Annotated in this window: 42 protein-coding genes and 1 pseudogene (1 of these 43 running past the window's edge); 20 read left to right on the plus strand and 23 right to left on the minus strand. The window is 72.8% G+C overall.

Annotated features, from left to right (window positions below; translation table 11 throughout):
* Nucleotides 1–133: 133 nt before the first annotated feature.
* A complete protein-coding gene (locus O4U47_RS03305; protein WP_270676018.1) occupies nucleotides 134–2,500 on the plus strand; it encodes an FdhF/YdeP family oxidoreductase in 2,367 nt (788 codons plus the stop codon).
* 83 nt (nucleotides 2,501–2,583) lie between these two features.
* Here O4U47_RS03305 and O4U47_RS03310 read toward each other — a convergent pair whose 3' ends face one another.
* Nucleotides 2,584–4,050, minus strand: coding sequence for a PepSY-associated TM helix domain-containing protein (locus O4U47_RS03310; protein WP_270676019.1), 1,467 nt, complete (start codon nucleotides 4,048–4,050; stop codon nucleotides 2,584–2,586).
* Nucleotides 4,051–4,200: 150 nt separating this feature from the next.
* Nucleotides 4,201–4,956 (minus strand): hypothetical protein, encoded by a 756-nt coding sequence (locus O4U47_RS03315; RefSeq protein WP_270676020.1) that lies wholly within the window; start codon nucleotides 4,954–4,956, stop codon nucleotides 4,201–4,203.
* Nucleotides 4,957–5,203: 247 nt separating this feature from the next.
* On the opposite strand from O4U47_RS03315, the gene O4U47_RS03320 reads away from it, so the two are divergent.
* The 4 genes from O4U47_RS03320 to O4U47_RS03335 all read left to right on the plus strand — a co-directional run bounded on the left by O4U47_RS03320 (nucleotide 5,204) and on the right by O4U47_RS03335 (nucleotide 8,556).
* Nucleotides 5,204–6,130 carry a DUF3592 domain-containing protein gene (locus O4U47_RS03320; RefSeq protein ID WP_270676021.1) on the plus strand — a complete coding sequence of 309 codons (927 nt, stop codon included), beginning with the start codon at nucleotides 5,204–5,206 and terminating at the stop codon, nucleotides 6,128–6,130.
* Nucleotides 6,131–6,232: 102 nt separating this feature from the next.
* Nucleotides 6,233–7,132, plus strand: a complete 900-nt coding sequence (locus tag O4U47_RS03325) for a DUF3592 domain-containing protein (RefSeq protein ID WP_270676022.1) — start codon at nucleotides 6,233–6,235, stop codon at nucleotides 7,130–7,132.
* A gap of 161 nt (nucleotides 7,133–7,293) precedes the next feature.
* Nucleotides 7,294–8,208 carry a DUF3592 domain-containing protein gene (locus O4U47_RS03330; protein WP_270676023.1) on the plus strand — a complete coding sequence of 305 codons (915 nt, stop codon included), beginning with the start codon at nucleotides 7,294–7,296 and terminating at the stop codon, nucleotides 8,206–8,208.
* A gap of 132 nt (nucleotides 8,209–8,340) precedes the next feature.
* Nucleotides 8,341–8,556: an EF-hand domain-containing protein gene (locus O4U47_RS03335; RefSeq protein WP_270676024.1), complete on the plus strand. Its 216-nt coding sequence runs from the start codon at nucleotides 8,341–8,343 to the stop codon at nucleotides 8,554–8,556.
* Between the two features lie 71 nt (nucleotides 8,557–8,627).
* Here the strand turns inward: O4U47_RS03335 and O4U47_RS03340 are convergent, their stop codons facing one another.
* The 4 genes from O4U47_RS03340 to idi all read right to left on the minus strand — a co-directional run bounded on the left by O4U47_RS03340 (nucleotide 8,628) and on the right by idi (nucleotide 12,710).
* Nucleotides 8,628–9,866, minus strand: coding sequence for an endonuclease/exonuclease/phosphatase family protein (locus O4U47_RS03340; protein WP_270676025.1), 1,239 nt, complete (start codon nucleotides 9,864–9,866; stop codon nucleotides 8,628–8,630).
* 133 nt (nucleotides 9,867–9,999) lie between these two features.
* On the minus strand, nucleotides 10,000–11,595 hold the full coding sequence (locus O4U47_RS03345) for an alpha-amylase family glycosyl hydrolase (RefSeq protein ID WP_270676026.1): 1,596 nt from the start codon (nucleotides 11,593–11,595) through the stop codon (nucleotides 10,000–10,002).
* 278 nt (nucleotides 11,596–11,873) lie between these two features.
* Nucleotides 11,874–12,023: a hypothetical protein gene (locus tag O4U47_RS03350; protein ID WP_270676027.1), complete on the minus strand. Its 150-nt coding sequence runs from the start codon at nucleotides 12,021–12,023 to the stop codon at nucleotides 11,874–11,876.
* A gap of 114 nt (nucleotides 12,024–12,137) precedes the next feature.
* The gene (gene idi, locus O4U47_RS03355) at nucleotides 12,138–12,710 is read right to left on the minus strand and encodes an isopentenyl-diphosphate Delta-isomerase (RefSeq protein ID WP_270676028.1); all 573 of its coding nucleotides are present in this window, start codon (nucleotides 12,708–12,710) and stop codon (nucleotides 12,138–12,140) included.
* A gap of 351 nt (nucleotides 12,711–13,061) precedes the next feature.
* Here idi and O4U47_RS03360 point away from each other — a divergent pair, with 351 nt between their 5' ends.
* The 8 genes from O4U47_RS03360 to O4U47_RS03395 all read left to right on the plus strand — a co-directional run bounded on the left by O4U47_RS03360 (nucleotide 13,062) and on the right by O4U47_RS03395 (nucleotide 25,265).
* Nucleotides 13,062–14,660 (plus strand): ABC transporter substrate-binding protein, encoded by a 1,599-nt coding sequence (locus O4U47_RS03360; protein WP_270676029.1) that lies wholly within the window; start codon nucleotides 13,062–13,064, stop codon nucleotides 14,658–14,660.
* Entirely contained in the window at nucleotides 14,660–15,619 is a 960-nt protein-coding gene (locus O4U47_RS03365; RefSeq protein ID WP_270676030.1) for an ABC transporter permease, read from the plus strand. Before O4U47_RS03360 ends, O4U47_RS03365 begins: the two co-directional genes overlap by 1 nt.
* Nucleotides 15,616–16,539 carry an ABC transporter permease gene (locus tag O4U47_RS03370; protein WP_270676031.1) on the plus strand — a complete coding sequence of 308 codons (924 nt, stop codon included), beginning with the start codon at nucleotides 15,616–15,618 and terminating at the stop codon, nucleotides 16,537–16,539. The genes O4U47_RS03365 and O4U47_RS03370 overlap by 4 nt, the downstream gene beginning before the upstream one ends.
* 68 nt (nucleotides 16,540–16,607) lie before the next feature.
* A complete protein-coding gene (locus O4U47_RS03375; protein WP_333563629.1) occupies nucleotides 16,608–18,440 on the plus strand; it encodes an ABC transporter ATP-binding protein in 1,833 nt (610 codons plus the stop codon).
* 115 nt (nucleotides 18,441–18,555) lie between these two features.
* Entirely contained in the window at nucleotides 18,556–20,562 is a 2,007-nt protein-coding gene (locus tag O4U47_RS03380; protein WP_270676033.1) for a CocE/NonD family hydrolase, read from the plus strand.
* Nucleotides 20,559–21,350, plus strand: a complete 792-nt coding sequence (locus tag O4U47_RS03385) for a TetR/AcrR family transcriptional regulator (RefSeq protein WP_270676034.1) — start codon at nucleotides 20,559–20,561, stop codon at nucleotides 21,348–21,350. Before O4U47_RS03380 ends, O4U47_RS03385 begins: the two co-directional genes overlap by 4 nt.
* Nucleotides 21,351–21,718: 368 nt before the next feature.
* Entirely contained in the window at nucleotides 21,719–23,533 is a 1,815-nt protein-coding gene (locus tag O4U47_RS03390; RefSeq protein ID WP_270676035.1) for a serine/threonine-protein kinase, read from the plus strand.
* 61 nt (nucleotides 23,534–23,594) lie between these two features.
* Entirely contained in the window at nucleotides 23,595–25,265 is a 1,671-nt protein-coding gene (locus O4U47_RS03395) for a serine/threonine-protein kinase (protein WP_270676036.1), read from the plus strand.
* Nucleotides 25,266–25,283: 18 nt separating this feature from the next.
* Here O4U47_RS03395 and O4U47_RS03400 read toward each other — a convergent pair whose 3' ends face one another.
* The 6 genes from O4U47_RS03400 to O4U47_RS03425 all read right to left on the minus strand — a co-directional run bounded on the left by O4U47_RS03400 (nucleotide 25,284) and on the right by O4U47_RS03425 (nucleotide 31,284).
* Nucleotides 25,284–25,955: a hypothetical protein gene (locus tag O4U47_RS03400; RefSeq protein ID WP_270676037.1), complete on the minus strand. Its 672-nt coding sequence runs from the start codon at nucleotides 25,953–25,955 to the stop codon at nucleotides 25,284–25,286.
* 168 nt (nucleotides 25,956–26,123) lie between these two features.
* Nucleotides 26,124–26,567: a hypothetical protein gene (locus O4U47_RS03405; RefSeq protein ID WP_270676038.1), complete on the minus strand. Its 444-nt coding sequence runs from the start codon at nucleotides 26,565–26,567 to the stop codon at nucleotides 26,124–26,126.
* A complete protein-coding gene (locus O4U47_RS03410) occupies nucleotides 26,564–27,211 on the minus strand; it encodes a hypothetical protein (RefSeq protein ID WP_270676039.1) in 648 nt (215 codons plus the stop codon). The genes O4U47_RS03405 and O4U47_RS03410 overlap by 4 nt, the downstream gene beginning before the upstream one ends.
* Nucleotides 27,212–27,293: 82 nt before the next feature.
* The gene (locus O4U47_RS03415) at nucleotides 27,294–28,700 is read right to left on the minus strand and encodes a hypothetical protein (protein WP_270676040.1); all 1,407 of its coding nucleotides are present in this window, start codon (nucleotides 28,698–28,700) and stop codon (nucleotides 27,294–27,296) included.
* A gap of 136 nt (nucleotides 28,701–28,836) precedes the next feature.
* Nucleotides 28,837–29,331, minus strand: a complete 495-nt coding sequence (locus O4U47_RS03420; protein WP_270676041.1) for an RDD family protein — start codon at nucleotides 29,329–29,331, stop codon at nucleotides 28,837–28,839.
* A 129-nt stretch (nucleotides 29,332–29,460) separates the two neighbouring features.
* Nucleotides 29,461–31,284, minus strand: a complete 1,824-nt coding sequence (locus O4U47_RS03425) for an OmpA family protein (protein ID WP_270676042.1) — start codon at nucleotides 31,282–31,284, stop codon at nucleotides 29,461–29,463.
* Between the two features lie 320 nt (nucleotides 31,285–31,604).
* On the opposite strand from O4U47_RS03425, the gene O4U47_RS03430 reads away from it, so the two are divergent.
* The 3 genes from O4U47_RS03430 (at nucleotide 31,605) to O4U47_RS03440 (ending at nucleotide 35,460) form a co-directional block, all read left to right on the plus strand.
* On the plus strand, nucleotides 31,605–32,246 hold the full coding sequence (locus O4U47_RS03430; RefSeq protein ID WP_270676043.1) for a response regulator transcription factor: 642 nt from the start codon (nucleotides 31,605–31,607) through the stop codon (nucleotides 32,244–32,246).
* 448 nt (nucleotides 32,247–32,694) lie between these two features.
* Nucleotides 32,695–34,014: an outer membrane protein assembly factor BamB family protein gene (locus tag O4U47_RS03435; RefSeq protein ID WP_270676044.1), complete on the plus strand. Its 1,320-nt coding sequence runs from the start codon at nucleotides 32,695–32,697 to the stop codon at nucleotides 34,012–34,014.
* Between the two features lie 426 nt (nucleotides 34,015–34,440).
* Nucleotides 34,441–35,460 (plus strand): exonuclease domain-containing protein, encoded by a 1,020-nt coding sequence (locus O4U47_RS03440; protein WP_270676045.1) that lies wholly within the window; start codon nucleotides 34,441–34,443, stop codon nucleotides 35,458–35,460.
* A 167-nt stretch (nucleotides 35,461–35,627) separates the two neighbouring features.
* On the opposite strand, the gene O4U47_RS03445 is transcribed toward O4U47_RS03440, so the two are convergent.
* From O4U47_RS03445 to O4U47_RS03465, 5 genes are all read right to left on the minus strand, one after another.
* On the minus strand, nucleotides 35,628–37,358 hold the full coding sequence (locus tag O4U47_RS03445; RefSeq protein ID WP_270676046.1) for an ABC transporter family substrate-binding protein: 1,731 nt from the start codon (nucleotides 37,356–37,358) through the stop codon (nucleotides 35,628–35,630).
* A gap of 56 nt (nucleotides 37,359–37,414) precedes the next feature.
* Entirely contained in the window at nucleotides 37,415–39,541 is a 2,127-nt protein-coding gene (locus O4U47_RS03450; protein ID WP_270676047.1) for a dipeptide ABC transporter ATP-binding protein, read from the minus strand.
* A 15-nt stretch (nucleotides 39,542–39,556) separates the two neighbouring features.
* Nucleotides 39,557–40,462, minus strand: a complete 906-nt coding sequence (locus tag O4U47_RS03455; RefSeq protein ID WP_270676048.1) for an ABC transporter permease — start codon at nucleotides 40,460–40,462, stop codon at nucleotides 39,557–39,559.
* A 67-nt stretch (nucleotides 40,463–40,529) separates the two neighbouring features.
* On the minus strand, nucleotides 40,530–41,513 hold the full coding sequence (locus O4U47_RS03460) for an ABC transporter permease (RefSeq protein WP_270676049.1): 984 nt from the start codon (nucleotides 41,511–41,513) through the stop codon (nucleotides 40,530–40,532).
* A gap of 611 nt (nucleotides 41,514–42,124) precedes the next feature.
* A complete protein-coding gene (locus tag O4U47_RS03465) occupies nucleotides 42,125–43,270 on the minus strand; it encodes an NDMA-dependent alcohol dehydrogenase (protein WP_270676050.1) in 1,146 nt (381 codons plus the stop codon).
* Between the two features lie 529 nt (nucleotides 43,271–43,799).
* Here O4U47_RS03465 and O4U47_RS03470 point away from each other — a divergent pair.
* Nucleotides 43,800–45,314 carry a sodium/proline symporter gene (locus O4U47_RS03470; RefSeq protein WP_270676051.1) on the plus strand — a complete coding sequence of 505 codons (1,515 nt, stop codon included), beginning with the start codon at nucleotides 43,800–43,802 and terminating at the stop codon, nucleotides 45,312–45,314.
* Nucleotides 45,315–45,500: 186 nt separating this feature from the next.
* Here O4U47_RS03470 and O4U47_RS03475 read toward each other — a convergent pair whose 3' ends face one another.
* The 3 genes from O4U47_RS03475 to O4U47_RS03485 all read right to left on the minus strand — a co-directional run bounded on the left by O4U47_RS03475 (nucleotide 45,501) and on the right by O4U47_RS03485 (nucleotide 49,502).
* Nucleotides 45,501–46,079, minus strand: coding sequence for a GNAT family N-acetyltransferase (locus O4U47_RS03475; protein WP_270676052.1), 579 nt, complete (start codon nucleotides 46,077–46,079; stop codon nucleotides 45,501–45,503).
* Between the two features lie 114 nt (nucleotides 46,080–46,193).
* On the minus strand, nucleotides 46,194–47,276 hold the full coding sequence (gene mgrA / locus O4U47_RS03480) for an L-glyceraldehyde 3-phosphate reductase (protein ID WP_270676053.1): 1,083 nt from the start codon (nucleotides 47,274–47,276) through the stop codon (nucleotides 46,194–46,196).
* A gap of 141 nt (nucleotides 47,277–47,417) precedes the next feature.
* Nucleotides 47,418–49,502, minus strand: coding sequence for a PhoX family protein (locus tag O4U47_RS03485; RefSeq protein ID WP_270676054.1), 2,085 nt, complete (start codon nucleotides 49,500–49,502; stop codon nucleotides 47,418–47,420).
* Nucleotides 49,503–50,074: 572 nt separating this feature from the next.
* Here O4U47_RS03485 and O4U47_RS03490 point away from each other — a divergent pair.
* Nucleotides 50,075–50,560: pseudogene (locus O4U47_RS03490) on the plus strand (ATP-binding protein); the annotation flags it as partial.
* Nucleotides 50,561–50,762: 202 nt separating this feature from the next.
* On the opposite strand, the gene O4U47_RS03495 reads toward O4U47_RS03490, so the two are convergent.
* The 3 genes from O4U47_RS03495 to cmtR all read right to left on the minus strand — a co-directional run bounded on the left by O4U47_RS03495 (nucleotide 50,763) and on the right by cmtR (nucleotide 55,176).
* Nucleotides 50,763–50,939, minus strand: coding sequence for a hypothetical protein (locus O4U47_RS03495; protein WP_270676055.1), 177 nt, complete (start codon nucleotides 50,937–50,939; stop codon nucleotides 50,763–50,765).
* Nucleotides 50,940–51,151: 212 nt separating this feature from the next.
* Nucleotides 51,152–54,409 carry an efflux RND transporter permease subunit gene (locus tag O4U47_RS03500; protein ID WP_270676056.1) on the minus strand — a complete coding sequence of 1,086 codons (3,258 nt, stop codon included), beginning with the start codon at nucleotides 54,407–54,409 and terminating at the stop codon, nucleotides 51,152–51,154.
* A 419-nt stretch (nucleotides 54,410–54,828) separates the two neighbouring features.
* Nucleotides 54,829–55,176 carry a Cd(II)/Pb(II)-sensing metalloregulatory transcriptional regulator CmtR gene (gene cmtR, locus O4U47_RS03505; protein WP_270676057.1) on the minus strand — a complete coding sequence of 116 codons (348 nt, stop codon included), beginning with the start codon at nucleotides 55,174–55,176 and terminating at the stop codon, nucleotides 54,829–54,831.
* 96 nt (nucleotides 55,177–55,272) lie between these two features.
* On the opposite strand from cmtR, the gene O4U47_RS03510 reads away from it, so the two are divergent.
* Nucleotides 55,273–56,190 (plus strand): cation diffusion facilitator family transporter, encoded by a 918-nt coding sequence (locus O4U47_RS03510; RefSeq protein WP_270676058.1) that lies wholly within the window; start codon nucleotides 55,273–55,275, stop codon nucleotides 56,188–56,190.
* Between the two features lie 470 nt (nucleotides 56,191–56,660).
* Nucleotides 56,661–57,671: the 5' portion of a Na+/H+ antiporter NhaA gene (gene nhaA / locus O4U47_RS03515; RefSeq protein WP_270676059.1), read on the plus strand. It continues 258 nt past the right edge of the window; only the first 1,011 of its 1,269 coding nucleotides appear in the window; it begins with the start codon at nucleotides 56,661–56,663; its stop codon lies off the right edge, out of view.

Consider the following 57,671-nt stretch of genomic DNA (forward strand, 5'->3'; position numbering starts at 1 on the left):
GCCGGGGGCCGGGCGGGCCGCTTTGCGCAGGGTTTGCCGAACGCGGACGCGCGCCTGGTCATCCCCCGTGGCGCTCCCGGCTAGGTCTCCGTGGGAGCGGCCGCAGGCGGGGCCGACCGGAGGAGGAGCGCGCATGTCCGCTGACCAGACCACCGGCGATCGGAACGCCCGGGACGCCGGGACCGCCGCCGATCCGCTGAGCCAGGGGGCGCCGGGGGTCCCGGCCTCGGGGCGTGGGCCCGGCGGTGGGGAGCCGTCGCTGGAGCCCTACCATCACCCGACGGCGGGCTGGGGCGCGGCCCTGAGCGTCGCCAAGGTGCTCGCCCGGACCCGCGAACCCGTCGAGGGCCCGCGCTCGACGCTCGTGATGAACCACGAGACAAAGGGGTTCGACTGTCCGGGCTGCGCGTGGCCCGACGACCGCAAGGGCCTGCACCTGGACATCTGCGAGAACGGCATCAAGCACGTCACATGGGAGATGACGCCCAAGCGCGCGGGGAAGCGGTTCTTCGCCGCGCACACCGTCTCCGAGCTGGAGACGTGGAGCGACTTCGCGCTGGAGGACCAGGGACGGCTCGTCGGCCCCCTCGTCTACGACCCCCGTTCGGACCGCTACACCCCCATCGCCTGGGACGACGCGTTCGCCATGGTGGGCGAGGAGCTGGCGTCGCTGGACTCGCCGGACCGCGCCGCCTTCTACACCTCGGGCCGCCTGAGCAACGAGGGGTCGTTCCTCTACCAGCTCTGGGTGCGCGAGTTCGGCACCAACAACCTGCCCGACTGCTCGAACATGTGCCACGAGGCCAGCGGCCGGGCGCTCACCGCCTCCCTGGGCACCGGCAAGGGCACCGTGATGCTCGACGACTGGGACCAGGCCGAGGCCGTGTTCCTGCTGGGCGCCAACGCCGCGTCGAACGCGCCGCGCATGCTCACCCGCCTGGCGGCGGCGCACCGGCGCGGAGCGCACATCGTGCACATCAACCCGCTGGTGGAGGCGGCCGCGGGGCGCACCATCGTCCCGCACGACTTCGCCGCCATGGCCACGTTCCGCTCCACGCCCACGGGGACGATGAACGTCCAGCCGCGTATCGGCGGGGACCTCGCGCTGATCCGCGGTGTCGCCAAGGCGGTGCTGGAGGCCGCTGAGCGCGACCCGCACGCCATCGACCGGGAGTTCATCGACCACCACGCGGAGGGCTTCGAGGAGTACCGGCGGATCTGCGCCGAGACCCCCTGGGCCGAGCTGGAGCAGGGGTCGGGCGTCCCCCGGGAGCGCATCCGGCGCCTCGCCGACGTGTACATGGGCTCGCGCAGGACCATCATCGCCTGGTGCCTGGGCATAACCCAGCAGGAGCACGGTGTGGACACCGTGCGGGAGATCGTCAACCTGCTCCTGCTGCGCGGCAACGTCGGCAAGGAGGGCGCGGGGCCGTGCCCGATCCGGGGCCACAGCAATGTGCAGGGCAACCGGACCTGCGGGATCGCCCACGCTCCTAAGACGGCGTTCCTCGACCGGCTGGAGGAGGCGTGCGGAATCCGCGCGCCGCGCGAACCCGGCCTGGACACGGTGCGCACGCTTGAGGCCATGGAGCGCGGCGATGTGAAGGTGTTCGTCGGCATGGGCGGCAACTTCGCGATGGCGGTGCCCGACACCGCGCGCGCCGCCCGGCTGCTGCGCGGGTGCGAGTTGACCGTGCACGTGGGCACCAAGCTCAACCGCAGCCATCTGGTGCACGGGAAGAAGGCGCTGATCCTGCCGTGCCTGGGGCGCAGCGAGCGGGACGTGCGCGGGGGCGTCGAGCAGGGGGTGACGGTCGAGGACTCGATGAGCATGGTGCACCTGTCCTATGGGATGAAGCGCCCGGCCTCCCCGCACCTGATGTCGGAGCCCGCGATCATCTGCGGGCTGGCGCGCGCCACGCTGCCCCGGAGCGCGACGCCGTGGGAGCGCTATGCCGACGACTACGACGCCGTGCGGGACACGATGGGGCAGGTCCTCGACGGTTTCGAGGACTTCAACCGCCGGGTGCGGCGCCCGCTCGGGTTCCGCATCGCCCAGCCGGCGCGCGAGCGCGTCTTCCTGACCGGTTCGGGCAGGGCGGAGTTCTCCCTGGCGGGGGTTCCGGACACCGACCCCGGGGACGGGCTGCTGACGCTGAGCACCGTGCGCTCGCACGACCAGTGGAATACCACGGTGTACTCCGACGACGACCGGTACCGGGGGCTGCGGAACCTGCGCACCGCCGTCTTCATGAACCGGGAGGACATGGGCGACCGGGGGCTGCGGGAGTTCGACCACGTGGATGTCACGAGCATCGGCAAGGACGGGTCCCGGCGGACGGTCTACGGGTACCGCGCGGTGCCGTACGACATCCCGCGCGGCTGCGCGACCGGGTACATGCCCGAGATGAACGCCCTGGTGCCGATGGGCGACTACAGCCCGCAGAGCGACCAGCCACTGATGAAGCACATGCGGGTCGAGGTGCGGAAGTCGGAATAGGCCGGACAGAGCAGGCCTGACGAGGGGAGGCGGGGCGGCGGGCGCCGCCCCGCCTCCCCTCGTTCCGAGGTGGTTCCGGCCCCTTAGGCGCCCTGGGGCTCCTTCGTCCTCTGCCTCAGGCCGAGGACGGTGTCCACGACCAGGAACGCCAGGAGGGAGATCCCGAGCAGGGGGAGGAAGACGCCGACGGCGACGGCCACGACGGCGACCAGGATCCGGGCGGTCCAGTCGAGCCGGGCGAGCGCCCCGCGCGGCACCGGGCTGCCGAAGGAGGCGCTCTGCCCGGCCTTGGTCGGGCGCCGCTGCCACCACATCCGGTAGCCCAGGACGATGAGCGTCAGTGCGGCCAGCGCCAGCGCGGCCAGGGCCACCTGGTTCGCCAGGCCGAACAGCAGCCCCATGTGCGCGGCGATCCCCCACTTGGTCACCTTGGCCATCAGGGGGTAGTCCTCGAAGTGCAGCTCCTCCACGACACGGCCGTCGGCGGGGTCCACCGCCACCTGGTCCTGGTCGGCGGGCCACTCCCGGCTGGTCTCGGCAACGGTGTAGACCGGCCGCTCCTCGCCGGGGAAGGCGATCTCGACCGGTCCGCCGATCCCGGCGGACTGCGCGGAGGCCATCACCTCATCGGGCCCTACCCCGCCGTGGGAGGTGTGTGCGGCGTGATCGCCTCCGTGCCCCTCACCGGAGCCCCCGTGTCCTTCATGGCCGCCCGAAGCCGCCTCCAGGGCGGGCGTCTGCCAGCCGAACGCCTCGCGTATGGAACCGATGTTGCCTCCGGCCAGGTTCGACCACGACAGGCCGGTGGCGGACAGCGCAAGGAGCCCGAGGAGGGCCCACGTGCCGACCGCCCCGTGCCAGGACAGGGTGCGCCTGCGTCCGCGCGCGCCGCCGCCCTCGGGCAGGAGCACCTTGCGCGGGCGGCGGTTCCTGCGGCCGCGCGTGAGCCAGAGGACGACGCCTCCGGCGGCGATGACCCACATCCAGCTCGCGGCGAGCTCGCTGTACATGCGGCCGGGGTCGCCCAGGTGCAGGTTCTTATGAAGTTCGGCGAGCCAGGTCCTCATGGGCAGGGAGCCGCTGCTGCCGTAGGAGTCGTACTGTCCCAGGACCTCGGCGGTGTACGGGTCGACGAAGACGCTCATCCGCTTGTCATCGCCGTCGGGCTTGGTGAACAGGACACCGGTGCTCTGGTCGGGTTCGGCGGCGGGCCTGACGGCGTCCAGGGTCCCCTCGGGGTAGGCCCCGGCGGCGGAATCGATCTGCTCCTGGAGGGGGAGCCGTTCGCCGCCCGCCTCGACGGTGAGGACGTCCCGGTAGGCCACCTGCTCCAGCGTCGGGCTGAAGGCGTAGACGAGACCGGTGGCCGCCGCGACGGCGATGAACGGCGCGATGAGGATTCCGGCGTAGAAGTGGAGCCGGAGCACCAGCGCGCGCAGGGCCGCACCGGCCGACGGGCGCGTCGGGGTCCGGTCCGGTTCGGTGGTGGGCTGAGCGGGTCCGCCTTCCGGTGGGGAATCGTCGGGACGCACGCCCGGTTCGATGGACATTGTCGGCAACTCCTCGGGGTCTGCACGGACCAGGAGCCGACGGCATGGAGACGGGACGCGGTGCACCGGAGAACGGTCGAAGCGCGCACACGTATGCCGCGCCGACCGCGGCGGCTTCCGGGCGGGCCCAGTGGCGCGTGATGCGTCGGCTCAGGCGAGGCGGCGGCTTCGAGACGTGGTGAACCGGAGGTCGTGACGACGTTGGCCCTGGACGGGGAATGTCGTGCCGACCGGTTCTCCGTGCGGGCGGGCACACCGCCTCTCGGAACGGAGTGTCACCCGAGGGGGGGCCGAAGAGCCGGTCGGGGACCCGACCGGCGGGCCACGGCGGCGGACCGAGTAGAGGAGCGGCGCCGGGTACAGGGCGCGGGCGGCGGTGTCCGGCACCCGCACGGCGCGTACCGGCAGGATCGGCGGGTCCGGGACGACTTGCGGGATCGCGCGGTCGAACAGCGCCCGCGCATACCGGGCGAGGGCGAACGCGGCCGCCTCGCCCCTGCGGATCCACCACGCGGCGACGGCGGTGGCCGCGACGTGGGCCATGAGCATCGGCACACCGCCGGTGAGCACCGCGGACCCCGCCCCGGCCGCCAGGTCGGCGGACCCGGCGGGGAGGCCGTTCGCCGTCGGGGCCGCGCCGTGGTGCCCGCCCGGCGCCTGAGCCAGGGCGAACAGTGTGTGCAGGGCGAGCTGGATCCAGCCGAGCCACGCGGCGACGGTTCCGAACCCGCGCTCGCGCGCCGTTCCGGCGTAGGCGAGGCCGAATACCGGCAGGGCGGCGGCGAGCAGTCCGCCCGCCGGGATGCCGTGGCCGGAGGTGACCGCGTGACCGGCCCCGCTGATGCCGACGCACACCGCAGTGAACACGGCGGCGCGTGCGGCGCGCAGCGGGGACGGGTCGGCCATGGCAGGACTCTCGCACGGTCTCCGGCACCGGCGAAACCGGGGTAGTGCTCATTCCCGCTCCGCCTCCATACCCCCGTCTCGGAACCGGGACGGCCCGCGGTGCGTGCGGGCCCCGGATCCACGGTCGGTCCGGTGCACGCGTCGACCGATCGGGGTGCCGGTCGCGCGCTCAGTAAGATCATCCGGCGGCCCCTGTTCCGGTCCGGTTCCGCTCGTCTCCATCCCCCTAGCGCGAAGTGGTGTTCACATGTTCACGGGCCCTGTCGGCCTCGCCCTGCTCTCGTCCCTGGCCGCCGTATTGGCCGGCGTGAACGTCATCTGGGTTCAGCGTCCACAGGCGCGGAGGCGCAGGCTCCTGCGCGACGGGGTCCGCAGCGACGCCGAGGTGGTGGCGGTCGACGGCCTCGCCCCGCCGAAACAGACGGAGCACCCGTTCACCCTCCGGTTCTCCTCGCCCGACGGCACCGTGCACCGCCGCACGTTCACCCGCGGGTTCCAGGGCATCGTCCCCCAACCCGGATGGGTGGTCCGCGTGGCCTTCTCCCCTGCCGCACCGGAGAAGGCCGAGATCATCGACAACCCCTACCTGCACCCCGTGCCGGGGGCGCCCGCCCTGCCGCCGCCCGGTCGTGCCTTCACGCTGGCCCGCTTCTACGGGCCCACCTTCCTCGCCGTGCTCATCGCCGTTCTCGCCGTGCCCTTCGCGTTCACGGAGATGACGCCGCTGATCGTCCTGCTCGGCGTCCCGTTCAGCCTGATCGCGCTCTTCGTCGTCAGCAGGCAGTGGCTCTCCCACGGCCACACCCTGCCCGGACTGTGGAGCGGCCCGGTCGAGGCGGCCGTGGCCCAGGCCGTGGTCACGGACTGCTGGACGGAGTACGGGAGGAACCGGAAGTGGTACCCCTTCGCCGTGGAGTTCCGCCTGCCGGACGGGCGCCTGTTCCGCCGGGGCGTCCCCGCCGACTCCGCGCACATCGAGAGCACGATCGGGCAGGAGAGGCCGGTCGTCTACCACCCCTCCGACCCGACCGTCGTGTACGCGGGCACGCCGACGTCGCTCCGCCGCCTGCTCTCCGTGGGCTCCGGCATGTCGCTCGGAGTCTGCGCGCTCCTCCTCGCAGTCGCCTGGGGACCGCTCCTCCTGCTGCTGGTCATCGCCCTGGTACAGGCCTGAGGCCGGAGGCGGCGGGCCCGTGGCCGGACCCGGACGGAACGGCGGCGCGGCTGCCCGGGTCTCAGTTCCCGTCCCTGTCGGTCCGGAAAGGGCGGTCGTCCGGTGCTTCTCGCACTCATCCTGTTCCTGGCGGTGCTGGCCTTTGTCGGATGCCTCGGACGACCGGCGTCGTCGTTCCTCCGCCGGAGGCGGCGCCGCCTCAACGGGGCCCACGGCATCGCCGAGGTCGTGGAGGTCAGGCCGGTCGATCCACCGAGGCAGACCGAGCACCCGGTCCGGCTGCGGTACACGGCCCGCCCGGGGGTCCTGCACGAGCGTGTCTTCACCCACGGCTTCGACGGCATCGTGCCCGTGCCGGGGTGGCGGGTCACCGTGCTGTTCGACCCCGACGATCCGGACAACGCCGAGATCACCGACAACCCCTACCTGCACCCCGTCCAGGGCGCATCACCGTCGGAGAGCCGCCGGAACGCGGTGACACCGGCCCGGATCGCGCTGGCCCTGCGGCTTCTGGGGGCGGCCGCCGCCGTCTACACCGCCGTCGTGGCGGTCGTCCTCGCGGTCGGCCAGCGGGACCTCCTCGCCTTGCTCCCCGGCCTCCTCTTCATCGGCACGGGGCTCTGGGGACTGCTCTTCGAGCTGCGGCAGCGCCGCTTCCATCGCCTGCTCCTGACGAAGGAGGACACCTTCCCCACGACGGGCGTCGTCACACACACCTGGCGGTTCGGACCGGCGCTGAAGAAGGAGAGCCGCTGGATGGTCCGTTACCCCCTCCCCGACGGGCGCCAGGTCCACCAGGAGACGCCCATGGAACTGGCAGGCATCGCGCGCGCGGTGGGGACTCAGGGAACGGTCCAGGTCGTCGCGTCCCGGCCGACCGTCGCCCAGATCGGCTCCAAGGAGAACGTGCTGACCCTCTCCCTCTTCCAGTTGCTCGGCGGCGGCCTCACGTTCGGGCTAGGGCTCCTCATTCTGGCCATGGCGCCCTTCCTCGACCTGTGATCCCCGGCGCACCGGACCATCGGCGCCCCACAGCTCGGCGTCCCACCTGCCGGGACCGCCGGGGCGTCCGCAGGTGGGGCCGCTGTTAGCATCGGGCGCCATCCCCCGCCGCCGCAGCCCGGCCGGTCGTCTCCCGAGTACAAGAGAAAGGGCGGTCCCCGGTGGAGGACCTCAATCTCCCGCTCATCATCTTCATCGTCGCCGCTGTGGTGTTCGCCGGGATCAACATCGTCCGCGGTGTGCTCGGCCGCAGGCGGCGGAACAGGCGCGTCGAAGACGGGGCCCGCAGCGAGGCCGAAGTGGTCGCCACCGGCGAGCTCGCGCCGCCCGAGCGGACGCAGGTGCCGTTCACCCTGCGCTTCCAGACCCCCGCCGGGCAGGTGGTCGAACGCGAGTTCACCCGCGGCTTCCAGGGGATCGTCCCCGTCGTCGGCTGGCGGGTCCGTGTGCTCTTCGACCCCGAGGACCCCGACAACGTCGAGATCACCGACAACCCCTACCTGCACCCCGTCCCCGGTGCCCCGGACCCCGTGAAGCCCCGCCCGGTGCTCCGGTACGCCGCCCCGCCCGTCTTCATCGCGGCGGCCGCCCTCTTCGGGTTCCTGCTGCTGTCCGCGCTCTCCGGCGGCCGGAGCCTGGTCCCCGTCGCCGTCGGCGGCCTGTTCACCCTCGTCGGCCTGGTGTTCCTGTTCGCCGGGATCGGCATCTGGCGCGCCCAGCGGCGCCTGCGCGAGGAGCCCGCCCGCACCACCGGCACCGTCACGCATTCGTGGAAGGAGGTCCGGCGCCGCCGCGACGCAGACGGCGGCCGGACGACGCGCGTCTCCTACCCTTACGCGGTGCACTACGTCCTGCCGGACGGGCGGCACGTGCACAAGCGCAGCTCGACCTCGACCAACAGGCAGCGCACGGTCGGCGAGCACACCGAGGTGCTGTACGACCCGTCCGAGCCGACGCACTTCTTCGCCGACGGGGCCTCCTCCATGAAGGTCATGCCCCTGGTGTTCATCGGATTCGGCGTCGTCTTCCCGATCCTCGGCAGTACGATCGCGGTGATCGCCCGGATGGCGTCCTGACCCCGGGCCAGGGGCGGCGCGCCCCCGGGCCCGCGGCCCCGAGGCGCACTGCTGGTACTGTTCCGGCGCGTCCCGCCGCGCGCCCGTGCCCGGGGCCGCGGCTCCCTCCCGAGAACAGGAGCACCACCCGCGATGTCCGAGACCAGTGAGTACGCCGCCACCTTCGAGCTGGTCGACGCCGACGGCGACGGCCGCATCTCCGCCGAGGAGCTGGTCAGCCTGATGGACCGGCTCGGCGGGAAGGTGACGCGCGAGCGCGCCGAGGCCCTCATCAGCGCCATGGACGGCGACGGCGACGGCCTCATCACGCTCGAGGAGTACACCCGCTTCATGAACGAGCGCTCCTGAGGCGGCGCCCCACCGGACGCCGCCCCTCCCGGGACCTCCGCGCGGCCCTCTGAGGCCGCGCGCCGCCGTGGTCAGCGGAGGTCGAGCCAGACCAGGCGGTGGTCCGAGGCGGCCGCCGCCTTCCCGTGCGCCGGGTCGTCGGTGGTGGGCCAGTACACGCCCGAGCCGCGCACCGGCAGCCCGCGCGAGGGCAGGACGTAGTCGATCCGCAGGTTGCCCGGCGCCTCGTCGTTGAAGTCGCCGGTGTCGTGGGCGGGGTCCCCGGTGTGGTCGGCGTTGGCGCCGCCCTGCAGTTCGGCCGCCTCAACGCCGCCGTCGGAGCGCGGAACCTCGTCGGCGTTCACCCGGGGCGCCTCCAGCAGGCGCCGGATGGCCCGCGGGTGCCCGTCGCCGTCGTGGGGGTCGGTGTTGAGGTCGCCCGCGACGACGAACCGGGAGCCCGGCCTCAGGCCGCCCCGTCCGCCCTGGTCGTCGTAGATGTAGCCGCCCTTGCCGGGGGTGGTGTAGTCGGCCCAGAACCGGATCTCGTCGTGGTTGCGCAGCACGTTCCTGCGCTCGGGGCCGTCGAACGCCGGAGGGGTGGGGTGCGCGGCCAGCAGGTGCACCGGCTTGCCGCGGCCCACCCGCACCGGCACGTCCCAGTGGCTCTTGGAGGACAGGCGCAGCTCGGCCAGCTCCTCCTCGGAGTAGAAGCCCTCGCCGGTCTCCGGGTCCTCGGGCAGCAGCGCGCCGGGCATGTCGGCCCAGCGGAACTCCTGGAAGGTGCGCACCCGGTCGGTGTCGATGGGGTACTTGGAGTAGACGACCATGCCGTACTGGCCCGGGTACCGCCCGAACCCGAACGCGTCCTCGGCGTAGCCGGGCTCGCCGGGCTCGGTGACCGCGTTCCCGTCGTTGTCGAGGTCGAAGCCGGAGGCGACGCCGGTGTTGGCGGGGGCGGAATAGCGGTAGGGGTAGTCGACGGGGTCGGCCCCGCCCTGCCCGACCGACAGGTAGTTGCGCTGGAACAGCTCGGCGGCGCGCCCTTCGGCGTCGTAGTCGAACTCGTTGACCAGCAGGACGTCGGGCTCCGCGCGCTGGATGATCTCGGCGACGGCGGCCGCCTGGTCGTCGCCGGGCGCGGACAGGTCCTCGATGAGCTCGCCTTCCGCGCCGCGGTGCAGCGAGGAGTTGTAGGTCGCGAACCGCACGCTCTCGCGGCCGTGGGCGGCGCCCTCCGGTGCGGGGGCCGCGTGCGCGGGCGCGGAGGCGAGGGCGGGGAGGAGCGCGGCCGCCGCGAGTGCGGCCGCGCCTGCGGGGCGGGGGCTCATGGGCACCTCTCGTCGTCGTGTGGGGCGGTGGAGAGTGTGCCGACACTAACCGACCGCCGGGTGGCCCGGGGGTTGCCGCCCGGCGACGCCCGGACGTGGGCTCGGACCCGCGCCCGCCTCCCCCGGGACCCCGTCACAGCCGGAAGACCCCGAACCCGAACCCGTCCGCCTCGATCGCGGTCCGGGTGCACGCGGCGCCCTCGGCGATCAGCGGGTGCGCCTCCCCGTACCCGGGCAGCTCCAGCCGGGCGGGCTCCCGGCGGGGGTTGACCGCCACCAGGTAGCGCCCGTCCCGCTCGTACACCAGCGGGTACCCGTCGTAGGCCACCTCGGCCGTACCGCCGGTGCCCAGGCCCGGGTGCTCCTTGCGCAGGGCGATCAGCCGCCGCACCAGGTTGAGCAGGGAGCCCTCGTCGGCCCACTGGGAGGCGGCGTCGGGCCGGTCCGGGTCGGGGTCCAGCGGCAGGTAGAAGCGGTCCTCGGGGGCGGTGGAGAAGCCCGCCCCCGGGGTGCGGTCCCACTGCATGGGGGTGCGCGACCCGGCGCGGTTGCGGTCGGGGCCGGTGGAGCTGCCCTCGGTGTCGGGCAGGCCGGGCACGTAGCGCATGCCGATCTCGTCGCCGTAGTAGATCGCCGGGAGCGCCGGCCAGGTCAGCACGAACGCGAAGGCGGCGCGGAGCTGCTCGGGGGTACGGGGCCCACAGGCGAGCCGGGAGAAGTCGTGGTTGGAGGTGGGCAGGGCGATGTGGCCCGCGTCCCCGACGGCGGCCGCGGCGGCGCGCCAGGCGTTGAGGAAGGGGCGGGCCGAGCCGCCGCCCCCGGCGTCGAAGTAGCAGGTGGACTCGGCGACGTTCCACGGCCCCAGGTCGGTCCCGGCGCGGTTGTCCCACAGGGAGCGCAGGGCGCCGCCGCGGGTGGGGCCGCCGAAGTGGAGCAGGAAGTCGGCGTGGAACCCGGCGGGGACCGAGGTCGCCGGGTCGCCCCATTCGGCGACGAGCACCGCCTCGGGGTGGTCGGCCTCCAGGCGGGCGCGCAGCTCCGTCCAGACCTCGGCGGTGCGCCGGTGCCCGGGGTCGTCCTTGACCAGCGAGTGCGCCATGTCCACCCGGAAGCCGGAGACGCCCTTGCCGAGCCAGTGGTCCATGATCTCCAGCAGGGCGGCACGGTTGGCCCGTGGGCCGGGGGCCTCGAGGGGGCTGCGCCAGGGCTGGTCGGGGTGGGGGCGGGCGTGGCCGAAGTTGAGCGCGGGCTGGTGCGGGAAGAAGTTGGGCAGGTAGTGGCCGGGGCGTGGGCCGGGCGAGGGCACGAAGCCGCGGACGGGTTCCTCGGACCAGATGTAGCGGTCGTCGGCGGGGTCGCGGGCGGCCTGCTTGAACCAGGGGTGCTGGTCGGAGGTGTGCCCGGCGACCAGGTCGAGCAGGACGCGGATGCCGCGCCGCCGCGCCTGCCCGACGAGGTGGGCGAGGTCGTCGTCGGTGCCGTAGCGGGGGGCGAGGGAGAAGTAGTCGGAGACGTCGTACCCGGCGTCGTGGAAGGGGGAGGCGAAGACCGGGTTGAGCCAGAGGGCGTCGACGCCGAGGCGCTCCAGGTGGTCGAGGCGGTCGGCGATACCGCGCAGGTCGCCGATGCCGTCGCCGTCGGAGTCGGCGAAGCTCTGCGGGTAGAGCTGGTACAGGACGGCCCGGTCGAGCCAGGCGGGGCGGGGGCGGCGCAGCGGGCGGTCGGCCATGGGCGTGCGGTCCTCCGTGGACGGGACACAGGAGCGGGGCGCGGGTTCGCTCCCCCGATCAAGCCGATGCCCGCCCCGGCCCCCGGTAACCCCGCCGACGGCCGGATCCGGCCACGGCGGGGCGCCGACAGGTCACCCGGGGTGGTGCGCGCCCTTGGGGACGCACGCCGTTCCGGGAGGCCGGTCCACGTCCCCTGGTGGGGCGTGTTCCCCGCTCATGCGGCCGACATCCGCCCCGAGCACGAAGACCCCCTTGTCCGGGGGCCTGCTCAGCGCCGTCAGCGCTCCCCGGGAAGCTCCTTCGCGGCTTCGGTCAGGGCCGATTCGATGAGCCCTTTCGCGATCGCGACGGCCTCCACGGTGTCGCCGTCGGGGAAGAGCCCGGCGAGCCGGTCCGCGGTGCGGGTGGGGAAGTCGGTTTCCGGCATGGTGGAGCACTCCTGCGTCGTGGTGGTGCCGCGGGCACGCGCGGCGGGCGCCGGAGTCGGCTCGACGGCGCCGGGGACCTGGGACGAGGGGGTCAGTGCTGCACGGCCGGGAGGCTACCAGCCCGCCCCGGGGAAGCGCCCGCGGATTTCGGGCAGGGACGCTTCGAGCACCGTGGTGAACCAGACGGAGAAGACCGAGCGCTCGCGGAGCGCGGCCAGCTCGGCCGGGGAGGCGAACGCGGTCTCGGCCACCTCGTCGGGATCGGGGCTCAGCCCTTCGGGCGCCTCCCCCACGAACAGGTGGTTGAACTCGCGCTCGACCAGGCCGGAGTCGGGGTCCTGCAGCTCGTAGACGACCGTCCCGGCCTGCGCCAGCATCGCGGGGGCGGCCCCCAGCTCCTCGGCGGTGCGGCGGGCGGCGGCCAGGAACGGGGCCTCGCCGGGGTGCGGGTGGCCGCAGCAGGTGTTGGACCACACGAGCGGCGAGTGGTACTTGCCGCCCGCGCGCCGCTGCAGCAGGAGGCGGCCGCGGGCGTCGAAGAGGAAGACGGAGAAGGCCCGGTGGAGCCGGCCGGGCGCCAGGTGCGCGTCCAGCTTCCCCTCGGTGCCCACCGTCCTGCCGTCGCGGTCCACCAGCTCGACCCGGATCGCGGTCTCCGACGGCTTCTCCCCCACCTTGCCCGCCACACGCCCTCCCTGTTCGCTCGCCGACCGGCGCGCCCGTGCGCACCGCCCCCACCACCGTCGCACACGGCGCCCCGGCGGTGGGGCGGAAGCCGCGATCCCGCCCCGGCGGCGCGGGGCGGACCCGCCGCGGGCGTGCGGACCGGATCCGCACCGCGTCGGCGGTTCACCGGCGTGAGCTGGACAAAGAGCGGAATGAACCCAGGGGGTGTACCCGTTTTGTCAGGGGTTGAACCAAATTTTTCCCTCACCTATCGTTCATGACTCGCATCAATCGTTCATTGAACGAATCAGCCGTTCACTGAACGATCCCCCTCGCGTCCCCCGTCCCCGACCACGAGGTGAGAAGACCCCATGCCGCGTTCACGCCAGGGCGACGGCGGGCCGCCGGCCATCGCGCGCCGCACCGCCCTGCTGGGCGGCCTGGGCGCCGTCGGCGCCGCCGCCCTGCTCTCCGGCTGTTCCCCGGGCGGCCGCACCGCCGCACCCGTGCTGTCCCAGGAGGCCGCATCGGGCACGCCCGCGGCCGGGGGCGTGCTGCGCATCGCCCGCCCTCCGGCGTCCCAGGCCGAGACCCTCGACCCGGCCGGCTCCCTGTCGGCCTACGAGTACCTGGGCGCGCTGTACGACCGGCTGGTCCGGATGGACGGCTCCGGGGAGGCGGTCCCCGACCTCGCCGAGTCCTGGGAGTCCGACGGCGAGGGCGTGCGCTGGACGTTCCGCCTTCGCGACGGGGTCCGCTTCCACGACGGGTCGCGGTTCACCTCCGCCGACGCGGCCTACACCCTGCGCCGCATCGTCGACCCCGACCTGGCCTCCCCGCAGGGCACGGTGCTCGCACCGCTGGTCGACCCCGCCAAGGTCGCCACGCCCGAGCCGGGCGTGCTGGCCGTGGAGCTCAAGGAGCCCAACTTCGAGTTCCCGGCCCTGCTGACCAACTACAACTGCTACGTCGTCCCCGAGGGCTCCGGCGGCTCCATCGGGAGCACCGGCGTCGGAACCGGGCCGTTCCGGCTGGAGTCGTTCACCCCCGGCGGGCGCGGGCGCATCGTCGCCTACGACGACCACTGGGAGGGGCCGCCCGTCCTGGACGCCATCGAGATGTACTCGATGACCGACATCCAGGCCCGCACCAACGCCCTGCTGGCCGGGCAGATCGACCTGATCTCCCAGACCAACCTGGACTTCGCCACCGCCCGCGTCGTGGAGGCCTCCGAGCGCGCCACCATCGCGCGCTCGGTGAACGCCCAGTGGTACGTGCTGCCGATGCTCACCACCGCCGCGCCCTTCACCGACCCGAAGGTGCGCAAGGCGATGAAGCTGGCCTACGACCCCGGGCACGTGGTGGACGTGGCCCTCCAGGGCACCGGGGTCGTCGGCAACGACAACCCCGTGCCGCCGGGCACGCCCTACCACACCGACTACTCCGTGGAGCGGGACCCCGAGCGCGCCCGCGCCCTGCTGAAGGAGGCCGGCGCCGAGGGCCTGGAGGTGGACCTCTACACCTCCTCCTACGACCCGGTGTTCACTCCCATGGCGCTGGCCTACCGGGACTCGGCGGCCGAGGCGGGCATCGGCGTGACCGTGCGCAACGCCTCCGCGGACTCCTACTACACGCGGATCTGGATGAACAAGCCGCTGATGGCGACCTACTGGTACACCGGCCGCCCCGCCGACCAGCTCCTCAACCAGGTCTTCCGCAGCGGCTCGTCCTACAACGAGACCGCGTGGTCGAACGAGGACTTCGACGGCCTGCTCGACCAGGCCCGCCGCACCCGCGACCCCGAGCGGCGCATGGGCCTCTACCAGGACGCCCAGCGCCTGGTGGTGGACGAGGGCGGCGCCATGACGCCCATGTTCGCCGACCGCCTGGTCGGCCTGTCCCGGGAGGTCCTGAACTACCGCGAGACCGGATTCGAGTTCGACTACCGCTCGATCGGACTGAGGCCCTGATGCTCACCTTCCTCACCCGGCGCCTGCTCTCGGCCGCCGGAACGGTCCTCCTGGCGTCGGTGCTCGTCTTCGCCGCGGTGCAGCTGCTGCCCGGCGACGTCGCCACCCAAGTGCTCGGCCAGGACGCCACCCCCGAGGCGGTGGCGGCCCTGCGCGACCAGCTCGACCTGAACCGCCCCGCCGTACTCCGCTTCGCCGAGTGGCTGGCCGGGGCCGTCCGCGGCGACTTCGGCACCTCGCTGGTCTCGGGCGAGCCGGTCTCCGGCGCGCTCTGGCTCCACCTGCGCAACACCCTGCTGATCGCGGCCGCCACCGTCGCCGTGGCGGTGACCTCCTCCATCGTGCTGGGCGTGGTCGCCGGGCTGTACCGCGACCGCTGGCCCGACACGCTGATCTCCTCGCTCACCCTGGCCGGGATGAGCGTTCCCGAGTTCGTCGTGGCGACCCTGCTGGTCATGGCGCTGTCGATCAGCGTGCCGGTGCTCCCGGCCGTGGTGCTGGACGGGGCGTCGGCACCGGTCGCCGACCTGCTCCCGGCGGTGGTGCTGCCCACGGTCGCGCTGTCGGTGGTGATGACCGCCTACATCGTGCGGATGACCCGAACCAGCGTCATCGACGTGATGGCGAGCGAGTTCGTCACCACGGCCCGCCTCAAAGGGCTGGGCGCCTGGCGTGTCGTGGTGCGCCACGCCCTGCCCAGCGCGCTGCTGCCCACCCTCAACGTGATCGCGATGAACGTGGCCTGGCTGGTCGGCGGCGTGGTCGTGGTCGAGAACGTCTTCAACTACCCCGGCATCGGAAAACTCATGCTGGAGTCGGTGCACAGCCGCGACCTGCCGGTGCTGCAGGCCGTCGCGGTGGTGGGCGCGGCCGTGTACGTGCTGTGCAACCTCGCCGCCGACCTGGCCGCCATGGCGCTCAACCCGCGCCTGCGCACCGGTGAGAGGAGCACCCGATGAACGAGCCGAACCCCGCGAACGAGCCCGCGAACGAGGCGGCGGAGGCGGCACCGGCCGCGGTCGCCGCCCCGGCCGGGATGGTCCGCACGACGCTCCGTTCCCTGCTGCGGTCCGGCCCCGCGACCGCGGGCCTGGTCCTGGTGGCGGTGCACGTGCTCATCGCCGTGCTGGCCCCGCTGCTCACCCCGTACGCGCCGACCGCCAACGCCCCGGACAGCGCCCTGCTCGGGCCGAGCGCCGCCCACTGGGCGGGCACCGACGCCCTCGGGCGGGACGTGCTGGCGCGGGTCCTGTACGGCGGCCGCTACGCCCTGATGGTGTCGTTCGCCGCCACGGCGTGCGCGGTGGCCCTGGGCACCGTGGTGGGCTGCGCCGCCGCGCTCAAGGGCGGGTGGCTCGACGACCTGGTCATGCGGGTCCTCGACGCCGTCCTGGCGATCCCGCCGATCCTGGCGCTGCTGGTGGTCGTCACCGTGTTGGGCGCCGGTCCGGCGGTGATCGTGCTGGCGGTCACCATCGTGTACGCCCCGCAGGTGGTGCGGGTGGTGCGCGCCGCCGCCATGGGGGTCGCCCCGCTCGACTACGTGACGGCGGCCCGCGCGCGCGGTGAGCGGACCCTGTCCATCCTCGTACGCGAGGTACTGCCCAACATCGCCGACGTGGTGTCCGTGGAGTTCGCCATGCGCGCCTCCTGGGTGGTGCTGCTGATCAGCTCGCTGTCGTTCCTGGGCTTCGGGGCCAACCCGCCCACGCCCGACTGGGGGCTGATGATCTCGGAGAACCGCACCGCCATGACGGTGGTGCCGTGGGCGTCCCTGGCGCCGATCATCGCCCTGGCCACGCTGGTCCTCGGGCTGAACCTGTCCGCCGACGGCCTCGCCAAGGCGTGGGGCGTCGACCGCGTGAAGGAGGCCCGATGAGCACCGGGCAGGCGCCGCACACCGGCACGGACCCGCACACCGGCACGGACGCGTGGAAGGGCGGGGGGATGTACCTGCGCGAGGTCCCCGTCAAGGTGGAGAACCTGTCGGTGGCCTACCGCTCGGGCGGGCGCGACATCACGGTCGCCGATAACGTGTCCTTCGAGGTGGAGGCCGGCCGGACGCTGGCCGTGGTCGGCGAGTCCGGCAGCGGCAAGTCGACCGTCGCCGGGACGCTGCTGGGGCACCTGCGCCACGGCTCGCGCATCACCTCCGGGTCGGTGGAGGTCGCCGGGCGCGACGTCTTCTCCCTGGGCGGCCGCGACCTGCGCGCCCTGCGCGCCCGCGACGTCGCGATGGTGGGGCAGAACGCGGGCAACGCGCTGACCCCGTCGATGCGCGTCGGCACCCAGCTCGAAGAGGCCCTCATGGCGCGCGTTCCCGCCCGCGCCGAGCGGCGCGCCGAGGCGCGCACCCTGCTGGAGAAGGTCGGCCTCCCCGAGCCGGACCGCATCGGCCGCCGCTACCCGCACCAGCTCTCGGGCGGGCAGCAGCAGCGGGTGGCGATCGCGATGGCGCTGGCCGCGCGCCCGCGCGTGCTGGTCCTGGACGAGCCCACCACGGCGCTGGACGTGGTCACCCAGGCCCGCATCCTGGACCTGGTGGCCGGCCTCAGCGCCGAGCTGCACCTGGCGACGGTCCTGGTCAGCCACGACCTGGGGGTCGTGGCGCGGATGGCCGACGAGGCCGTGGTCATGCGCGAGGGCGCGGTGGTGGAGGCGGCACCGGCCGCCGACCTGTTCACCGCGCCGCGGCACCCCTACACGCGCCGCCTGCTGGCGAGCGTCCCGCGGGTGTCCGACGCGGGCCTGGCCGAGGTGGGCGAGGACGGCACGCGGACCGTGCGCGACCGCGCGCCGGTGCCCGAGGAGGCACCCGAGGCGGTGTCCCTGGAGGACGTCGTCGTGCAGTACGGACGCAGCCGGGCGGTGGACGGGGTGTCCCTGGGGCTCCGCCGGGGCGAGGTGCTCGCCCTGGTCGGCGAGTCCGGCAGCGGCAAGTCCACGCTCGCGTGGTCCCTGGCGGGGCTGCGCGCCCCGGCGTCGGGGCGGATGCGCCTGCACGGGGAGCAGGAGGGCGACCTCGCGGCGGGGGCGCGCAAGCGGCCGCCGGAGCTCCGGAGGCGCATCCAGCTCGCGTTCCAGAACGCCGACACGTCGCTCAACCCGCGCAGGATCGCCCGTGAGGCGGTGCGGCGGCCGCTGCGGTTCTTCGGTCTGGCCTCCCGGTCCGACGCCGACACCCGCGCGCGCGGGCTGATCGAGGACGTCGCCCTCGCCCCGGCCCTGTCGGACCGGCTGCCCCAGCAGCTCTCGGGCGGGCAGCGGCAGCGGGTCGGCATCGCCCGCGCGCTGGCCGCCGGTCCGGACGTGGTCGTGGCCGACGAGATCACCACGGCGCTGGACGTGTCCGTGCAGGCATCGGTGCTGGCCCTGCTGGACGACCTGCGCACCGAGCGCGACCTGGCGTTCGTGTTCATCAGCCACGACCTGGCGGTGGTGCGGGGCATCGCCGACCGGGTGGCGGTGATGAAGGACGGGCGCGTGGTCGAGGAGGGGCCGGTCGGGGCGGTGTTCACCGGGCCGAACCACCCCTACACGCGCCGCCTGATGGAGGCGGTCCTGGAGCCGGACGCCGCCGGGGGCGCGGGGCTCGGGCACGGGGCCGCCGACCGCACAGACCGCACCGAAGGCGCCGCCCGTGCCGACAGTGCCGCCGATGCCGCCGGTGAAGGGGGCGGCGGTTCAGTGGCCAGTGGCTCAGGGGCCGCCGAAGGCACCGCCGAGGGCGAATGGATCGACCTCGGCGGCGGCCACCGGATCCGGCGCGGCGGAGAGTGAGGGGCTCCGCCGCGCCGGGCCCGGGGCCCTTGGGCCCCGGGCCCACCTGGTGGGCCGTCAGCACGGCCCTGCCGACCGACCGCTTCGAGAACGAGGACACGGAGAGACGGGGGAGATGAAGTACCGCGAGGAGTTCCCGCGCGACGTCGAGATGCGCGAGATGTGGATCCCGATGCGCGACGGCACCCGCCTGCACGCGCGCGTGTGGCTGCCGACCGATGCCCTTGAGGAGCCGGTGCCCGCCCTGCTGGAGTACCTGCCCTACCGCAAGGGCGACTGGACGGCGCCGCGCGACGCCGAGCGCCATCCCTACTACGCGGGCCACGGGTACGCGTCGGTGCGGGTGGACCTGCGGGGCGCGGGCAACTCCGAGGGGGTGATGCTCGACGAGTACTCCCCGCAGGAGCTGGAAGACGGCTTCGCCGTCATCGAGTGGCTGGCCGCCCAGCCGTGGTGCACCGGGGGCGTCGGCATGTTCGGCATCTCCTGGGGCGGGTTCAACTCCCTGCAGCTCGCGGCGCTGCGGCCTGAGGCGCTCAAGGCCGTGGTCACCGTGTGCTCCACCGACGACCGCTACGACAATGACGTCCACTACACGGGCGGTTCGGTGCTGGGCATCGACATGGCCGGGTGGTCGGGCACGATGCTGGCGTTCACCTCGCGCCCGCCGGACCCGGCGGCGGTCGGCGAGCACTGGCTCCCGATGTGGAAGCGGCGCCTGGACGCCCTGGAGCCGTTCGTCCACACCTGGCTGGACCACCAGGCGCGCGACGACTACTGGCGGCACGGGAGCGTCTGCGAGGACTATTCGGCCGTGCAGGCCGCCGTGCTCGCCGTGGGCGGCTGGGCCGACCCGTACCGGGACACCGTGCTGCGGCTCGCCGGACACCTGCCCGGGCCGGTGCGGGGCATCCTCGGCCCCTGGGCGCACCAGTACCCGGACCGGCCCTTGGAGCCGGGGCCGCAGATCGGCTTCCTGCAGGAGACGCTGCGCTGGTGGGACCACTGGCTCAAGGGGGCCGACAACGGCGCGATGGACACACCCCTGCTGCGCTCCTACATCCAGGAGCCGGTGCCCCCGGCGACCGCCTACCCGGTGCGGGAGGGCCGGTGGGTCTCGGACGACGCCTGGCCGTCCCCGTCCACGGTGTGGACCGAGCGCGCGCTGGACGACGGCGACGGCGCCCGCCCGGTCGTCGTGCGCAGCCCGCAGCACACGGGCGTGGACGCGGGGCGGTTCTTCCCCTATGGCAACGCCACCGACCTCCCGCCGGACCAGCGGGAGGAGGACGGGCGTTCGACCTGCTTCGATTCGGCTCCCCTGGAGCGCCGCACCGAGATCCTCGGGCGCGTGCGGGTCCGGCTGCGCCTGGACTGCGACCGGCCCAAGGGCACGGTCGTGGTGCGTGTGTGCGACGTGGCGCCCGACGGCGCGTCGACGCTCGTCACACGCGGGGTGCTGAACCTGTCGTCGCGCCGGGGGCGGGACCGGGTCGTGCCCTGGGAGCCCGGGACGCCGGAGGACGTCGAAGTCGAGCTGACGGGCACCGGGTACGCGTTCCCAACGGGGCACCGCATCCGGGTCGCGGTGTCCACGGCCTACTGGCCGTGGGTGTGGCCGCAGCCCGGCGCCGAGGCGCTGACGGTGTGGCCCGCGCAGAGCGCGCTGCTGCTGCCGGAGCGGCGGGACGGGTTCGACGACGGCCGCGCGGCGGTGGAGTTCGAGGAGCCGGAGCAGGCGGCGCCGCTCCCCGTCGTGCTGGGCGAGGGCGAGTACCGCCCGGAGCGCCTGGTCACGCACGACGTGGGGACCGGTGAGTGGGTGCTGGACGTGGACCCGAACTACGGGGGTTCGCGGACCTACCCGGACGGGCTCGTGTACACCGAGAAGGCCCGCGAGTACTACCGGATCCGGGTCGACGACCCTCTTTCGGCCGTGGCAGGCTCCCGGTGGGAGATCCGTATGCAGCGGGAGGGATGGGACATCACGGTGCGCACGTCGAGCGAGCTCACCGCCACCGCGGAGCACTTCATCGTGCAGAGCACCGTGGAGGCCGTCTCGGGCGAGGACACGGTCGCGACGCGGGAGTGGCGCCGTGAGATCCCGAGGACGGCCGGATGAGCACGGAGCTGGAGACGACCGGAGGCCCGGCGCCGCCGACGGGGGGAAGCGGCACCGGCGCCGGTCACGTCGAGCCGTCCGGGGCCTCCCGGACCTCCGGGGACGCGGACGGGGACGGGGACGCGGGCCGCCGAGCCGGTCCCAAACGGCGGGCGGTGGCGCCGGGCCGCCGCACCCGCCAGCCGACCGAGGTCCGGCGGCGGCTGATCCTGGAGGCAGCGGTGCCCCTGGTCGCCGAGAAGGGCGCCGGACGCGTCGGCCTGCGCGACATCGCACGCGCGGCCGGGGTGTCAGTGGGCACGGTGACCTACCACTTCGGCGGCGTTCAGGAGATCCTCACCGAGGCGGTCTCCATGGAGATCGACGGGTACTACCGGCCGCTGGGCGAGCGGATGCTGTCCCGCCCGACCGCCGCCGAAGGGCTCGAGGTGCTCGTGGAGGGGGTGTTCAGCCCCGAGACCGACCGGCACTGGCGGCTGTGGTTCGACAACTGGGCGGCCAGCGACGACGCGGCGCCCGACGAACGCCAGCGCCGCCGGTACGAGGAGTGGGCCGACCGGGTGGCCGAACTGATCCGGCGCGGCTGCGCGGAGGGGTCGTTCGCGTGCGCGGACGTCACGGAGACGACGACGCGGTTCAACGCCCTCGTGGACGGCCTGGCCCTGCGCCGCCTGCGCGGGGCCCCTCCCCTGGACCTCGACCAGGCCAGAGCCCACCTGCGCCGCTTCCTCCGCTCCGAACTGGGCGTGGAGGAGCCCGACACGAACGGGTCCGGCACAGAGCACTGACGCGCCCGGTCGGATGGGCGCTCCGGGGCCGGTTCTCGCCGAGTCACGCCGTATGGCCGGTATTCCAGGGTGAATACCGGCCATACGGCGTGACTCGGCGGATGTCTGCCGGGTCTTGCCCCCTGGAAGGGCGTGATCTCCGACAAGCCGGGGCAGCGCCCTGACCGGCGCCCCGGGCAGCCGTCCGGCTCCCACCGCCCTCGAGGCACGGGCCCGGCGGCCGATGCGCTGGTTCTCGCTCCGCTTCCCGCATTGTGGCCGTTCTGTCACAACCGCTCGGAGCCGGTCCGCGTCACAGTGTCCGTGTACCCTCCCCACGCGGGGGACCTTCCGCAGCATTCACCACGAAACGGACACGGAGAACGCACGTGGAGACGGCCCAGGACCGCTTCGCCGCCGCCGGTGTGGACCCGCGCACCCCGAACGACCCGACCGATGTCGGCCCTTTCCGCATCGTCGGACGCCTCGGCGCGGGAGGCATGGGCGCCGTCTACGCCGCCGTGGACGCCTCGGGGGCGCCGCTCGCCCTGAAGGTGGTGCACCGCGAGTACGCCGCGGACACCGCCTTCCGGGCCCGGTTCACGCGCGAGGTCGACCTCATGCGCCGGGTGTCCGGGACCTGCGTCCCCGGCTTCATCTCCGCCGAGACGTCCGGCGAGCGGCCGTGGCTGGGCATCGAGTACATCCCCGGCCTCACCCTGAGCGCGCACGTCAAGCGGAACGGCCCGCTCCAAGGGGACCTGCTGATGGGGCTCGCCGCCGGGATCGCCGAGGGCCTGCAGGCCGTGCACGGGGCGGGCATCGTCCACCGCGACCTCAAGCCGGGGAACATCATCCTGTCCCCCTCCGGCCCCAAGGTCCTGGACTTCGGCATCGCCCGCGCCGTCGAGGAATCGGCCATCACCCGAACCGGAGAGCTGTACGGAACACCCGGCTGGCTCGCCCCCGAGCAGTACCGCGGCGCCGCCCCCGGCACCTCCTCGGACATGTTCGCCTGGGGCGGCCTCGTCGCCTTCGCCGCCACCGGGCGCCGCCCGTTCGGCACCGGGTCGGCCGAGGAGCTGGCGGTGCGCACCCTCGAAGCCTCCCCCGACCTGGACGGGGTCCCCGAGGCGCTGCTGCCGGTGGTGACCGCCGCCCTGGACAAGGACCCGGGTCGGCGGCCCACGGCGGTCCAGGCGCTGCAGGCCGTCACCGGCGCATGGACCGGCGCGGCCCCGGCGGCGGAGGAGGCCACCCGCGTCCTGCCGGGTCTGCTGCAGGAGCGCTGGACCGAGGTCCACGCGCCGGACGCCGACACCACCGGGTGGATCGATCTCACCGCGCCCCGGCGGCCCGCGTGGCGCTCGGCGAAGGTGCTGGTGCCCGCCGCCGCGGCGATGGCCCTCGTCCTGGGCGGCACGGCCGGAGGAGCCGTGTGGCTCGCCTCCGACCGCTCCGCCGGGGGCGGAGGCGGCGGCACCGGCGGCGGGTCGGACACCGGCTCCGGCGGAGGCGCGAACGGCCAGGCCGCCGACGGGAACGGCGGTGGAGGCGACGGGGGCGACGGGAACGGCGGCGACTCCGGCGAAGGCGGGGACACCGGGGTGAGCGGCCCGGTCGGGGGCGCCGACGCGGCCGTCCCCGGCGGCCCGGACCTGGGCCCGGTCTCGGGGCTCGACCTCCAGGTCCCCGAACCCGATACGGTGGAGCTCGCGGTGCGGCGCTCAGGGCAGGCGGGGCCCATCCCCTTCCTGCGCCTGAACTACGGCACCGCCGAACGCGACGGGGCCGACCTGGTCGTCTCCGGCACCGCCGAATACCTCGCCGACGAGGGCGGCTACCGCATCCTCGGCGGGGACTACGCGGTCGTCGACTTCAACATGCAGGGCGACGGCCCCGCCTACGACGCCGACCCGCGGGGGTGGGAGGGGGCGTGGCGCCCTGACCCGGACGCCGCCGTCGCCGAGGTGACCGCCGAAGAACCCCGCCAGGAGTTCACCCTGACCGTCAACGACGTGCCCGAGGCGGACCCGGCCGAGTACGACGGGCTGCGCTATCTGGACCTGCTGCTCCCCGAACAGGTCTGGGGCTACACGCTCCAGCCGGCCGAGGACATCTCCCGGGTGTGCTTCCAAGAGGGGCCGACCTGGAACGCCGAGTACGAGGGACCCGCCTTCGACCCCCTCCTGCCCTGCGGCTGACGTCCGTCCCGGCTCGTCGCCCCGCCTTCCCCGCCTCCCGACCCGTTAGAACAAGCGAGCCATGAGCGACACCTCCCCCCTCACCCCCAAGCGCTTCGACCCGTTGCGCCGTGACGACCCGCGGAAGATCGGCCCGTACACCCTGGACGGGCGCATCGGCAGCGGGGGCATGGGCGCCGTCTACGCCGGCCACCAGCCGGGCGTGCCCGGACATGCCGCGGTCAAGACCGTCCGCGAGGAGCTGGCGGGCAACGCCGAGTTCCGCGCGCGCTTCACCCGGGAGACCGAGCTCGCCAAGCGCGCGTCGGGAATGTGCATCCCGCGCTTCTTCGACGGTGATACCGAGGCGGAGCTGCCCTGGCTGGCGACCGAGTACATCCCCGGGCCGACCCTTCGCACCTACACCGGCAACCGCGGCCCCCTGACCGGCGACCACCTGCTGGGCCTGGGCGTCGGTCTGGCCGATGCCCTCGCGCGTGTCCACGCCCAGGGCGTGGTGCACCGGGACCTCAAACCCGGCAACATCATCCTCGGCCCGGACGCCCCCAAGCTGGTCGACTTCGGGATCGCCCGTGCCGTGGACCAGACCGCGCTCACCAGGACCGGCGGGGCCGTGGGCACCGCCGGGTGGATGAGCCCGGAGGCGTGCGCAGGCCACGAGGTCACCGGCCGCTCGGACGTGTTCTCCTGGGGCGCCCTGCTGGCGTTCGCGGCCACGGGGCGCGAGCCGTTCGGGACCGGCGCCGTGGACGCCCTGGCCTACCGCGTGATGCAGGGCGAGCCCGACATCGAGGGGGTGCCCGAACCGCTGCTGCCGCTGGTCCGGGCCGCGCTGGCCAAGGCCCCTGAGGAGCGGCCGGACGCGGTGGGGCTGGTGTCCTCGCTGGTGGAGCTGTGGTCCGGGAGCACCCCGGCCGCACCCGTCGCGGGCGTCCAGGCGATGCTCGGCGAGGTGTGGACGGGGATGAAGACCCCGGTCCCCGCGCCCGCGCGCAACCCGAAGCGCCTCGGGCGGGGCGTGACGGCGGCCGTCGCCGTCGTCGCCGTGCTCGCGTTGGCGGGCGCCGCGGCCGTGGCCGCGCCCACGGCCCTGGAGGCCCTGTCCGGTGACGGCGGGAACGGCGGGCAGGCCGACGGGGGCGGCGGCTCCACCGGCGAAGACGCGGGAGGCGGCGAGGACGGCGGGAGCAGCGCCGGCGACGGCGGAAGCACCGGGGACACCGACGGCGGTGACGGCGGGGAGAACGGCGACACCCCCTCCGGCCCGCCGCCCGAAGCCGTCGACCAGGCGACCGACAACGGCGTCAGCACCACCGCCGAAGTCGGGGCGGCGGACGGCAGCATGGGCGTGTTCTCGACCCCGACCGTCGCCGCCTTGTACGCCAACGTCTACAACGTCGTATCCGGCCCCGACGGCGTGCAGATCACGGTGAACGGCCAGTCGATGGGCGTCCGCCAGCAGGTGCCCTCGTTCGACCAGTCGAACTTCTACGTCGTCGCCGACGGCGAGCGGATCGACCCCTCCCAGCCGTTCACGTACACACCGCAGGTCGACTACCCGATGGAGCAGGAGCCCAACGAGAACACCCTGGTGTTCCCCGGCGCCCCGGAGACGGGGCTGCTCGTCTACCAGACCCCCGAGATCTCGGGGGCGCAGCCCGGCCCTGTGGGACTGTGCTACTCGACGGCCCAGGGCGCCTACTTCACGACGGATTACGCCCAGTGCACCTGACCCGGCCGCGCCGCGCGCTCACCCGCAGGGGTAGTCCGTGTACTCGAACAGCGGGAGGTCGTGCCAGCCGCCGTCGGCGTCGTCGACCACGCACACCCGTCCGGGCGTGTAGTCCCCACCGGTGCTGTGCCCCCACACCTCGGCAGGGGTGGTGTACTCCACCATCTGCACGGCCTCCTCGGACGGACGCTCGGGCGCGTCAGGGAACCGCAGGGAGAAGGGGCGCGCATCGCCGGGGGCGAGTTCGGCCAGGACCTCGTCCCCGGCCGCCGGGGTGCGCTCGAAGCCGTCCCCGGAATCCGGCGCCGCCCCCAGGACAGGGGTCAGCAGCGTGAAGTCGGCCGCGTGCAGCGCATATCCGCCCTCGTCGTGCAGGTACTCCCCCTCGGCGCCGACGACCAGGGCGCCGTTCTCGCGTGAGGCCGAGGTGTAGGTGAGCCTGACGACCGCCCGCCAGTCGCCGCCGTGGCCCCCCTCGGACAGCGCCTCCCCCGCCTGATCGGCCGCGTCGCCCTCGGCCGGGGGACGGGTGGCGAGTTCGACCGTGTCGTTCTCGACCGCCTCGGTGCGGACCGCCCCCACGTCGATGACGGGCGCCCCGCCGCTCTCGGCATTGACGGGACCACCGCCCGCGGAGGCCTCCTCCGTCCCTCCGGCGCCGCTGTCGGGAACGGCTCCGTCCTCGGGCACGCTCACGCATCCCGCGGCCGCCAACGCGAGCCCCGCCGCGAGCGGTAGGAATCGGACGGCCGCGCCTCTTCCGTGAACCCACGGTCCCACGCCGGTCCTCCTCTGCCGCGATCTCGGAGTGGCAAGCATCCTACGGGGGCGGTGGTGCGAGCCGGGACCGGGTGCGCGTCAGAAGGGGTCGGCGGCGCCCTTGCGCGCCTGGATCCGCGAAGCCACGAGGTAGCCGACCCCTGCACCGGCGACCGCGGCCGCCTCCCGGAGCGCGAAGAAGAGGTAGTCCGGTCCGCTGTCGGCCACCAGGAAGCCCACGTCCTGGACGAGGACCAGCACGGGAACCCCGAGGACGGCGAGGAGGTACCTCCCGGTCCTCGGGCCCTCGTCCCCCTTGTAGAGCAGGGCGGCGCACAGGACCACCAGGGCGAGCTGGACGAACTTCGACGGCGCCACCCACATGAGGTGTCCCCACATGGACATCAGGGTGTCCAGGTCCGCGTACGCGATCATGATCCGGTGGCCCGAGAGCGCCCCGGCGACCCACAGGGCGAGCGCTCCGGCCCACGGACGCAGCAGGCCAAGGACGCCCGTCGGCTTGGAGGAGGACACGGCCGTCACGACGCCACCCGCAGGGAGTCGACGATCGTCTCCTGCTCATCCTCACCGATGTGGCCGTCGGAGACGATGACCCGGAGGATCGCCCCCCGCCGCTCGCCGTCTGGGCCTTCGGCCACGACGAACACGTCGGTCACCTCGTCGGCGTCGATGTAGTCGATGCGGAACTGCTCGACCGAGTAGTCGTTCCGGGCGGAGCTGTCGGCGCCTTCGACCTCGTGCTCCTGCGCCTCCTGCATGTCATCGATCTTGTTGCCGATCATGACCTCGGCGCCGAACTTCCCGGCGAGCTGCTGGGCGTGGGTCTCGGGGCCGACCCCCTCGACGGGGATCACGCGTGTGGAAGCCATGATCACATCGCCCTCGCCCTCAATGGCGGCGACCGACTCGTAGATGTGCTCGCCGTCGGCCTCCTCCGAACCCTCGACCGGCTCCCAGTCGTCGGGGACGGCATAGGCGAGCCAGTCGGCGTCGACGGCCTGGAATCCCTCCGGGGCGTCGATCGCGGCGTCCTCACCGCCCGCCTGGCCGCCCTGGCCCGCGGCACCGTCCTCCGCCCCGCCGCAGCCCGTCAGGGCCAGGGCGGCCGCGGCCACCGCCGCCCCCGCCACGGCGGCTCCCGAACGCCGACGTGCGATCGCGCGCATGCTCAGCACCTGCCGTCCCTCCTCAGGTCTCCGGCCCGGCGCCCCGTCGACGCGGATGCCCGGGCCCGGTCCCGCACGTCCGTCATCCGGTCGTGCACGCCTCGTACTCGACGAACTCCCGGCCGCCCTCGCCGTCGGGGGAGCCGAGGTATTCGGCCGTGTTCACATCGGTGTCCTCAGAGTAGGTGTTGTAGGAGTAGCCGAGGGAGACGATGAACTTGACGTCGGCCCCGTAGGACTGCTGGTCGATCTCCTGGTCGTAGCTGGCCCTGGTCACGTTGGCCTCCTCGTACAGGAGCTGCGTGAACGGGTCGGGGTCCTCGGGGAGCTCGTCGGGGATCATCGCATCCCAGGTGATGGGGAGCGCGTTGCCCCCCGGGACGGCGCCGAGCCAGTTCTCCACGACCTCGCGCTGTTCGGCGCTCTCCACCGGGAGCTGGGTCGTCACGACCTTCATCTCCCCGTTGACGGTGGTCGTCTGGCTGATGACCACCTCGGTGACGTTGCCGTCGGCGTCCCGGGTGACCTTCAGCGCGCCCTGCCGCTCGCCGCTGGGCTCGAAGCTGTCCACGGCCCAGTCGGCCCCGAAGTTGGCGTTGCCGCTGAGCTTGTAGATCTTGGAGGTGGAGCCGTCGGCGTGCTCCTCGCTGCCGTAGGCGCCGTCCACGCCCACTCCGACCTCCAAGCCCGGCTCGAAGCCGATGTCCGCCGACCAGCCGCCGTCGTCGTTCTGCTGGTCGCCGTTGCCGCCGGATTCACCGCCGGAGTCGCCGCCGGACCCGTTCTCGTCGTTGTTCTTCTTGCGGTCGCCGCTGTTGCCGACCGACAGGCCCGCGTGCGCCTCGCCGCTCAGGCCCCCCTCGTAGTCGCGGCCGACCGAGGTGGGCTCGGGCAGGTCGTGGTCGCCGTCGGCCCAGGTCTCGAAGTCGGTGAAGTCGCCGCTGCCGGCCTCGTTCTTGGCGGCCTCCTCGATGTCGCCCTGGAACTGGTCGGCCTCGTCGGAGTTCTCGAACTCCCAGGACACCGATCCCGGCCAGCCGAACTCCACACCGGCGTCGGCTCCCACACCGGCCTGGAAGATCGGGCCGATGTCCACATCGGCCCCGATACCGAACGAGGCCCTGAGCGCGCTCTCGTCCACGGCGGTGATCTTGACCGAGCCGTCGGAGTACTCCTCGCGGATGAACGTAGTGCCGTCCTCGCCGCTGACCACCACGGTGACCTCGTGGCTGGTGCCCTCCGCGTCCCGGGTCACCATGCAGCGCTCCGGCTCGTAGAACTCGTCCGGCCGGAACTCGGGGTCGCAGTGGGAGTAGTCACCGTCGCTGGTGAACATCTCGCAGACGGCGCGGCCGATGGGGACGGTCATCACCGAGGGGGCGAGCATGAAGGTGAGGGCGCCCATCACGACCGACGCCAGGACGATGAGGGCGCCGTACTGAATGAGCTGCGCCCCTGAGTCGTCGCGGGAGCGGTGGTGTGGCGCCATTGTCGCCCTCTTTCGCGAATTCGGGGATGACGAGGGAAAACGCTGTCGAGCGTAGGATTCGCGGCATCAGGGCGTACAGGGCCCAGGGGCCCAAGCCGCAGACCGGGCCTGCGGTCCCCATGCTCTGGGCCTCGGGTCAGTGCGCGTCGATCACGCGCGTCCGGGCCGCCTTGTCGTGCAGGGCCTGGCCCAATGGACGGTCGCGCAGCGGCCACAGGCCGTTGGCCAGCCACAGCACCGCGCTGAGCACGTTGACGGCGATGTTCCAGCTCAGCAGGAGCGGGAGGGACCAGACGGCCGCCCGGACCACCGCACTGCCCCACGGGAGCCCGCCGGCGTCCACCCCCTGTGCGGTCACCAGCGGGACGACGCGCAGGCCCATGGCCCGCTTTCCCGGGGTCGCGCCCCAGGCCTTCAAAAAGACGGTTTCGTAGCCGAACCAGCCCGCGAAGGAGACCGCCAAGAAGAACGGGAAAGGCGATCCCGGGCCGTTCACCGTGTCCGGACTCGCGGTGAAGAGGAAGACGAACATGCCGACCATCGCGATGACGAGGAGGACCATCGAGATGATCTGGGCGAGCACCGCATCGATCAGGCGGGCCACGACACGGCGGCCGTATTCGGGTGCCACGGGCCGCCCCGCGTTCGCGGGTCCCCGACCGGCATGGAAGCCGTCGTCCATTTTTCCCTCCTCCGCATATCCGTGAGCGCTGGGCCCACATCGGTTCGGCGGACGGCCGGACCGCCCGCGCGAGGGCGGTCATTCGATCGGAACGTCCTCGATGGCGCCGAAGGCTCCCGCGTTGAAGGTCACCGAACCCACGCCTTCAGGAGGCGCCGGAAGATAGAGCCACGTGCGGTTCTCCTCATTGGTGCGGACCGCATACGGATAGGAGACCGGGTCCAGGTACCGGCGCCCTTTCCGCTTGTCGCTCACGGTGTCGCCCCCGCCGATCCGGACCGTACTGTAGGTGCGGCCGCTCTCGGGGTCGACCGCCGAGAAGGAACCGAAGACGGAACCGGGCAGCAGGTCCGACCCGAACGGCTTCTCGTCCTCGCTCAGGAGCTCCGGACTCTTATTGAAGACCAGGAAATTCGCCACCATGTAGTTCCCGTCCCGGTAGAACGGCATCACTTGGAGGCGGTAGTCCTGCCCGTCCACGGTGGCCGTCACGTCCGCGATCACATCGGGGTCCTGGGCACGGTACGGGGCGGGCTCCGTCGGCCCCCAGGCGCCGTCCTCCTGCCCACCGCCTTCAGCCTCCTCGCCGTCCTCGCCGGGCCCAGGGGGCGGTGTGCTCTCATCGGCGCTCGGGTCCTCCCCCGTGCCGGAACCGTCGTCCGATCCGCCGCCTTCCCCGTCCTCGCCTTCTTCGGCGGCCGCGTCCCCGGCCGGGGGCGGCGGCACCTTGTAGGAGATCTCGATCCGACTGTTCTGCGCGCGCGCCTCGGGCTTGCCGTCGCCCTCCTCATGGACGACCGGCCGGTCGCTCCCGTGTCCTTCCGCGCTCACCGAGACGTCCTCGCCCAAGGCCTCCGTCAGGTAAGCCGACGCGGCGTCGGCGCGTTCCGCGGTCTCCCGGGCGTTGTCCTCGTCCTTGCCGTCGCCGTCGGAGTGCACGCCGATGGAGACCTCGGGCTCCTCCGGATCGATCCGCTCCGCGAGGTCCTCGGCGACGCCCTCCAGGGCCTGGCGTCCTTCGGCGGTGAGCTCCTGGCCGGCGGGCTCTTCAGCGTCGTCCTCGCCGTCACCAGAAGCCTCGGAGAACATCCCGTCCGTCCGCAGCGTCACCCGCTCGGCCGTTCGTCCCGTGTGGGTCGTGACACCTCCCTGCTCCGTCACCGAGTACAGGTTCTCGACATGGTCCCCCATGTCGTCCGGAAGAGGGGAGTCGACGGTGGGCAGCTCGACGACGTCGCCGGGGCGAACGCCCTCCTCCTCTTCGTCCCCCTCTTCCCCTCCTTCTTCCGCGCCTTCCTCTTCCTCCTCCTCGCCCTGCCCGTCCTCCTCTTCCGGGGAGGTGACCGGGATCCCGGTGAACTCCCCGGCGGTCCCGGGGGTCACCACCGTGACGTCCTCCACCTCCTCGGCCACCGGCGGAAAGTGCGCCTCCATGACATAGACGGCGTCGCCCATGACCGTGTCGGGCAGGTCGTTGCCGAGATTCTCCGGTACGTAATCGTCCGGATCGGCGTCCGGATCGGCGGTGTCCCCCTCCTCCCACGCGGGATTGGGAAGCTGCTCATAGAGACGTCCGCCCACGGGGTCGACCAACCGGAAGCCCCCTCCGAATCCCCCCTTGGCGTTGTGCTCTCCGTCCTGCAAAGGCGTGGTGGCAAAGCGCAGGACCGTCCGGTCCTCGCGCCGTTCGACCTCGTAAATCTCCAACTGGGCGCGGAACTGCGTGCCCAGGCCGAAAACGCCTGAACGCTGGAAGGGCCCTTCGGGCTCGACCACCGCGGGCTGCGGATCGGCGGGCGGCTCCTCCGGATCGTCCTGACCGGTCGAACCGGTGCACCCGGCACCCAGGAGAGCCACGACGCCGACCGTGCCGATCATGCGCAGTGCACGTCTGTTGAGCATCTCGGGGGAGTCCTGACTCGTGTAGGCGGACCATTCGCAATCCTGTAGGACGTAGCCTGCCACGCCCGGGTTCCGGTACTCACACGACGGTTCGGTGAACCTTTTCGGGACGGCCGCTTCCGGTCACGCCTCGGCGCGGCATACCTCCGGACAATCCGGGGCACAAGTACCGCAACACCGGCAACCCCCGCGACAGACCCCCCACAACCCCACAAACGTCGCCCGCGCGGACGGTCGGGTTCCGAACCCTGGGACCTCGCCGTCCGGCCCGACTGCGGAGAGTAGCGACGCTGCACCCGAGCGACGATCCAGGAGCCCCCATGACCCTCTCGTCTCCCCTCACCGTCCTCATCGCCGACGACGATCTCGTCTTGCGCGCCGGCCTCGCCAGCACCCTTCAGCGCGGGTCCGGCCTCACCGTCGTGGAGACGGCGAGCGGCGCCGAGGCCGTCAAGATCGCGGAGGAGACCGGCCCCGACGCCGCGCTGGTCGGCGCCCGCATCCCCGCGCTCGCCACCTCCGGGACGATCAAGGACCTGACGGCGGTGGCGCCGGTGGTCCTCCTCGCGTTCCCCGGCGACGGGGAGGCCGTCCGCGAGGCGGTGGCCCAGGGTGCCGCCGCCTCGCTGGTCTACGGATCGTTCACCCCTCCGGAGCTGGCCGAGGCGGTGCGGGCGGTGGCCCGTTCCGGAGCCGGGCAGGACGAGGTGGACGCGATCATCGGCGTGCGCGGCCCGGCGGCGGCCGCGGCACTGCGCGCCGACAGCGGCCTGACCGAGCGCGAGGCCCAAGTGCTGCGCCTCGTGGCGGGCGGCATGTCGAACGCGATGATCGCCGACCACCTGGTGGTGTCGGAGAAGACCGTGAAGAACCACATCAACCACATCTACGCCAAGCTGCACGTGCGCAACCGCACGCAGGCCATCGAGCGCTGGCGCGCGGCGGAGACCGTCGGCGTCTGACCGCCCGGTGTGGGCCCCGGGCGCCCCTCAGGACGGCACCGGGGCCGACGGCCCGAGGCGCATCCCGCCGGACCCGGGGGCGGTCCGCGGGAAGCGCCCGCCGAGCGTTCCACCACTCCTGAGGACGCGGCCTCCGACGGCCGTTCTCACCCCATGGCCTTCATCGGCGACAAGGGCACTGACCTGGCCTGATGGGCATCAGGGCAGGTCAGAGGGAACGACCGCGCCCGCCGGGCGTCCGCCGCCGCGGCGGACGCCGCCCGGTCGTCCCATCTCATCGGGAAGTCCTCCCCCGCCCACTGGGTGGGCCCATAGCCGGGTCCGCCGCGGCTCCGTGCACCCGCTTCGCGACGCATCGCGGGGAGTTCTCTAGAGTGAGGGACTCCTGCCCCCGCGTCGCCGCCGGAGCCGTCGGCGACGTCCCGTCCCCTCCGCCCGAAGGTGTTCCGTGCAGACCGGAGAGCCCTCGCCCCGGCCGAGCCGCCGGTTCGCTCCCCTGTTGGCCGCCGTCGCCGTCCTCGCCGCCCCCGCCTGCACCGGCACCGCGGCGGACGGCCCCCGCGAGACCGCCGAGCAGCAGGGGGCCGAGGACCGGGTGTTCGACCCGCCCACGGAGTTCGACACCGGCCAGGGCGTCGAGATCGACCTCGGGGCCGACTCCCGCGCCGAGGGGCGCGCGCTGCGGCCCGCCATGGACGGCGGCACCGTCTACTACGGCGACGAGGACGGCCTGCACGCCGTGGACGCCGAAGGCGGCCGGGACCTGTGGTCGGTGCCCACCCGCCAGCCGGTCGTGGACACCCGGGCGGACAGCGCCGTGCTCGCCGAGATCGACGGCCGCGCCGTGGTCGTGGGCGCCTTCGAGACGCGCAACCCCGGCCGGGGCAGCGCCGTGCGGCAGGAGCGGCTGGAGGTGCTGGTCGCCGACGCCCGCAACGGCGAGCTGCTGTGGCAGGCCGAGCACATCCCCGGCGGCCCGCCGCCCGACCCCGAGGACGTGTTCGCGGTCGGAGCCGACGACGACGCCGTCGTGGTCTCCTACGGGACGGCCGTCGCCTTCTCCCCCGGCGACGGCGAACTCCTGTGGACCGACTCGGGGATGCGCCCCGAGGCCCTCGCCGACGGCACCGTCGTCGGCTGGTCGGTGCCCCGGGCCACGGGGGACGAGGAGGGCGCGGAGACCGCGGCCGGTCCCACGGGGGTGCTCACGGCCGCGGGGGCGGCCGACGGCGCCCGCCGCTGGAGCCAGTGGGAGGCGGAGAGCGGCCAGGGCGGCGTGTGGGCCCACCCCCTGCGGATCTCCGCCATGGACGGCTCCCGGCTCCTCGTGGGCCGCGAGACGCCGCCGGAGGCGGGCGCGGAGCCCGCCCCCGAGTGGGCGGTGGTCGACGCCGGGGCGGGCGAGGTCGTCTACTGGACCGAGCGCCTGAGCGACCAGGTGTGCCGCTACGACGAGCAGTCGATGCTCGTGTGCTGGAACGGCGGCCGTACCTCCCCCGAGGTGGACGTCTACACCGCCGAGGGCGGGGACCGCCTGTGGAACGACCCCGGTTTCGGCGGCGGGGTGCCGACCGGCATCCGGGGCGTGTGGCACGGGGTCGTCTACACCGACAAGGGCCTGAACGGCGGCTCCCCCGGGATCTACAGCCTCGACTTCCAGAACGACTTGGAGCTGGACCCCGGCACGGCGCCGGACCTGACCGACGGCGTGGTGGGGCTGCGGTTCGCCGAGGACGGGACGGCCACCGCCTACCCCGCCGTGGCCTGAGCGGGCGCCCGAGCGGGCTCGGGGCGGTGCGGAACGGCGCGGGGCCCACGGGACCCGCGGGACGCCACGGAACAGCGCGGGAGAGCACGGGAGAGCACGGGAGAGCACGGAACGGTGCCGGACAGGATAGGACTCCCAGCGCGGGACGCCACCGGACGTCACGGGACGGCGCGGGACGGTACCGGACTCCGCGGACGCCCCGGGTGTGTCCTGATCCGCATTCGGGGCCCCCGCCCGCGAAAGCGGCCTTTTCCCGGTCCGGGAGCGCATATCGTCGTCACCGCATATCGTCGCCTCGGAAGGGTCCCCCGCCCCGGCCCGAGACGTCACCGGTGTGCGGGACGATCCGTGGGTGCCGCAGGCCCCGTGGCCGCCGCAGGCGAGGGCCGCGCGGCTTCGGAGGTGTGCGGCAGTGGAGGTGCGCAGATGGTTGACGGGATCCCCGAACCGCTCCCCCTGGAAGGGCTCGGGCCCGCGGAGGGCGGGTCCCCCGGCGTCGACCCCGCCGATACCTGGGTCGCGCTCGACTTCGAGACGGCCAACGAGGACAACGGCAGCGTGTGCCGCGTCGGCATGGTCCGCGTCCGCGGCGGCCGCGTCGCCGAGCGCCACCTGGAGTACGTCCGGCCGCCCGCACCCGCCGACTGGTTCGACCCCGCGCTGGCGCCCTACAACGGCGGCGTCACCGCCGAGGACGTGCGCGACGCCCCCGAGTGGCCCGAGGCGCTCAAGCGCATCACGGCCTTCGCCGGGGAGGACCCCGTGGTGGCGCACTGGGCGCGCATGGAGATGGACGTCATCGACCGCGCCTGCGCCTACACCTCCACCGACGTGCCGGAGCTGCACTTCTGCTGCTCCTACGTGCTCTCCGACGCGGTGTGGCCGACCAGTCGCAACCACAAGCTGCCCACGCTGTGCGAGAGGGTCGGCTTCCCGCTCGACCACCACAACCCGCTCTCCGACGCCGAGGGCAGCGCGGAGATCGTGCTGGCGCTGATGCGCGAGCGCGGCGCCCGCACCCTCGGCGAGCTGTACACGGCCGAGAACGTCCTGCTGGGCCGCACCTCCCCGGGGCAGCGTCCGCTCTGGTGCCGCAGGCGCGACCGGCCCCAGCGCCCCGACGGCCGCTTCGCGCGCTGGAGCGAGCACAGCAAGGCCGAACCGCCCGAGCCCGACCTGGACGCCGACCCCGACGGCCCGCTGTACGGCGCGGTGGTCTGCCTGAGCGACACCCGGCGCGACAAGATCGAGCTGTGGGCCGAGATCGCCGCCGTCGGCGGCGCCATCGCCAAGAACGTCACCAAGAAGGTCACCGTGCTGGTGGTGGGCGACCACGGGCAGGCCACGAGCAAGCGCCGCAAGGCCGAGGAGTACCGCGCCAAGGGCCAGGCCATCACCATCATCGACGAGGCCGAGCTGGAGCAGATCCTCCGCGAGGGGGCCTAACGGGATCCTCGTTGATCTCGGGAAGTACGACGGAGGGGCGCGCGCGCCTGAAGAGGTCGTGCTCGTGAAACGAGTGCGGCCCCGCCCCGGGACGGTTCCGGGGCGGGGCCGCACCGCTCTATCGGGAGGGCCCCCTCAGGCCGGGCGCCGGGCGCCCGGCCCGGGGACTACCGCTCGGGCAGCTCGGTCCAGCCGATGTCCTCGTAGTGCCAGTTGGACTGCAGGCCGGGGCCTCCGACGTTGGCCAGACCATCGGCCATCGCGTAGGTACCGGTGCGCTGGAAGAACGGGATGCCCTGGCCGTTCTCCCACAGCAGTGCGTCGATCTCGTTGGCGAGCTTGCCGTACTCCTCGGGGTCGACCGTCTGGCGGAGCTCGTCGAACTTCTCGTTGATCTCGTCGGTCGAGGTGCGGGCGTTGTTGTTGCCCCAGTCCTCGCCGTCGTCGCCGAACGGGCCGGTGTGGTTCTCGAAGCTCTCCCCGACGTAGGGGGTGGTGCCGACCTGGACGAAGGACGCCAGCTCGAAGTCGCCGGTGTAGATGTGGTCGTTGAAGAACGCCTCGGTGGGGATCGAGTCGGTGGTGACCTTGATGCCGATCTCGCCCAGCATCTCCTTGGTGACCTCGGCCTCGGACTCGCAGACCTTCAACCCGGCCGGGCAGAAGTAGCGCATCTCCAGCTCTTCGCCGTCCTCGTTGGTGCGCACCTTGGCGTCTTCGCCGTCGAGGGTCCAGCCCGCCCCGTCCAGGAGCTCGCGGGCCCGGTCCGGGTCCTGCTCGCCCAGGTCGCCGGAGTTGTCCTGGAATGCGGGGTCGGAAGAGCGCAGCAGCCGGTTGGCGGTGGGGTCGCTGGGCCAGTTGATGCCCTCGAGGGAGAGCTGCGCCAGCGCGCTCCGGTCGATGCCGAGCATGACCGCGTGGCGCACGTCCACGTCGGACAGCACCGGGCTGTCGGCGTTCATCTCGATGTACCGGTAGCCGTTGTCGATGGCCTGGGTGACGTGGCCGTCCTCGCGGCTGCTGGCCGTCTCATAGGTCGAGGCGGTGTAGCCGACGTAGAAGCCGTCGATCTCACCGTTGGCGAACGCCTGCGCCTGCCCCTCGGGGTCGCCCGGCTGGAAGTGGATCTCGTCCAGCAGCGCCTTCTCGCCCCAGAAATCCTCGTTGCGCTCAAGGATGACGGTGTCGGAGCTCTTGTCGAGCTCCTTGAAGTCGAAGGGCCCGGCGGTGATGGGGATGTCGTCCATGTAGTCCTTGTTGAACCTGTCGGCGTCCTCCATCACCTCCTTCGGGTAGAGGTTCTCGAAGAGCATCCCGTATTCAGCGAAAGGCTCGGAGAAGGTGACGGTGAACTCGTACTCGTCCCCGCCCTCTTCGATGTCCTCGACGCTCTGGTAGGCGTACACCTCGCCCGGTGCGCCGAAGTCGCCGTCCTCTTGCCCGGACAGCGTCTTCCACTGCTGCTCGTAGTCCTCCCAGGTGATCGGCTCGCCATTGGACCACTCGGCGTCCTTGTTGAGCACGAAGGTCATCTCCGTGCCCTCGTCGTTCTGCTCGAACGATTCGACGTAGGCGGGGTTGGGCTCGGCCTCGCCCTCGTCGGTGTAGCGGAAGGCGCTCGGCATGACCGCCTTCATGATCTCCACACCGGCGCCCAGGTTGCCGTCGGTGTGGTGGGTCATCAGCTGGGGCACCGGCTGGGAGCTGCCGTAGATGAAGATGCCGCCCTCTTGGAGCTCCTCACGCGGCTGCGGGTTGAGGTCGGAGGCCGCGATGTCGTCAAGCGACGGGGCCTCTCCGCCACCGCCGTCGTCGCCTCCGCCGCCGCCGCACGCGGTGGCGGCCAGCGCCAGCGCCAGGACCGGAGCGGCGTAGGCCACTGTCCGTCTCGTACGCATAACTGCTCATTCCTCCTTGATTTGCCGGCCGCGGCCGGAGCGGGGGATCCCGGGGGTCAGACGACGGCGCGCCCTTGCGCGTAGTGGCAGGCGGCGGCGTGGTCGTCCTCGCCGGTGGACTCCAGGTCGGGGGAGACCTCGAGGCACGGCACGCGCTCGGCCTCGGAGAGCCCGGCGAACTTGGGGCAGCGGGGCCGGAACCGGCAGCCCGAGGGCGGATCGGCCGGGCTCGGCAGGTCGCCTTCCAGCACGATGTGCGAGCGGGCGCGCTCCTTCTCCGGGTCCGGCACCGGGATCGCGGACAGCAGCGCCTGCGTGTAGGGGTGGGCCGGATCGCCGAAGATCCGCCCGACCTCGCCGATCTCCACGATCCGCCCCAGGTACATCACGGCGACCCGGTCGGCGATGTGCCGCACCACCGACAGGTCGTGCGCCACGAACAGGTAGGACAGGCCCAACCGCACCTTCAGCTCTTCGAGCAGGTTGATGACGCCCGCCTGGATGGACACGTCGAGCGCCGAGACGGGCTCGTCCAGCACCAGCAGGCGCGGCTCCAGCGCGAGGGCACGGGCGATGCCGATGCGCTGGCGCTGCCCGCCGGAGAACTCCTGGGGGTAGCGCCCGGCGTGCGCCGGGTCCAGCCCGACGAGGTCGAGCAGCTCGTTCACCCGCGCGCGCAGCCGGTCCTTGGAGTACCCGTGCGTGAGCAGCGGCTCGGCCACGATGTCGAAGACGAGCATGCGCGGGTCCAGGGAGCTCATCGGGTCCTGGAAGACGACCTGCACGTCGCGGCGGACGGCGAAGCGCTCGCGCGCGCCCATCGTGCCCGAGCGCCGCCCCAGCAGGTCGACCGTCCCGCCCTGCGGGCGCTCCAGGCTGAGGATCTCCATGAGGGTGCTGGACTTGCCGCAGCCGGACTCGCCGACCAGGCCCAGCGTCTCGCCCTCGGCGATGTCGAAGCTGACCCCGTCGACGGCGTAGACGGTGCCCACCCGGCGCTTGAACACCGCGCCCTTCATCAGCGGGTGGTGTTTGACCAGCCCGTCGACCTGCAGCACGGTCTCCCGGTCGGCGCGGCGGGTGCGGGACGCGGACGCCTCGCCGAACTCGGGAACCGGGTAGACGTCGGCGGCGGTCCACCCCTCGCGCTCGATCTCGGGGGCGCGGATGCACGCGGCGGTGTGCCCGTCGCCGCCGACCTCCAGCAGCTCCGGCTCCTCGGCGCGGCACTCGTCGGTGGCGATCGGGCAGCGGGGGGCGAAGGGGCACCCGGGCGGCAGGGAGCTCAGCGAGGGCGGGTTGCCCTCGATGGGCACCAGCGGCGCGTGCTCCTCGGTGTCCAGCCGGGGCACGGACCCGAGCAGCCCCATGGTGTAGGGCATGCGGGTGCGGTAGTAGACGTCGTCGACGGCGCCGACCTCGACCGGGCGCCCGGCGTACATGACCAGCATGCGGTCCACGAGCCCGGCGACCACGCCCAGGTCGTGGGTGATCATCACGATGGCGGCGCCGGTCTCGCGCTGCGCGGCCTTGAGCACCTCCAGGATCTGGGCCTGGATGGTGACGTCGAGCGCGGTGGTGGGCTCGTCGCAGATGATGACGTCGGGGTCGTTGGCGATCGCGATGGCGATCATGACGCGCTGGCGCATGCCGCCGGAGAACTCGTGCGGGAACGCCTTCGCGCGCTGGGCCGGATTGGGGATGCCCACGATGCCGAGCAGTTCCACCGCGCGCTCGGCGGCCCGCTCCTTGCTCATCTTGGGGTTGTGGACCCGGACGGCCTCGATGATCTGGTCGCCGACGGTGTACACGGGGGTGAGCCCGGACAGGGGGTCCTGGAACACCATGGCGATCCGGTCGCCGCGCTTTGTGGACATGGCCTTGTCGTCCAGGCCGAGCAGCTCCTCGCCGTGGAGCCGGATGGAGCCGGTGACGCGCGCGTTGTCGGGGAGCAGCCCCATGGCGGCCATGGAGGACACCGACTTGCCCGACCCGGACTCGCCGACGATCCCCAGGATCTCGCCGCGCCGCACGCTGTAGCCGACGCCGCGCACCGCCCTGACGTCGGGCTCCCTGCCCCGTCCGGGGAAGGTGACGTGCAGGTCCTCGATCTCCAGGACAGGCGCGCCGGTCTCGGCCGACCCCGGGTCGCCGGTGCCGTTCGCGGTGATGGTCTCGGTCATCTCTTCCCTCTCCCCCTAGGCCCGGCGCTTCGACTGCGGGTCGAGGGCGTCGCGCAGCCCGTCCCCGATCAGGTTGACGGCCAGGACCAGCAGCACGAGAAGGCCCGTGCTGAACACGAAGGTCCACGGATGGGTGACGGCCTGGCTCGCCCCGTCGGAGATGAGGGAGCCGAGCGAGACGTCGGGCGGCTGCACCCCGAACCCGAAGTAGGAGAGGCTGGTCTCGACGATGATGGCCGAGCTGACGTTGATCGTGGCGTCCACGATCAGCAGCGAGGACATGTTCGGGATGATGTGCCGGAAGATGATCTTCCAGGCGGGCACGCCCATGTACCGGGCGGCCAGCACGTACTCGCGCTCCTTGAGGGAGATGGTCATGCCGCGCACCATCTTGGCGGTGACCATCCACAGGAACGCCGCCAGCAGCCCGACGAACACGAGCCAGCCCTGGTCGCGCAGGACCGGGTAGAGGATCGCCAGGATCAGGAAGCTGGGGAGCACCAGCAGCAGGTCGGTGATCCACATCAGGACCCGGTCGGTGACGCCGAGGAAGTACCCGGCGAAGGCGCCGACGACGGCGGCCACCGCGGTGGACAGCACCGCCACCAGCAGGCCGATGATGACCGACTTCTGCAGGCCGACCATGGTGCTGACGAAGACGTCGCGCCCGGTGGAGTCGGTGCCCCACCAGTGGTCGGGCGAGGGCGGCTGCAGGAAGGCGGCGTAGTCGCGCTCGCCGAAGTCCCAGGGGCTCAGCAGCGGTCCCACCCAGGCCATGACGACCATCAGCACGATGGTCGCGACACCGAACACGACGCGGCGCGTCTGAAGCATCTGGCGCAGCACGGAGGACCAGCGGCCCGGGGTGCGGGCCGGCGCCTCTCCCTCCGCGTCCGGCGCAAGCTCTGCGGACAGGCTCATCGGATGGTCTCCTGGGCGGGGGTCGGGGGCGCGGTGCGCCGGGTCGGTGCGCTTTCCTTCCGGGCCATCAGCCCACCCTCACCCTCGGGTCGAGCCAGGCGTAGAGCAGGTCCGACAGGAAGGCGGCCGCCATCACGCACACCGCCATGAAGCAGGAGACCGCGGCGACCGCGTGCACGTCGTTGGTGGCGATCGAGTCGATCAGCCAGGACCCCATGCCCTTCCAGTTGTAGACCTTCTCGGTGAAGGTGGTGCCGGCCATCATCACACCGAAGGTGAAGGTGAAGTAGGTGACCGTGGGGATCAGCGCGGTGCGCAGGGCGTGCTTGAGCAGGGCCGCGCGCCGCGTCAGCCCCTTGGCGCGGGCGGTGCGCACGAAGTCCGATCCCAGGACGTCGAGCATCATGTTGCGCTGGTAGCGGCTGAACACGGCGAACTGCCCGAGCGCCAGCGCCACCGTCGGCAGGAACATGTGTTTGGCCCGGTCCCAGAGGGTTCCGAAGAATCCGGCGTCCAGGCTGGGGGTGGCCTCCCCGTTGAACACCAGGAGCGTCTCTCCGGCGACGCCGTTCAGCCAGATCGCGAGCACCTGCAGGGAGATGGCCACGACCACGGCGGGAACGGCGAGGACGGTGAACGCCGCGCCGGTCGACAATTGGTCGAACACCCCGTACTGCTTGACCGCCGCATATGCGCCGACCCCCACGCCGGCGGTGGCGCCCAGGACGGTCCCGGCGATGATCAGGCGCAGGGAGACCAGGATGCGGATCTCCATCTCCTCGTTGACCGAGCCGCCGGTGACGGTCTTTCCGAAATCACCGGTGACGACGTCTCCGGCCCAGACCACCCACCGCTCGGCCAACGGCGTCTTGTCGTTGAGATTGAGCTCGTCCAGGCGCGCGTCGACCGCCTCTTCGCTGGGGCGCGGGCTCTGGTTCTCGTAGTTGACGCGGGGACTGAGCGCGGAGGCCGCCAGCAGGTAGGCACAGGTCGTGGCCACGACGATCAGGACCAGATAGTTCACTAGTCGTCTGACCAGGAACAACCACAAAGGGGGCCTCCTACCCTGCGCGGTGCGGTGCGGACACGCGCCGACCGCACCGGTGCGTCGGAGGCCGCCGGACGCGCGGGGGCCGGAGCCGCGGGGAGCTCCCCCGCGACCGCGGGCGATCAAGGGGGGTGGGGATCCCGTGCGCCACCGGCGAGGTTCGCTCCCGACGACCACCGAAACGTGCTTTTCTTCCGATTCACGGTCCGTGCCCGGAATTTCAACGAGTGTGCTGGGTCACTGGACACCGACCGGTCACCGTGACATCAAGAAAGCACAACGAGGGGCAGACCGTCCAATTTCCCGGTGCCCCGAACGCCCTTCCGTCTCGCGCCGTCCCTGCGCACGGGCGCGTGTCCGAAATTGCGCCGCCATGAGCCGAATCGCGGGCGGCGACCTCCCCCTTCATGATCATCCCGCCGCACGTCGGAACAGAGGCCGACACCCCGGTACGGCGGACCGCGACCTCTTCCCCAGAAGCGGTCGCGGCCCGATCCGGCGCTCCGATATCGGCCGTTCCCATGACCGTTTCACGCCGTTGTTAGCGCGCACTTACCTGCGGCCCGGGGCATTCCGCCCGCCGTCCCCGTGAAGGCGCCGGCCCCGCCCGGCCCCTAGCCCGCCCCGTCTTCGTCCCCGTGCAGGACCACTCCGCGGATGATCCGGCCCGCGTGCAGGTCCTCGTAGGCGGCGCCGATCTCGTCGAGCTTGTACCGGCGCGTGATCAGCTCGTCGAGCTTCAGCCGCCCCGCCTTGTACATCTCCAGCAGGCGCGGGATGCCGTCGCCCGGGGTGTGGGTCCCGTACAGGGTCCCCTGGATGCGCTTCTCGGTCATCGCCAGCTCCCAGAGGCTGATCGGCAGCCCCACCTCGGAGGCGTCGCCGATCCCGGTGACGACGACCGTCGAACCGCGCCCGATCGCGGCGACCGCCTCGGCCACGTGGCCGGGCTCCAGGTTCCCCACGCACACGATGGCCGAATCGGCCCCCTGCCCTCCGGTGGCCAGCCGCGCGTGGTCGGCGGCCTCGGCCATGGTGCCGAAGGCGGCCGTGGCGCCGAACCCGCGCGCCGCCTCCTGCTTGAACGGGACCGGGTCGACGGCGATCACGTGCGCCGCGCCGCGCGCGGCCGCCCCCTGCAGGGCGTTCATGCCCACGCCGCCGGTCCCCATGACGATGACCGTGTCCCCGGCCTCCACCCCCGCGGCGTTGACCGCCGAGCCCCACCCCGTGAGCACGCCGCAGCTCACCAGCGCGGCCGCCTCGAAGGAGACGTCGCCGGGGATGGGGACCAGCGAGTACTGCGGCACCACGGCCCGCTCGGCGAAGGTGCCGAGCATCGTCATCTGCCCGGCCTCCCGCCCGCCGACCCGGGCCCGGTAGGTGCCGTCGGGCATGGAGCCCGCCAGGCCGAAGACCGCCAGGTCGCACATGTTCATCCGGCCGCGGCGGCAGTTGGGGCACCGACCGCAGGTCGGCACGAACTGGGCGGCCACCCGGTCGCCCGGGGCCAGCCGGTCCACGCCGGGGCCGACCTCCTCCACCACGCCGGCGCCCTCGTGCCCGCCGATCAGCGGCAGCCGCGAGACGGGCATCGCCCCGGAGGCGGCGTGGGCGTCGGAGTGGCACAGCCCCGCGGCCCTGAAGCGCACCAGGACCTCGCCGGCGCGGGGCTCGCCGGGTTCGACGTCGACGATCCGCCAGGACCCGGGCTGCTCCATGATCGCGGCGGCGCGCGCCGTCGTCGCGGTGTTCGGCATCGTGGCGTTCGGCCTTCCGTGAGGGGGGTGGAATCGTCGCGCCGAGCGAGTGCTTGGTTGGCAGGCGGTACGCCGTCAGTGGACCACCGGGGCCCCGGGGTGTCAATACCCGCGGCCCCGCACCCCCACCGTCCCCCGCGAGTGGTCGGACGACACCACGAAGGGATCCCTTTACCGCATTCCCCCGCGTGCCCGCGTCGACCGACCGCCGAGTATGGGTCACGAATCGACGACCCTTCGATCACGCGGCGGTCACCACCCCTGGCGATCTTCCGAATCGGGTGCCGCGTATGTCACACCGGATCACTCTTGGCTCCAGACGTCCCACTTCGACGCGGTCGTGTTTCGGAGTCCGGACCACTACCTTGCGTGACGGTCGGAGCGGCCTCCCCGCCCGCGAAGGCCGCCTTCCCCACAGAACCGGAGGACCCCCCATGAACTTCGCCCTCTTCGTGTTACCGCTCCTGGTGCTGGTCGCCGCCGTCCTCGGCTACGCGGCCACGGCCACGAAGGACAAGGGGGTGGCCCGGTGAGCGATACCGCCGTCTCCGTGGACGCGGACGGGGCGGTCATCGCCTCGTTCGCGCTCTACCTCCTGCTCCTGGTCGGCATCGCCGTGTACGCGGCGGGCTCCCGGTCCGGCTCGATGACCGACTTCTTCCTCGGCGGCCGCGCGATGAAGCACTTCGTCGTGGCGATGAGCGCGGTGACCTCGGGCCGAAGCGGATGGCTGGTGCTCGGTGTGACCGGCCTGGCCTTCGTCGACGGCGCCGCCGCCGTGTGGTCGGTGGTCGGCTACACCACGGTGGAACTGTTCCTGTTCCTGTTCGCCGCGCCGCGGCTGCGCCGGTTCACCGGCCGGATGAAGGACATCACCCTGCCCGACTTCTTCGCCAGCCGCCTCGGCGGCGGCCCGGGCCTGCGGGTGCTCATCGTGACGGTCATCGTGCTGTTCATGACCGCCTACGTCTCCTCCCAGTTCGCCGCCGGGGGCAAGGCCTTCGCCGGGACCTTCGGGGTCGCCGACACCACCGGCGTGTGGATCACCGCCGGGGTCGTCCTGGTCTACACCCTGCTCGGCGGGTACGTGGCGGTGGCGCTCAGCGACGCCGTGCAGGCCATCTTCATGATCGTCGGCCTGGTGGTGCTTCCGGTCGTGGTCGTGGCGTCGCTGGGGTGGGGGCCGATGTTCGACACCCTGCGCGCCCTGGACCCCGCGCTGCTCGACCCCTACGCCATCGGCTTCGGCGGGATCATCGCCGCCGTGGGCATCGGCCTGGGCTCGCCCGGCCAGCCGCACATCGTCGTGCGCTACATGTCCATCGACGACCCGCGCAGCCTGCGTCCGGCCGCCCTGTGGGGCACGGTCTGGAACGTGCTCATGGGCTGGGGCGCGGTGTTCATCGGGCTGTCCGGCCGCGCGGTCTACGGCGACGTCGACGCCCTGCCCGGCGCCGACAGCGAACAGCTCTTCCCCTTCCTGGCCAACGCCTATCTGCCGGGGATCGTCGCCGGGCTGCTCATCGCCGCGGTGTTCGCGGCGATCATGTCCTCGGCCGACTCCCAGCTGCTCGTCGCCACCTCGGGCGTGGTCCGCGACATCTACCAGCGGCTCGTCAAGAAGGACGCCGCGGACCTGAACCCGCGCCACCTGGTGACGGTCAGCCGCATGGTGGTGATGGTCATGTGCCTGCTGGCGGTGGGGCTGCTGTACGTCCCCGGCATGGAGGACCTGGTGTTCTGGCTGGTGCTGTTCGCCTGGGCCGGGCTCGGCGCGGCCTTCGGGCCGCCCCTGCTGCTGGCCCTGTTCTGGCGCGGCACCACCGCCGCCGGAGCCGCCGCGGGCATCATCACCGGGGCCGTGGTCACCGTGGTCTGGTACTACACCCTCTCCGACGTCCTCTACGAGCTGGTCCCCGGCGCCATCGCCTCCACCGCCGCGGTGGTGGCCGTCAGCGCCGTGACCCGAAAGCCGGAGGGCGCCGACCGCATGATGAGCCTGCTCAAGGGCGGCTCGGGCGAAAGGGAGGACGTGCACGGCTGACCGGTCGCCTCCCTTCCGGCCGGTCCACGCACCTCCCCGGGGACACCCCGGACGGGACCGCCCTGGGGGCGGGCGCACGGCGCCCGCCCCCGCGCGCGTCCGCACCCGCGATGATCTCGACGAAGGTGCTGCCAAATTCGCTGGAATGGCAGCACCTTCGTCGAGATCATCGCCGAAGGGCCGCCGTCACAGGTCGAGGGCGTAGCGCAGCTCGGTGAAGGTGACCCCGTTCCGTGTCTTGGAGCGGCGGCCCCCGTCGGGCTCCCACCCCTCCCGCTGGTAGAAGGCGCGCGGGCGGTGGTTGAGCTCGGCCGTCCACAGGGTGGCCCTGCGCCGCCCTTCGGAGCGCATCGACGCCAGCACCGCGTCCATCAGGAGCCGCGCGGTTCCGTCGCCCCAGTGGTCGGGGTGCGCATAGAACAGGTGCAGCTCGGCCTCGTCGCACGGGGCCGCCGGGTCGACGGGCGGCCGCCACAGGGCGAACCCGGCGATGCGCCCCGAGGGCGGACCGTCCGCGCCCCCGCCATCAGCGCTCGCTGCACCGGTGCTCGCGGCCTCAGCGCTCGCGGCCTCGGCGACGAACACCCGCGTCTCCGGAGCGCCGATCCCCGCGGCGTAGACGCCCGGCCGCAGCGGCTCGGCCCGCAGTTCCTCCTCCGGCAGGAAGTGGCGCCAGCCGGCCGCGCCCGCCTCGCGGAACACCTCGGCCATCGCCTCCGCGTCCCCCGGCCGCGCACCGCGCACCGCGATCGTCGTGCCGCCCATCGGCCCCCTCCGCCCGTTCCCTCTCCCCGTCCCGCCCCCATGTCGTTGATCTCGGGAGAATGGACGCTAAAACCGCACTTGTAGGGTCGTTTTTCCCGAGATCAACGCGGGGGGTCAGCCGTCGCTGGAGCGCTTCCAGATGTTGACGCCCAGCTCCTTGGCGTGGGCATCGATCGCCGCCAGCTCGTCGGCGGTCAGCTCGGGGCCGCGCACCGCCTCCAGGCTGTCCTCCAGCTGTCCGACGCTGCTCGCGCCGATCAGCACCGAGGTGACGCGGGAGTCCCGCATCGCCCACTGCAGGGCGAGCTGGGCCAGCGTCTGCCCGCGGTCGGCGGCGATGCCGTTGAGGGCGCGGACCGTGGCCAGACTGTCGTCGTTGAGCCACTCGGGGCGGAAGGACTTCTTGCCGGACGCCGCCCGCGAGTCCTCGGGGACGCCGTCCAGGTACTTGCCGGTGAGCATGCCCTGGGCCAGCGGGGAGAAGGCGATGCAGCCCATGCCCTCGGCCTCCAGGGTGTCCAGCAGCCCGGTCTCCTCGATCCACCGGTTCACCATCGAGTAGGAGGGCTGGTGGATGAGCAGCGGGGTGCCCAGCCGCCGCATGATCGCGGCCGCCTCGGCCGTGCGCTCCGGGGAGTAGGAGGAGATCCCCGCGTAGAGCGCCTTGCCCGAGCGCACGGCGGTGTCCAGGGCGCCCATCGTCTCTTCCAGCGGGGTGTCGGGGTCGAACCGGTGACTGTAGAAGATGTCGACGTGGTCCAGGCCCATCCGGGCCAGCGACTGGTCCAGGCTGGCCAGCAGGTACTTGCGCGAACCCCCGCCGCTGCCGTAGGGGCCGGGCCACATCTCGTACCCCGCCTTGGTGGAGACGACCAGCTCGTCCCGGTAGGCGCGGAAGTCCTCGCGCAGGACGCGGCCGAAGTTCAGCTCGGCCGAACCGGGCGGCGGGCCGTAGTTGTTGGCCAGGTCGAAGTGGGTGACGCCGAGGTCGAAGGCCCGGCGCAGCACCGCCCGCTGGTCGGCCAGGGCCCGGTCGTCGCCGAAGTTGTGCCACAGCCCCAGCGAGACGGCGGGGAGGTCGAGGCCGCTGCGCCCGGTGCGCCGGTAGGGCATGCGCCCGTCGTAGCGCTCGGGGTCGGCGCGGTGGACCCCCGCGCTCGGCACGTCCAACCGCGGAATGTCTGCTTCTCGCACCATGGGTCCCATCATTCCATCTCGGAACAGTGGGACGTGCACCGATGGGCGGAGAGTGGGCCCCTGAGGTCCGGGGGCCCACCGCACAGGGCCGGCCGGGGGGGGCCCCCGGGGGCCGCCCCGGCCATGGGTCCGGCTACCGGCTCAGCTGCCGATGTCCTTGCCCCTGGAGTGCCAGATGGACACCACCGAGGGGCGCGGGAAGTCCCCGTAGGGCCAGGTGCTCTGCGGGTCCTCGGCGGTGCCGCCGTCACCGGGGTGCTGCGGCGCGATGAACACCGTCTTCTGGTCCTCGGTGATGAGCGGGCCGCAGCACTCGGCGCCGACGGGCACGGTGGCGAAGGTCTTCAGCTCGCCCTTGTACTTGCCGTGCATCGGGACCGCGTGCAGGGCGTCGTTGATCTCCAGCTTGCCCTGGCCGTCGGTGGAGATCCACAGGTTGCCGTGCTCGTCGAAGGTGAGGTTGTCCGGCGACGAGATCGACGCCACCTTCGACTTGTCGAACCCGGCGAAGTAGGTGCTCTCGTCGTCGGGGTCGCCGCAGACGATGGGCACGTCCCAGGTGAACTCGGTGGCCCCGGAGTCGTTCCCGGCCTCGGTGATCTCCAGGATGTGGCCGTGCTTGTTGGGCCCGCGCGGGTTGGGCTCGTCCGCCTGGCCGGGCTCGCGCGCGCTGTTGTTGGTCAGCGCGCAGTAGACCTTGCCGGTGACCGGGTTGGGCTCGAAGTCCTCAGGGCGGTCCATCTTGGTGGCGCCCGCCTTGTCCGCGGCGATGCGGGTGTAGACCAGCACCTCGGCCACGCTCATGCCCTCGACGAAGCTCTCGGTGTCGGTGCACAGGGCCATCCACTCCCCGACGCCGTCGAAGGCGCCGTCGGAGGGCAGCTCGCCGGAGCCGTCGAACTCCTCGGCCGGGCTGTTCCCGCTCAGCTTGGCGACGTAGAGCGTCCCGGAGTCGAGCAGGGTGGCGTTGTGCCGGGCCGACCCCCACCGGACCCGCTTGGTGCTGACGAACTTGTACATGTAGTCGAAGCGCTCGTCGTCGCCCATGTAGACCGCCACGCGCCCGTCCTCGGTGATGCGCGGGTTGGCGGCCTCGTGCTTGAAGCGGCCCAGCATGGTGCGCTTGCGCGGCTTGGCGTCGGGGTCGGTCGGGTCGATCTCGACGACCCAGCCGAAGCGGTTGGCCTCGTTGGGGTTCTTGGACAGGTCGAACCGCTCGTCGACGCGGTTCCAGCGGCGCCCCTCCTCACCGCCGCGCATCCCGTAGCGGGCCAGCTTCTCCCGGACGTCTTCGGGGGCGCTGTCGGCGTTGACGAAGTACTGGTTGAAGTTCTCCTCGCCGGAGAGGAAGGTGCCCCACGGGGTCGTGCCGCCCGAGCAGTTGTTCAGCATGCCGAGCACCTCGGTGCCCGAGGGGTCGGCCTCGGTGCGCAGCAGCTCGTCGCCGGCGGCCGGGCCGGTCAGCTCGAAGGGCGTGGTCCCGGTGATGCGCCGGTTGAACCGCCGCTCGCCTCCGGCGACCTTCCACCGCCCGGAGCGGCCCACCCGCTCGATCTCCACGACCGAGCCGCCGTGCGCCTCGATGGCGGTGCGCATCTGCTCTTCGGTGGCGGTGTCGTCGGAGTACCCGCGGAACATCAGGTTCTCGTTGGTGTACTCGTGGTTGACGTACAGCAGCGCGCGCTTCGGCCGGTGCCCGCGGCCCCTCCCCTTGCCGTGGCCGTACCCGTGGCCGTGGCCGCGGTCGAGCGGGAGGAACCCGACGTAGTCGCAGTTGTAGCCGAACTGTTTGGCCTGGGCCTCGGGGGTCTGGTTGTCGAAGTCGAACTCGGGCGCGTCCGGCAGCACGGGGTCGCCCCAGCTGATGACGACCTCCTGCTCGTAGCCCTCGGGCACCTCGACGGCGTCCGAGTGGCCCGGGGGCAGGCCCTCGAACCGCAGGCGCGGGTTGCCCCAGCCCTTGCCCGGCTTGGCCGAGGCCGGCGCGGCCAGCCCGCCGAGGGCGGCGAATCCGGCGGTCGCCCCGGCGCCCACGGCCCCGGCGCGCAGGGCGTTGCGGCGCGAGACCATGGCGCTGAAGATGTCGCCGAAATAGGGGTTGGCGCTGGTGTTGGGGGCCTCGTGGAAGCAGGCGTCACCGCACCGGAGGCGGCAGGTGGCCCTGGATCTCCCGCCGCCCGCCTGGCCGATGATCGGCAGCGAGCGTCGGGGCGCGGAATCGGGCACGGAACTCCTCCTGGAGGTCAACGGGGTGATGCGTGCGGGCCCCGTCGGCCGTGCGAGCCGTGGCCGGCGGCGCCCGGACCGTACCGACACTGGCGAAGGCGCCGCTCGCGGCGGTGAAGACGCGGTGAATGCACCGCCAACACGCCGGCACGCATTGCCCTCCCCATGTGTCCGGGCCCACATCTGAGACGCACCGTAGCCGAAACACCTCTCGGAGTGGAGACCCCTTCACCGGCTCGTCGTCCGGCCTCTGCCCTGAGGTCGCCCCGAGTCCACTGGTGTGCCGCATCCCTTGCCGCACAGGGGTTCTGTGCCCCGCACCACCCCCCGTGCGACTCACCGGACGTCAGCGGGCGTATCCTGTCCGTTGGATTCGTCTCCCCTGACCGCGGTCGGCGCTCCCCTTCCGGTGCCGTCCGCCCGACACGTCCACACCGTCCCCCAGACGAGCGGTCCTCGGCCGATTCCTCCAGCGCCGTGACCCGCGCGGGCATCGGACGCCGCCCGGCGAGGACCCGCTCGGACGCGCCCCGCGCCCGGGCACGATCCATCCGTCCATCGATCGTCCGGCGATGACCATGACAGAGCACCCCGCAGAGCCCGACGCCCCGGGGCCTCCGGCCCGCCGCCGGTTCCCGGGCCTGGCCCACCAGATCAAGCACGCGCGCCGCTTCGTGGAACGGGCGCTGGCGCACAGCCCCGAGGCCGCCACCGCGACCCTGCTCACCAGCGAGCTGGCCACCAACGCCATCACCCACAGCGCCTCGGGCACCTCCGGCGGCAAGTTCGAGGTCACCGTGCGCACCGCCCCGGGGTGGACCCGGGTGGAGGTGCGCGACCTGGGCAGCCCCGAGCACCCGCAGGCCCAGCACCGCGACCCCTACGACACCGCCGAGCACGGGCGGGGCCTGGACCTGGTGGACGCGCTGGCCGCCAAGTGGGGGACCGAGCACCGCTCCGGCGGGCTGGGCCGGACCGTCTGGTACGAGCTGGTCTGGGAGGTGGCCGACGAGACCGCCCCGGACTCCGAACCGCTCGGCGAGGCGACCGGGGAGGACACCGAGGCCCCCCTCGCCGAAGAGGACCCGGGGGACGCCGGGGAGGCGCCCGGCCCCGCGCTCGGCGCCGGCCCCGAGGCCGCCCGCCGCACCGCCTGAGGGCGCCGCACCCCCGGACACGACGAAGGGCCTCCCCCGCGGGGGAGACCCCGTCCCTCGGTGTGTCGCTGTGGTCGGTTGTGGCTGGGCCCGGGCCCGAGCACTACTCGCTCCCTTCGGTCCCGTCGGTCTGCGCGTCCTGCTCGCCCGCGTCGGCGCCGAACACCTTGGCGCGGTACTTCTCGTAGAGTTCGCGGGCGTAGTCCTTGGCCTCCTGTGACGGTTCCTCCCCCAGCTCCTGGCGGACGAGGTCGTCGAGGTCCCTGTCCCTGCTATCCATAAGGGGCAGCTTGCCTGCAATAACAGCGGATCGCACAACGGCGCGGCGGTGTCGGTCGGCACCGCCGCGGGGGCGGCGGGCCAGGTCGGGGGCGTCCGGGGGCGGCGCCCCAGCGCACAGACGCGCGGGGGCGGAGTACTCCGCCCGCCGCCCCCGCACCGGAATCCGGCTCCCCGCCCGCGGGGATTCCGGTCCGGCCGGGCCGGACCGGGTCAGTCGGCCTCTGGGCCCTCGCCCGCGGCCGCGGCGGCCCCGGCGCGCTCACGCTCCCGCTCGGCGCGGACCTGGTCCAGCGCGGCCTCGCGCTTGGCGGCCCGGCGCCTGGCGCGGCGCTCCTTGCGGCCCTCGGCCATGGTGTACAGCACCGGCACGAGCACCAGGGTGAGCAGCGTCGAGGTGAACAGGCCGCCGATGACCACCAGCGCCAGCGGCTGGGAGATGAACGCCCCGCCGCCGGTGATGCCCAGCGCCATCGGGGTGAGCGCCCCCATGGTGGCCAGCGCCGTCATCAGGATCGGGCGCAGCCGGTGCCGGGAGCCCTCCACGACCGCCTCGCGCAGCTCCATGCCCTGGGCCCGGTACTGGTTGATCAGGTCGATGAGCACGATGGCGTTGGTGACCACGACGCCGATCAGCATCAGCAGGCCGATCATGGCGGGCAGCCCCAGCGGCTGGCCGGTGAGCATCAGCAGGCCCAGCGACCCGGTGGCGGCGAAGGGGATCGACACCAGCAGGATGAAGGGCTGCATGAGGCTCTTGAAGGTGGCGACCATGATCAGGTAGACGATCACCACCGCGGCCAGCATGGCGATGCCGAGCTGGGCGAAGGCCTCGGTCTGGTCGGAGCTGACGCCGCCGATCTCGGCCGAGGCGCCCTCGGGCAGGTCCAGCCCGTCCAGCGCCTGCGCCAGCTCGGTGCTGACCCGCCCCAGGTCGTCGGCGGTCGGCGAGGCCGACACCGTGGCGCTGGTGACGCCGTCGGCGCGGTTGAGCTCGGGCGCCTGCACGACCTCCTCGACGTCGGCGACGTCCTTGAGCTCGACCGTGCCCCCGGCGGGCGCGGCCAGCTCCAGCTCCTCCAGGTCCGCCACCGACTCGGGGGCGGCCCGGACGTGCACGACCACGTCGTGGCGGCGCTCGTCGATGGTGGCGCTGCCGACGGTCTCGCCCCGGAAGGCCTGGGAGACGGCCTGGCCGACCTGGGCCTCGCTCAGCCCCTCCTCGGCCGCCTCCTCCCGGTCGACGCTCACCTCGAGCATGGGCAGCGCCGCGGAGATGCTGTTCTCCACGTCGGCGGCGCCGTCGATGCCGCGCACCGCCTCCTCGACCTCGTCGGCCGCCTCCGTCAGCGTCTCCGGGTCGTCCGCGGTGACCTCGACCTCCAGCGCCGAGCCCATCCCGCCGGAGTCGGCCAGGACGACCTCGTGCTCGGTGTCGGCGTCGGCGAAGGCCTGGCGCAGCTTCTCCTTGTAGGCCGCCTGGTCGCCCTCGGGGTCGGTGGTGATGGTGAAGCTGGTGGACCCGGCACCGCCGCCGCCCGCCATGGCGGCCATCGGATCCCCGCCGCCGCCGACGGAGGCCTGGTAGGAGTCGACCCAGGCGAGCCCCTCCAGCTCCTTTTCGACCTTCTGGGCCTCGGCGTCGGCCTCGGCGACCGAGGTGCCGGGCGGCAGCTCCTGCGTGGCCTGGTAGGTGTTCTGCCCCTCGTCGCCCAGGAAGTTGGTCTTCAGGGCGGGGCTGAAGGCCAGCGCGAAGGTGCCGATCAGCAGCGCGACGCAGGCGGTCAGGGAGAGCACCCGGTGGCGGGTGGTCCACCGGATGACCGGCAGGTAGGCGCGCTGCAGCGGGGAGCGCAGCTCCTTGGCGCGCTCCTCGGCCATGATCCGCTCGGCCTCCTCCGGCGGGACCGGGCGCGGCCGCATGAACCAGTAGGCCAGCACCGGGATGATGGTCAGCGCCACCAGCAGGGAGGCGGCCAGCGCGATGCTGACGGTGACCGCGAAGGGCCGGAACAGCTCGCCGACCATGCCGCCGACGAAGCCGATCGGCAGGAACACGGCGATGGTGGTCAGGGTGGAGGAGGTGATCGCGGTGGCGACCTCGCGGGTGCCGGTGGCGACCGCCTCCATCTTCTCCTTGCCGTAGCCCAGGTGGCGGCGGATGTTCTCCAGCACCACGATGGAGTCGTCGACCACGCGGCCGATGGAGACGGTGATGGCGCCCAGGGTGAGGATGTTCAGGCTGTAGCCGAAGATCTCCATGCCGATCATCGACACCAGCAGCGAGACCGGGATGGACACCGCCGCCACCAGCGTCGAGCGCACCGACAGCAGGAACGCCAGGATGATGGCGATCGCGAAGGCCAGGCCGAGCACGCCCTCCTCGAACATCGCCACGATGGACTCGTCGATGTAGGGCGCCTGGTCGAAGACGACGCTGACCTCGGCGTCGCCGCCCAGGGCCTGCTCGATGCCGTCCATGCGGTCCTGGACCGCCTCGGAGATCTCGACGGTGTTGCCCTCGGGGGTCTTCAGCACCATCAGGCCCAGGCTGGGCTTGCCGTCGGTGCGGGTGATGGAGCCGTTGTCCTCGGTCTCCATCTCCACGTCGGCGACCTCGCCCAGGCGCACCGGCTCGGGCGCGGCCTGCTGGGCCCCGGCGGCCCCGCCCGCTCCCGCGGCGCCGGCGGCGCCCGCCTGGCCCGCGGCGGCCCCGCCGCCTCCGGCTCCGGGCACCACCTGGACGTCCTCGATGTCCTCCAGGGACTCCAGGCGCGACCCGGTGGTGACGGTCAGGGTGCGGTCGTCCTCGGTGATGTCGCCGCCGGGCGAGAGCACGCCGCTGGACTGCAGGGCGGCGGTGACGTCGGCCTCGCTGAGCCCGGCGTCCTCCAGCTCGTCCTCGTCCGGGGTGACCGCCACCGAGGACTCCTTGACGCCGGTCACCATCGCGCCGCGCACGCCGTCGATGGACTCGATGTCGGGGACGACGGTCTCCTGGAGCGGCTCGGCCAGCGCCTGGGCGTCGTCGTCGCCCGCGCCGACCGCGAGCATGACCACGGGCATGTCGTCCAGGCCGAAGGACTGCACGCTGGGCTCCACGTCGTCGGGCAGCTGCCCCTCGACCTGGTCGACGGCGCGCTGGACGTCGCGCACCACGTCATCGGTGCTGTCGCCGTAGTCGAACTCGGCGACCACCTGCGCGCTTCCGTTGGAGGAGGTGGAGTTGTAGGAGGAGACGCCGGACACGCCCTTGACCGCCTGCTCCAGCGGCAGCGTGACCTCGTTCTCCACCACCTCGGGCGAGGCGCCCTGGTACTGGGCGCCGACCATCACCATGGGCAGGTCCATGGAGGGCATCAGCTCGCGCTTGGCCGAGCCGGCGGCGAGCACGCCGAAGACCACGGCCGACAGCGTCACCAGCAGGATCAGCGCCCGGTTGCCCAGGGACGTCGTGACCAGTCGGTTCATCGCGCGCCTCCGCTCAGGGGCGCGCCCGAGGACGGGCGGCCGGTCGCGGGGTCGCCAAGGGCGTTCTCGGCAAATGAGGACATGAGAGTCGGTGCTCCTCGACGGAAGTTCTGATCGTGCGGTCGCCGCCGCGCCGGACCGCGCGCCTGTGCGCGGTGCCGCGCCGGGCGGTTGGGTCTCACCCGCGGGCGGGAACGGGGCCGCAGGGTGTGCCGGGCACGCGAAACACACGATACTTCGCGTCTCGGGGCAGGATGGGCCGGGGCGGGCCGGATTCAGGGGTCTCTCAGGGGCGTGTCAGCCCCGTGTCAGGGACGGCGTTACCGGCCCGTGTCCAGGGCCGGACACGGGCGGTCCGGATGCGGCCTCCGGGGAACTCCGCTCGGACGGGCCGGGGACGCGGGCGGAGGGGCGGAGGGTCAGCCCGCGGGCACGGGGGTGCTCTCCCCCGGCGGGGTGTGCTCTTCGGCCACGCCCCAGACCACGTCCAGCAGGTCCTCCAGGGCGTGCACGAGGGAGGCGTCGACCAGCTCGTAGAAGACCTGGCGGCCCTGCTGGCGGCCCTGCACCAGGCCGCATTCCCGCAGGCAGGCGAGGTGGTTCGAGACGTTCTGCCGGGTAAGACCCAGCGTGTCGGCGAGCCCGGCGGGGTGGCTGGGCCCCTCCAGCAGGGCGAGCAGCAGGCGGCAGCGCGTCGGGTCGGCCAGGGCGCGGCCGAGGCGGTGGATCGCGGAGAGGCGCTGCTCGGAGGTCAACATGAAAACCATTTTACAGTATTTGCTGTATAGACAGCCGACACTGTATAAACAGTGACGGCTGAACTGTACGGCGGCGCACCGCCGCCCGCACCGTCAGGAGGCGCCATGGGAGTCGGCCACGGACACGGCCACGGGCACGCCACCGCCGGGGGCGCCCACCGCGGCCGCCTCGCCCTGGTCCTGGGGCTGATGCTCACCGTCGCGGTCGTCCAGGTGGTCGGCTCCGCGCTGTCGGGCAGCCTGGCGCTGCTCGCCGACGCCGGGCACACCGTCACCGACTCGGCCGGGGTGATGCTGGCGCTGTTCGCGGTGTGGATCGCCGCACGGCCGCCGGACGCCCGCCGCACCTTCGGGCTGCAGCGGGCCGAGGTGCTGGCCGCCGCGATCAACGCGGTACTGCTCTTCGTGCTGTGCGCCTTCATCGTCTACGAGGCCATCGAGCGCGTCTCCGAGCCGCGCGACGTCGCCGGGCCCGGGGTGGTCGCCGTGGCCGCGTTCGGGCTGGTGATGAACATCGTCGCGCTGCTGGTGCTGCGCTCGGGGCAGCAGGAGAGCCTGAACGTGCGCGGCGCCTACCTGGAGGTCATGGGCGACGCCATGGCCTCGGTCGGCGTCATCGTCGGCGGCGTGGTCATCTGGGTCACCGGCTGGTCGGCGGTGGACACCGCCGTCTCCCTCATCATCGCCGCCGTCATCGTGCCGCGCGCCTGGTCGCTGCTGCGCGAGTCGGTGCACGTGCTGCTGGAGGCGGTGCCCCGCGGCGTGGACCTGGAGGAGGTCCGCACGCACATGCTGCGCCAGCCCGGCGTGATCGACGTGCACGACCTGCACGCCTGGACCATCACCTCGGGCGTGCCGGTGCTCTCGGCCCACGTCGTGGTCGCCGACGACCACCTGGCCGACGCCGGGCGCATGCTGGACGAGCTGCACGCCTGCCTGGACGGCCACTTCGACGTGGAGCACTCCACGCTCCAGCTCGAACCCGCCGGGCACGCCGAGCACGAGGGCGCCCGGCACCGCTAGGGCGCGGTCCGCCGTCGCCGCTCCAGGGCCCGGCAGCGGCCCCGGAGAAGGAGGCCGAGGCGGCGGTTCCACCACCCGATCGCCCCTGAGACGACCGGTCCACCGCCCTGGGCAGCCGATCCGGTGTGCAGGCGCCCGGCATGTGCCGCCCGTTCGGTCCCCCGTCGGCCTCGCGGAGAACGGCCCCCCGTGATCGACGGCACCGGGCGCGACACTCCCGGGCCCGCCTCCCCCCGACCTGGTGGTCCGATCCGGGCCGCCCCGTGAGTATCCTCGACGGGGTCGGGTCGACGGCGCCCCGTCCACGACAGGCCCGAGCGGCCCGGCGCATCCGCGCGGCGCGCCGCGCGGAGTCCCGGGGGCGCGGCCGCTCGCCCGCGGCCGCGAGACCCCCCGCACGGCCGGTTCCGGGACGACGTCGGCACACGCCGCAGCAGGAAAGCCGAGCCGGTTCGGGGGGAGCGCGAGACATGGCCTCACAACGCCGCGGCCTCAAAGGGGTCGCCGACCTTCTACGCGAGGACGTGGTCGCGGGGTTCCTGCTGATCTTCGGCGCGGCGGCGGCGCTGATCTGGGCCAACTCCCCCGCCGGGGGCTCCTACGAGGCCATCCGCACCTTCGCCTTCGGCCCCTCCGGGCTGCACCTGGACCTGTCGGTGGAGGCCTGGGCCTCCGACGCCCTGCTGGCGGTCTTCTTCTTCATCGTCGGGAACGAGCTCAAGCAGGAGTTCGTCCACGGTGAACTGCGCAACCCGCGCCGCGCGATGCTGCCCATCGTGGCCGCGGTGTGCGGCATGGCCGTGCCCGCGCTCATCTACACCGGCGTCAACCTGGGCCGCCCCGAGGCCCTGGGCGGCTGGGGCATCCCGATGGCCACCGACATCGCCTTCGCGGTGGCGGTGCTCGCCGTGATCGGGCGCTACCTGCCCCCGGCGCTGCGCACCTTCCTGCTCACCCTGGCGATCGTCGACGACCTCGGCGCGATCATCGTCATCGCGGTCTTCTACACCGACCACGTCTCCTTCCTCCCGCTCATGGGCGCCATCGCGCTGCTGGCCCTCTTCGGCTACCTGCAGCGCGGAAAGGGCCTCGCGGCCCGCCTCGACGCCTCGCGGCTGCCCAACTGGGCCGTGTACGTGCCGCTGGCCGCGGCCATCTGGGTGCTGGTGCACGCCAGCGGCGTGCACGCCACCATCGCCGGGGTGGCGATGGGCATGCTGATGCGCACGGTGGCGCGCTCCGGGGAGTTCGAGGCGCCCTCGCACCGCGCCGAGCACCTGCTGCGGCCCTGGGCCCACGGGCTGGTGCTGCCGGTCTTCGCGCTGATGTCGGCCGGGGTGGTCTTCACCGGGTTCGGCACCATCTTCACCGACACCGCGGCGGTGGGCGTCATCCTGGGCCTGGTCGCCGGGAAGCTGATCGGCATCCTCGGCGGCTCCTGGGTGACCACCAAGCTCACCTCGGCCGAGCTGAACCCGTCC

Origin of the sequence: Nocardiopsis suaedae, assembly GCF_027706745.1 — a bacterium.
Lineage (GTDB): Bacteria > Actinomycetota > Actinomycetes > Streptosporangiales > Streptosporangiaceae > Nocardiopsis_A > Nocardiopsis_A suaedae.

Bases quoted from the DNA above. Each gene is read 5' to 3' on its own strand.
- O4U47_RS03395 (WP_270676036.1), top strand. From the start codon at position 23,595: ATGAGCGACACCTCCCCCCTCACCCCCAAGCGCTTCGACCCGTTGCGC.
- O4U47_RS03375 (WP_333563629.1), top strand. From the start codon at position 16,608: ATGTACCTGCGCGAGGTCCCCGTCAAGGTGGAGAACCTGTCGGTGGCC.
- O4U47_RS03345 (WP_270676026.1), bottom strand. From the start codon at position 11,595: ATGGCCGACCGCCCGCTGCGCCGCCCCCGCCCCGCCTGGCTCGACCGG.
- O4U47_RS03310 (WP_270676019.1), bottom strand. From the start codon at position 4,050: ATGTCCATCGAACCGGGCGTGCGTCCCGACGATTCCCCACCGGAAGGC.
- O4U47_RS03440 (WP_270676045.1), top strand. From the start codon at position 34,441: ATGGTTGACGGGATCCCCGAACCGCTCCCCCTGGAAGGGCTCGGGCCC.
- O4U47_RS03315 (WP_270676020.1), bottom strand. From the start codon at position 4,956: ATGGCCGACCCGTCCCCGCTGCGCGCCGCACGCGCCGCCGTGTTCACT.
- O4U47_RS03450 (WP_270676047.1), bottom strand. From the start codon at position 39,541: ATGACCGAGACCATCACCGCGAACGGCACCGGCGACCCGGGGTCGGCC.
- O4U47_RS03370 (WP_270676031.1), top strand. From the start codon at position 15,616: ATGAACGAGCCGAACCCCGCGAACGAGCCCGCGAACGAGGCGGCGGAG.
- O4U47_RS03475 (WP_270676052.1), bottom strand. From the start codon at position 46,079: ATGGGCGGCACGACGATCGCGGTGCGCGGTGCGCGGCCGGGGGACGCG.
- O4U47_RS03495 (WP_270676055.1), bottom strand. From the start codon at position 50,939: ATGGATAGCAGGGACAGGGACCTCGACGACCTCGTCCGCCAGGAGCTG.
- O4U47_RS03415 (WP_270676040.1), bottom strand. From the start codon at position 28,700: ATGGCGCCACACCACCGCTCCCGCGACGACTCAGGGGCGCAGCTCATT.
- O4U47_RS03430 (WP_270676043.1), top strand. From the start codon at position 31,605: ATGACCCTCTCGTCTCCCCTCACCGTCCTCATCGCCGACGACGATCTC.
- O4U47_RS03410 (WP_270676039.1), bottom strand. From the start codon at position 27,211: ATGCGCGCGATCGCACGTCGGCGTTCGGGAGCCGCCGTGGCGGGGGCG.
- O4U47_RS03455 (WP_270676048.1), bottom strand. From the start codon at position 40,462: ATGAGCCTGTCCGCAGAGCTTGCGCCGGACGCGGAGGGAGAGGCGCCG.
- O4U47_RS03510 (WP_270676058.1), top strand. From the start codon at position 55,273: ATGGGAGTCGGCCACGGACACGGCCACGGGCACGCCACCGCCGGGGGC.
- O4U47_RS03360 (WP_270676029.1), top strand. From the start codon at position 13,062: ATGCCGCGTTCACGCCAGGGCGACGGCGGGCCGCCGGCCATCGCGCGC.
- O4U47_RS03350 (WP_270676027.1), bottom strand. From the start codon at position 12,023: ATGCCGGAAACCGACTTCCCCACCCGCACCGCGGACCGGCTCGCCGGG.
- O4U47_RS03380 (WP_270676033.1), top strand. From the start codon at position 18,556: ATGAAGTACCGCGAGGAGTTCCCGCGCGACGTCGAGATGCGCGAGATG.
- O4U47_RS03340 (WP_270676025.1), bottom strand. From the start codon at position 9,866: ATGAGCCCCCGCCCCGCAGGCGCGGCCGCACTCGCGGCGGCCGCGCTC.
- O4U47_RS03305 (WP_270676018.1), top strand. From the start codon at position 134: ATGTCCGCTGACCAGACCACCGGCGATCGGAACGCCCGGGACGCCGGG.
- O4U47_RS03320 (WP_270676021.1), top strand. From the start codon at position 5,204: ATGTTCACGGGCCCTGTCGGCCTCGCCCTGCTCTCGTCCCTGGCCGCC.
- O4U47_RS03365 (WP_270676030.1), top strand. From the start codon at position 14,660: ATGCTCACCTTCCTCACCCGGCGCCTGCTCTCGGCCGCCGGAACGGTC.
- O4U47_RS03465 (WP_270676050.1), bottom strand. From the start codon at position 43,270: ATGCCGAACACCGCGACGACGGCGCGCGCCGCCGCGATCATGGAGCAG.
- mgrA (WP_270676053.1), bottom strand. From the start codon at position 47,276: ATGGTGCGAGAAGCAGACATTCCGCGGTTGGACGTGCCGAGCGCGGGG.
- O4U47_RS03425 (WP_270676042.1), bottom strand. From the start codon at position 31,284: ATGCTCAACAGACGTGCACTGCGCATGATCGGCACGGTCGGCGTCGTG.
- O4U47_RS03500 (WP_270676056.1), bottom strand. From the start codon at position 54,409: ATGAACCGACTGGTCACGACGTCCCTGGGCAACCGGGCGCTGATCCTG.
- O4U47_RS03385 (WP_270676034.1), top strand. From the start codon at position 20,559: ATGAGCACGGAGCTGGAGACGACCGGAGGCCCGGCGCCGCCGACGGGG.
- cmtR (WP_270676057.1), bottom strand. From the start codon at position 55,176: ATGGTTTTCATGTTGACCTCCGAGCAGCGCCTCTCCGCGATCCACCGC.
- O4U47_RS03445 (WP_270676046.1), bottom strand. From the start codon at position 37,358: ATGCGTACGAGACGGACAGTGGCCTACGCCGCTCCGGTCCTGGCGCTG.
- O4U47_RS03335 (WP_270676024.1), top strand. From the start codon at position 8,341: ATGTCCGAGACCAGTGAGTACGCCGCCACCTTCGAGCTGGTCGACGCC.